This window comes from Pseudomonas sp. FG29 (assembly GCF_057809355.1).
Map to the genome: position 1 here is coordinate 115,344 of NZ_JBMDJU010000003.1, position 56,293 is coordinate 171,636.

The 56,293-nt window shown below is 63.7% G+C and carries 53 protein-coding genes and 4 pseudogenes (1 of these 57 running past the window's edge); 36 read left to right on the top strand and 21 right to left on the bottom strand.

Annotation, left to right across the window (positions count from 1 at the left end):
• The first annotated feature begins 24 nt into the window (after positions 1–24).
• On the top strand, positions 25–1,077 hold the full coding sequence (lipA, locus tag ACODS1_RS05755) for a lipoyl synthase (protein WP_489084896.1): 1,053 nt from the start codon (positions 25–27) through the stop codon (positions 1,075–1,077).
• 58 nt (positions 1,078–1,135) lie between these two features.
• Here the strand turns inward: lipA and lipB are convergent, their stop codons facing one another.
• The 11 genes and pseudogenes from lipB to ACODS1_RS05810 form a co-directional block, all read right to left on the bottom strand.
• Positions 1,136–1,753, bottom strand: coding sequence for a lipoyl(octanoyl) transferase LipB (gene lipB / locus ACODS1_RS05760; protein WP_489084897.1), 618 nt, complete (start codon positions 1,751–1,753; stop codon positions 1,136–1,138).
• Between the two features lie 5 nt (positions 1,754–1,758).
• The gene (locus ACODS1_RS05765; RefSeq protein ID WP_159973647.1) at positions 1,759–2,037 is read right to left on the bottom strand and encodes a DUF493 domain-containing protein; all 279 of its coding nucleotides are present in this window, start codon (positions 2,035–2,037) and stop codon (positions 1,759–1,761) included.
• Positions 2,038–2,100: 63 nt separating this feature from the next.
• Complete coding sequence (locus tag ACODS1_RS05770) at positions 2,101–3,276, bottom strand: D-alanyl-D-alanine carboxypeptidase family protein (protein ID WP_489084898.1); 1,176 nt, start codon at positions 3,274–3,276, stop codon at positions 2,101–2,103.
• A gap of 163 nt (positions 3,277–3,439) precedes the next feature.
• Positions 3,440–4,450, bottom strand: a complete 1,011-nt coding sequence (locus ACODS1_RS05775; RefSeq protein ID WP_489084899.1) for a septal ring lytic transglycosylase RlpA family protein — start codon at positions 4,448–4,450, stop codon at positions 3,440–3,442.
• Positions 4,447–5,457 (bottom strand): lytic murein transglycosylase B, encoded by a 1,011-nt coding sequence (gene mltB / locus ACODS1_RS05780; RefSeq protein WP_489084900.1) that lies wholly within the window; start codon positions 5,455–5,457, stop codon positions 4,447–4,449. Before mltB ends, ACODS1_RS05775 begins: the two co-directional genes overlap by 4 nt.
• Before the next feature lie 18 nt (positions 5,458–5,475).
• Complete coding sequence (gene rodA, locus ACODS1_RS05785) at positions 5,476–6,579, bottom strand: rod shape-determining protein RodA (RefSeq protein ID WP_322980364.1); 1,104 nt, start codon at positions 6,577–6,579, stop codon at positions 5,476–5,478.
• 38 nt (positions 6,580–6,617) lie between these two features.
• On the bottom strand, positions 6,618–8,507 hold the full coding sequence (gene mrdA / locus ACODS1_RS05790; protein WP_322980220.1) for a penicillin-binding protein 2: 1,890 nt from the start codon (positions 8,505–8,507) through the stop codon (positions 6,618–6,620).
• Positions 8,508–8,517: 10 nt separating this feature from the next.
• Positions 8,518–8,985, bottom strand: a complete 468-nt coding sequence (rlmH, locus tag ACODS1_RS05795; RefSeq protein WP_489084901.1) for a 23S rRNA (pseudouridine(1915)-N(3))-methyltransferase RlmH — start codon at positions 8,983–8,985, stop codon at positions 8,518–8,520.
• Positions 8,985–9,338 carry a ribosome silencing factor gene (rsfS, locus tag ACODS1_RS05800; protein WP_322980365.1) on the bottom strand — a complete coding sequence of 118 codons (354 nt, stop codon included), beginning with the start codon at positions 9,336–9,338 and terminating at the stop codon, positions 8,985–8,987. The genes rlmH and rsfS overlap by 1 nt, the downstream gene beginning before the upstream one ends.
• 62 nt (positions 9,339–9,400) lie before the next feature.
• Entirely contained in the window at positions 9,401–10,060 is a 660-nt protein-coding gene (nadD, locus tag ACODS1_RS05805; RefSeq protein WP_489084902.1) for a nicotinate-nucleotide adenylyltransferase, read from the bottom strand.
• Positions 10,061–11,335: pseudogene (locus ACODS1_RS05810) on the bottom strand (glutamate-5-semialdehyde dehydrogenase); the annotation flags it as partial.
• A gap of 335 nt (positions 11,336–11,670) precedes the next feature.
• On the opposite strand from ACODS1_RS05810, the gene ACODS1_RS05815 reads away from it, so the two are divergent.
• Positions 11,671–12,900 (top strand): alpha/beta fold hydrolase, encoded by a 1,230-nt coding sequence (locus ACODS1_RS05815; RefSeq protein WP_489084903.1) that lies wholly within the window; start codon positions 11,671–11,673, stop codon positions 12,898–12,900.
• A 2-nt stretch (positions 12,901–12,902) separates the two neighbouring features.
• Here the strand turns inward: ACODS1_RS05815 and ACODS1_RS05820 are convergent, their stop codons facing one another.
• The gene (locus ACODS1_RS05820; protein ID WP_489084904.1) at positions 12,903–13,757 is read right to left on the bottom strand and encodes a class I SAM-dependent methyltransferase; all 855 of its coding nucleotides are present in this window, start codon (positions 13,755–13,757) and stop codon (positions 12,903–12,905) included.
• A gap of 66 nt (positions 13,758–13,823) precedes the next feature.
• On the opposite strand from ACODS1_RS05820, the pseudogene ACODS1_RS05825 reads away from it, so the two are divergent.
• The 4 genes and pseudogenes from ACODS1_RS05825 to ACODS1_RS05840 form a co-directional block, all read left to right on the top strand.
• A pseudogene (locus ACODS1_RS05825) lies at positions 13,824–14,162 on the top strand (DNA-3-methyladenine glycosylase); the annotation flags it as partial.
• A gap of 37 nt (positions 14,163–14,199) precedes the next feature.
• Positions 14,200–14,670, top strand: a complete 471-nt coding sequence (locus tag ACODS1_RS05830) for a hypothetical protein (protein WP_489084905.1) — start codon at positions 14,200–14,202, stop codon at positions 14,668–14,670.
• Between the two features lie 88 nt (positions 14,671–14,758).
• Positions 14,759–15,160, top strand: a pseudogene (locus tag ACODS1_RS05835) (DNA-3-methyladenine glycosylase); the annotation flags it as partial.
• Positions 15,157–16,473 (top strand): bifunctional DedA family/phosphatase PAP2 family protein, encoded by a 1,317-nt coding sequence (locus ACODS1_RS05840; protein ID WP_489084906.1) that lies wholly within the window; start codon positions 15,157–15,159, stop codon positions 16,471–16,473. The pseudogene ACODS1_RS05835 and the gene ACODS1_RS05840, both read left to right, overlap by 4 nt.
• A gap of 2 nt (positions 16,474–16,475) precedes the next feature.
• Here the strand turns inward: ACODS1_RS05840 and ACODS1_RS05845 are convergent, their stop codons facing one another.
• The 3 genes from ACODS1_RS05845 to ACODS1_RS05855 all read right to left on the bottom strand — a co-directional run bounded on the left by ACODS1_RS05845 (position 16,476) and on the right by ACODS1_RS05855 (position 18,194).
• A complete protein-coding gene (locus ACODS1_RS05845) occupies positions 16,476–17,060 on the bottom strand; it encodes an LON peptidase substrate-binding domain-containing protein (RefSeq protein ID WP_489084907.1) in 585 nt (194 codons plus the stop codon).
• A gap of 61 nt (positions 17,061–17,121) precedes the next feature.
• Positions 17,122–17,838, bottom strand: coding sequence for an LrgB family protein (locus tag ACODS1_RS05850; protein WP_489084908.1), 717 nt, complete (start codon positions 17,836–17,838; stop codon positions 17,122–17,124).
• Positions 17,835–18,194: a CidA/LrgA family protein gene (locus tag ACODS1_RS05855; RefSeq protein WP_489084909.1), complete on the bottom strand. Its 360-nt coding sequence runs from the start codon at positions 18,192–18,194 to the stop codon at positions 17,835–17,837. The genes ACODS1_RS05850 and ACODS1_RS05855 overlap by 4 nt, the downstream gene beginning before the upstream one ends.
• Before the next feature lie 384 nt (positions 18,195–18,578).
• On the opposite strand from ACODS1_RS05855, the gene ACODS1_RS05860 reads away from it, so the two are divergent.
• The 5 genes from ACODS1_RS05860 to ACODS1_RS05880 all read left to right on the top strand — a co-directional run bounded on the left by ACODS1_RS05860 (position 18,579) and on the right by ACODS1_RS05880 (position 22,494).
• Positions 18,579–19,034: a MaoC family dehydratase gene (locus ACODS1_RS05860; protein WP_322980230.1), complete on the top strand. Its 456-nt coding sequence runs from the start codon at positions 18,579–18,581 to the stop codon at positions 19,032–19,034.
• A 133-nt stretch (positions 19,035–19,167) separates the two neighbouring features.
• Entirely contained in the window at positions 19,168–20,892 is a 1,725-nt protein-coding gene (locus tag ACODS1_RS05865; protein ID WP_489084910.1) for a C13 family peptidase, read from the top strand.
• 30 nt (positions 20,893–20,922) lie between these two features.
• Complete coding sequence (locus ACODS1_RS05870) at positions 20,923–21,564, top strand: oxidoreductase (RefSeq protein ID WP_489084911.1); 642 nt, start codon at positions 20,923–20,925, stop codon at positions 21,562–21,564.
• A gap of 1 nt (position 21,565) precedes the next feature.
• The gene (locus ACODS1_RS05875) at positions 21,566–21,886 is read left to right on the top strand and encodes a DUF5629 family protein (protein WP_489084912.1); all 321 of its coding nucleotides are present in this window, start codon (positions 21,566–21,568) and stop codon (positions 21,884–21,886) included.
• Positions 21,883–22,494, top strand: a complete 612-nt coding sequence (locus ACODS1_RS05880) for a class I SAM-dependent methyltransferase (RefSeq protein WP_489084913.1) — start codon at positions 21,883–21,885, stop codon at positions 22,492–22,494. Before ACODS1_RS05875 ends, ACODS1_RS05880 begins: the two co-directional genes overlap by 4 nt.
• A gap of 10 nt (positions 22,495–22,504) precedes the next feature.
• On the opposite strand, the gene ACODS1_RS05885 is transcribed toward ACODS1_RS05880, so the two are convergent.
• Both ACODS1_RS05885 and ACODS1_RS05890 read right to left on the bottom strand, forming a co-directional pair.
• Positions 22,505–23,137, bottom strand: a complete 633-nt coding sequence (locus ACODS1_RS05885; protein WP_489084914.1) for a response regulator transcription factor — start codon at positions 23,135–23,137, stop codon at positions 22,505–22,507.
• A gap of 158 nt (positions 23,138–23,295) precedes the next feature.
• Positions 23,296–25,218, bottom strand: a complete 1,923-nt coding sequence (locus ACODS1_RS05890; RefSeq protein ID WP_489084915.1) for a sensor histidine kinase — start codon at positions 25,216–25,218, stop codon at positions 23,296–23,298.
• 141 nt (positions 25,219–25,359) lie between these two features.
• Here ACODS1_RS05890 and ACODS1_RS05895 point away from each other — a divergent pair, with 141 nt between their 5' ends.
• The 5 genes from ACODS1_RS05895 (at position 25,360) to ACODS1_RS05915 (ending at position 32,001) form a co-directional block, all read left to right on the top strand.
• The gene (locus ACODS1_RS05895; RefSeq protein WP_489084916.1) at positions 25,360–26,979 is read left to right on the top strand and encodes an acyl-CoA synthetase; all 1,620 of its coding nucleotides are present in this window, start codon (positions 25,360–25,362) and stop codon (positions 26,977–26,979) included.
• A gap of 125 nt (positions 26,980–27,104) precedes the next feature.
• A complete protein-coding gene (locus tag ACODS1_RS05900; protein WP_489084917.1) occupies positions 27,105–28,478 on the top strand; it encodes a solute carrier family 23 protein in 1,374 nt (457 codons plus the stop codon).
• Between the two features lie 57 nt (positions 28,479–28,535).
• Positions 28,536–30,308, top strand: coding sequence for an acyl-CoA dehydrogenase C-terminal domain-containing protein (locus ACODS1_RS05905; RefSeq protein WP_489084918.1), 1,773 nt, complete (start codon positions 28,536–28,538; stop codon positions 30,306–30,308).
• Positions 30,309–30,502: 194 nt separating this feature from the next.
• Entirely contained in the window at positions 30,503–31,369 is an 867-nt protein-coding gene (locus tag ACODS1_RS05910) for an MBL fold metallo-hydrolase (protein ID WP_489084919.1), read from the top strand.
• A 152-nt stretch (positions 31,370–31,521) separates the two neighbouring features.
• The gene (locus ACODS1_RS05915; RefSeq protein ID WP_489084920.1) at positions 31,522–32,001 is read left to right on the top strand and encodes a YbaK/EbsC family protein; all 480 of its coding nucleotides are present in this window, start codon (positions 31,522–31,524) and stop codon (positions 31,999–32,001) included.
• 31 nt (positions 32,002–32,032) lie between these two features.
• Here ACODS1_RS05915 and ACODS1_RS05920 read toward each other — a convergent pair whose 3' ends face one another.
• The 4 genes from ACODS1_RS05920 to mpl form a co-directional block, all read right to left on the bottom strand.
• Complete coding sequence (locus ACODS1_RS05920; protein ID WP_489084921.1) at positions 32,033–32,323, bottom strand: YceK/YidQ family lipoprotein; 291 nt, start codon at positions 32,321–32,323, stop codon at positions 32,033–32,035.
• Complete coding sequence (locus tag ACODS1_RS05925; protein WP_489084922.1) at positions 32,320–32,610, bottom strand: DUF2845 domain-containing protein; 291 nt, start codon at positions 32,608–32,610, stop codon at positions 32,320–32,322. Before ACODS1_RS05925 ends, ACODS1_RS05920 begins: the two co-directional genes overlap by 4 nt.
• A gap of 11 nt (positions 32,611–32,621) precedes the next feature.
• Positions 32,622–33,251 (bottom strand): flavin prenyltransferase UbiX, encoded by a 630-nt coding sequence (gene ubiX / locus ACODS1_RS05930; protein ID WP_322980244.1) that lies wholly within the window; start codon positions 33,249–33,251, stop codon positions 32,622–32,624.
• A gap of 81 nt (positions 33,252–33,332) precedes the next feature.
• On the bottom strand, positions 33,333–34,685 hold the full coding sequence (mpl, locus tag ACODS1_RS05935) for a UDP-N-acetylmuramate:L-alanyl-gamma-D-glutamyl-meso-diaminopimelate ligase (RefSeq protein ID WP_489084923.1): 1,353 nt from the start codon (positions 34,683–34,685) through the stop codon (positions 33,333–33,335).
• A gap of 433 nt (positions 34,686–35,118) precedes the next feature.
• On the opposite strand from mpl, the gene ACODS1_RS05940 reads away from it, so the two are divergent.
• From ACODS1_RS05940 to ACODS1_RS06035, 20 genes and pseudogenes are all read left to right on the top strand, one after another.
• Complete coding sequence (locus tag ACODS1_RS05940; RefSeq protein WP_489084924.1) at positions 35,119–36,435, top strand: C4-dicarboxylate transporter DctA; 1,317 nt, start codon at positions 35,119–35,121, stop codon at positions 36,433–36,435.
• Positions 36,436–36,481: 46 nt separating this feature from the next.
• Positions 36,482–37,180: a FadR/GntR family transcriptional regulator gene (locus ACODS1_RS05945; protein ID WP_489084925.1), complete on the top strand. Its 699-nt coding sequence runs from the start codon at positions 36,482–36,484 to the stop codon at positions 37,178–37,180.
• A 174-nt stretch (positions 37,181–37,354) separates the two neighbouring features.
• Positions 37,355–37,810 carry a GNAT family N-acetyltransferase gene (locus ACODS1_RS05950; RefSeq protein WP_322980248.1) on the top strand — a complete coding sequence of 152 codons (456 nt, stop codon included), beginning with the start codon at positions 37,355–37,357 and terminating at the stop codon, positions 37,808–37,810.
• 79 nt (positions 37,811–37,889) lie between these two features.
• Entirely contained in the window at positions 37,890–38,717 is an 828-nt protein-coding gene (locus tag ACODS1_RS05955; protein WP_489084926.1) for a M90 family metallopeptidase, read from the top strand.
• A gap of 78 nt (positions 38,718–38,795) precedes the next feature.
• Positions 38,796–39,323, top strand: coding sequence for an inorganic diphosphatase (ppa, locus tag ACODS1_RS05960; RefSeq protein ID WP_322980250.1), 528 nt, complete (start codon positions 38,796–38,798; stop codon positions 39,321–39,323).
• A 171-nt stretch (positions 39,324–39,494) separates the two neighbouring features.
• Positions 39,495–41,864 (top strand): EcoAI/FtnUII family type I restriction enzme subunit R, encoded by a 2,370-nt coding sequence (gene hsdR, locus ACODS1_RS05965; RefSeq protein WP_489084927.1) that lies wholly within the window; start codon positions 39,495–39,497, stop codon positions 41,862–41,864.
• Positions 41,865–41,964: 100 nt separating this feature from the next.
• On the top strand, positions 41,965–43,431 hold the full coding sequence (locus ACODS1_RS05970) for a type I restriction-modification system subunit M (RefSeq protein ID WP_489084928.1): 1,467 nt from the start codon (positions 41,965–41,967) through the stop codon (positions 43,429–43,431).
• Between the two features lie 20 nt (positions 43,432–43,451).
• A pseudogene (locus tag ACODS1_RS05975) lies at positions 43,452–44,424 on the top strand (virulence RhuM family protein/type II toxin-antitoxin system death-on-curing family toxin).
• The gene (locus ACODS1_RS05980; RefSeq protein WP_489084929.1) at positions 44,421–46,139 is read left to right on the top strand and encodes a restriction endonuclease subunit S; all 1,719 of its coding nucleotides are present in this window, start codon (positions 44,421–44,423) and stop codon (positions 46,137–46,139) included. Before ACODS1_RS05975 ends, ACODS1_RS05980 begins: the two are co-directional and overlap by 4 nt.
• Positions 46,140–46,156: 17 nt before the next feature.
• A complete protein-coding gene (locus ACODS1_RS05985; protein WP_489084930.1) occupies positions 46,157–47,236 on the top strand; it encodes an endonuclease NucS domain-containing protein in 1,080 nt (359 codons plus the stop codon).
• Between the two features lie 46 nt (positions 47,237–47,282).
• Complete coding sequence (locus ACODS1_RS05990; RefSeq protein ID WP_489084931.1) at positions 47,283–47,861, top strand: hypothetical protein; 579 nt, start codon at positions 47,283–47,285, stop codon at positions 47,859–47,861.
• Positions 47,858–48,193 carry a hypothetical protein gene (locus ACODS1_RS05995; RefSeq protein ID WP_489084932.1) on the top strand — a complete coding sequence of 112 codons (336 nt, stop codon included), beginning with the start codon at positions 47,858–47,860 and terminating at the stop codon, positions 48,191–48,193. The genes ACODS1_RS05990 and ACODS1_RS05995 overlap by 4 nt, the downstream gene beginning before the upstream one ends.
• Positions 48,156–48,878 carry a hypothetical protein gene (locus tag ACODS1_RS06000; RefSeq protein ID WP_489084933.1) on the top strand — a complete coding sequence of 241 codons (723 nt, stop codon included), beginning with the start codon at positions 48,156–48,158 and terminating at the stop codon, positions 48,876–48,878. Before ACODS1_RS05995 ends, ACODS1_RS06000 begins: the two co-directional genes overlap by 38 nt.
• Before the next feature lie 61 nt (positions 48,879–48,939).
• On the top strand, positions 48,940–49,221 hold the full coding sequence (locus ACODS1_RS06005; protein WP_489084934.1) for a ParE family toxin-like protein: 282 nt from the start codon (positions 48,940–48,942) through the stop codon (positions 49,219–49,221).
• 27 nt (positions 49,222–49,248) lie between these two features.
• The gene (locus ACODS1_RS06010; protein WP_489084935.1) at positions 49,249–49,752 is read left to right on the top strand and encodes a glycine-rich domain-containing protein; all 504 of its coding nucleotides are present in this window, start codon (positions 49,249–49,251) and stop codon (positions 49,750–49,752) included.
• Between the two features lie 283 nt (positions 49,753–50,035).
• Positions 50,036–51,667, top strand: a complete 1,632-nt coding sequence (locus tag ACODS1_RS06015) for a methyl-accepting chemotaxis protein (protein ID WP_489084936.1) — start codon at positions 50,036–50,038, stop codon at positions 51,665–51,667.
• 2 nt (positions 51,668–51,669) lie between these two features.
• Positions 51,670–52,164, top strand: coding sequence for a chemotaxis protein CheW (locus ACODS1_RS06020; protein WP_489084937.1), 495 nt, complete (start codon positions 51,670–51,672; stop codon positions 52,162–52,164).
• A 4-nt stretch (positions 52,165–52,168) separates the two neighbouring features.
• Positions 52,169–53,410: a CheR family methyltransferase gene (locus ACODS1_RS06025; protein WP_489084938.1), complete on the top strand. Its 1,242-nt coding sequence runs from the start codon at positions 52,169–52,171 to the stop codon at positions 53,408–53,410.
• The gene (locus ACODS1_RS06030; protein ID WP_322980262.1) at positions 53,403–54,077 is read left to right on the top strand and encodes a chemotaxis protein CheW; all 675 of its coding nucleotides are present in this window, start codon (positions 53,403–53,405) and stop codon (positions 54,075–54,077) included. The genes ACODS1_RS06025 and ACODS1_RS06030 overlap by 8 nt, the downstream gene beginning before the upstream one ends.
• Positions 54,074–56,293, top strand: partial view of a hybrid sensor histidine kinase/response regulator gene (locus tag ACODS1_RS06035; protein WP_489084939.1) — the 5' portion only. The gene runs 18 nt beyond the window's last position; 2,220 of the gene's 2,238 nt are visible here — the first part of the coding sequence; its start codon is at positions 54,074–54,076; the stop codon falls past the right edge of the window. Before ACODS1_RS06030 ends, ACODS1_RS06035 begins: the two co-directional genes overlap by 4 nt.

Genomic DNA, 56,293 nt, shown 5'->3' on the forward strand with positions numbered 1-56,293 from the left:
CCTCTACCGGAGCCCTGATTTCCGATGTCCGACACCTCCTCGTCCAAACCCGTCGCCAGCGGCGAAAAATTCCGCACCGCCCAAGGTATCACTGCGATCAAGGATGGTCAGAAACGCCGTGGCTCGGCCGAGCCTCAGGTGTTCGAGCCCAAGCCCAAATGGCTGCGGGTCAAGGCGCCGGGGGGCAGCCGCTTCGAGGCGGTCAAGCGCAACGTCGGCGAGCATCGCCTGAGCACCGTGTGCCAGGAGTCGCACTGCCCGAACATGGGCGAGTGCTGGTCCAACGGCACGGCCACCATCATGCTGATGGGCTCGGTGTGCACCCGCGCCTGCCGCTTCTGCGCCGTCGACACCGGCAACCCCAATGGCTGGCTGGATCTGGAAGAACCGCAGAACACCGCCAAGTCGGTGGAACTGATGGCGCTGCGCTACATCGTGCTGACCTCGGTGGATCGTGACGACCTCGACGACGGCGGCGCCAGCCATTACGCAGCCTGCGTGCGCGCGATCAAGGAAAACACCCCGCACGTGGTGGTCGAGGCTCTGACGCCCGACTTCGACGGCGACCATCAGGCCATCGAACGCGTGGTGGATTCGGGCCTGGAAGTCTTCGCGCAGAACGTCGAGACGGTCAAACGCCTGACCCACGTGGTTCGTGACCCGCGCGCCGGCTACGAGAAGACCCTCAAGGTACTCGAACACGCCAAGAAGCATCGCCCGGATGTGCTGACCAAGACCAGCCTGATGCTGGGCCTGGGTGAAACCGACGAAGAAATCATCGAAACCATGGATGACCTGCGCGCCATCGGCGTGGACATCCTCACCCTCGGCCAGTACCTGCAGCCAACCCGCAACCACCTCAAGGTGCAGCGCTGGGTCAGCCCGGAAGAGTTCAATCGTTTCCGTGACATCGGCCTGGAGAAAGGCTTCATGGAAGTCGCCGCCGGCCCATTGGTGCGCTCCAGCTACCGCGCTGATCGGGTGTTCGAGAAGAACAACCTGGGCCTCGCCGCACCGGTACCGGTGCCCGGCCAGGACGTCGATACCAGCCTGATTCCGGCGCTGAATCTGAACTGACAGCTATCACGGGATAAACGAAAGGGGGCGCCATGGCGCCCCCTTTCTTTTCTGCTGCTTAGCGATACCCCAGCCTGCCCCGCAGCGCCTGTTCCAGCCGTTTCGCCACCTCGTCGAACGCTGGCGGTGCTTGGAGCAGATCGCGCATCTGCACCATCTTCAGCCCGGCGTAACCGCAGGGGTTGATGCGCTGGAACGGCGTCATGTCCATATCCACGTTGAGCGCCAGACCGTGGAACGAGCAGCCACGGCTGACGCGCAGACCGAGCGAGGCGATCTTGTCGCCCGCCACATAGACGCCCGGCGCATCCGCCTTGGGCGCCGCCTCGATGCCATAGCCGGCGAGCAGGTCGACCAGGCTCTGTTCCATGGCGGTGACCAGCTCACGCACACCCAGATCGAGGCGACGCAGATCCAGCATCAGGTAGGCCACCAGTTGCCCTGGGCCGTGATAGGTCACCTGGCCGCCACGCTCCACCTGCACCACCGGAATGTCCCCCGGTGCCAGCAGGTGCTCGGCCTTGCCAGCCTGGCCCTGAGTGAATACCTGGGGATGCTGCAGCAGCCAGATTTCATCGGGCGACTGCTCATCGCGCTCACGGGTCAGCTGACGCATCGCATCCAGCGTGGGCTGATACTCGACCAACCCCAGGTGGCGCACGATGAGTTCGGGCATGCTCGTCACAGCACCATGTGCACGCGGCCGGTGGCGCGCAGGTCGACGTGAATCGCCTGCAACTGCTCGACGCTGGTGGCAGTGATCAGTACCTGCACGGAGAGGAAGTTGCCGTTGCGGCTATCGCGCAGCACCAGCGTCGAGGCATCCAGATCCGGCGCATGGCGCTGGATCACCTCGATTACCAGATCGGAGAAACCTTCACCTGCAGTGCCGATCACCTTGATCGGGTAACGCTCGCAGGGAAATTCGATTTTTGGGGCTTGAACGTCGGTATCGGTCATGGCGTCAGCGGGCTCGAAGCCCGTCCAGAAAGGGGCCGCTCCAGGTAAGAGCGGCCCGCGGTATCAATTGAAGAAGCCGAAGAAGAACAGCTTGATGCTGTCCCACAGGCGACGCAGGAAACCACCCTCTTCAACCGGCTCCAGGGCGACCAGATCGGCGCTGTGCACCACTTCGTCACCCAGCTTGACCTCGACCTTGCCGATCACGTCACCCTGAGCGATCGGGGCGCTCAGTTGCGGGTTGAGGGTCATGCCGGCCTGCAGTTTTTCCAGTTGGCCCTTGGGCATGGTCAGCGCCAGATCCTGCGCCAGACCGGCCTTGACTACGCTCTTCTGGCCTTTCCAGACGGTCGCCTGGGCCAGTTCGGTGCCCTTCTGGTAGAAGGTGCGGCTCTCGAAGAAGCGGAAGCCATAGGTCAGCAGCTTCTGGGTTTCGGCGGCACGGGCCTGCTCGCTGTTGGTGCCGAACACGGCAGTGATCATGCGCGCGCCGTCACGTACGGCAGAGGCCACCAGGCAGTAACCGGCTTCCTGGGTGTGGCCGGTCTTCAGACCGTCGACGGTCTTGTCGCGCCACAGCAGCAGGTTGCGGTTGGGCTGCTTGATGTTGTTCCAGAGGAAGTCCTTCTGCGAGTAGATGGCGTAATGGTCGGCATCTTCGTTGATGATCGCGCGCGCCAGGATGGCCATGTCATGAGCACTGGAATAGTGCTGCGGATCCGGCAGGCCGGTGGCGTTCATGAAGTGGGTATTCTTCATGCCCAGGCGCTCGGCAGTCGTGTTCATCATGTCGGCGAAGGCGTCTTCGCTGCCGGCGATGTATTCGGCCAGGGCGATGCTCGCGTCGTTGCCGGACTGAATGATCACGCCATGCAGCAGGTCGCCGACGCTGGCCTGGCTATTGACCGGCAGGAACATGGTCGAGCCGCCCGAACCGGCACCGCCGGTGCGCCAGGCATGCTCGCTGATGGTGACCATGTCTTTCTCGCCGATCTTGCCGGTTTGAATTTCCAGCGTGGCGATATAGGCCGTCATCAGTTTGGTCAGGCTGGCGGGCGGCAGGCGCTCGTCGGCTTTCTCGCCCACCAGCACCTGGCCGGTGGCGGCGTCCATCAGCACGTAGGCGGTAGCCGCCAGTTGCGGCGGTGCCGGTACGACCTGCGGGGTGGCCCAGACCAGTGGCGAAGCCAACAGGGTCAGGAAGAGGAAGGCACGTTGCGCGAAGCTGGTGATGTTCATCCGTCTCTCGAAAGTCGTTGCGTGGATTGTGAAGCGGCTCCGAAGGAGCCTTACCCGGCCGCCAAGCATGGTGACCCGTGGGTTAGTCCGGCCAATGCCGGTTTAGTGCCATCAGCCCCGAGAAGAAGTTCAAACCACCTTCATCGGGACTGGCGGGATCGAGTCAGTCCGCACGCACCAGCGTCGGCTGCCCAAGGTTGGCGAGGCGTACATTGCTTTGCAGCTTTTCAGCCTCGCCCTGGCTGCTGATCGGCCCCAGGCGCACCCGATGCAGTATCTGCTGGTCGCGCACCACTGAGCTGATGAACACCGGCACACTGGTCGTCTGGCTCAACTTGTCCTTCAACAGCTCCGCAGCGTCCGGATTGGCGAAGGCTCCCACTTGGAGATACAGGCCAGAAGCTGCGAGTGAATCGTTTTTTTTTGCGTCGATCTGCACCGGCACCACGGCCGCAGCGTGCTGCTCAGGCGGCGGCGAATACTGCTCGACCACCTGCGGCATGGCCTGGGCCACCGGTTGCGAGGTGATGGCCTTGGCCGGCTGGTTGTTGGCCAGTACCAGCGGCACCGGACGGCCCTGCTGAGCCCACCATTCGTGAGGATCGATCCCTTCGACCTTGACCCGAGCGGTGCCCTTCTCGGCATAGCCGAGCTTCTTCGCCGCGGCGAAGGACAGGTCGATGATGCGATCGGAATAGAACGGCCCGCGGTCATTGACCCGCAGGATCACGCTCTTGCCGTTTTCCAGATTGGTCACCCGAACGTAGCTGGGCAGGGGCAGGGTCTTGTGCGCGGCGGTCATGCCGTACAGGTCGTAGGTCTCGCCATTGGCAGTGGCCTGACCGTGGAATTTGGTGCCGTACCACGAAGCCGGGCCGACTGCCGAGTAGCGGCGTGCATCCTGGATCGGGAAATACTGCTTGCCCAGCACGGTGTAGGGCGCGGCCTTGACCGGGCCGTAGTGCGGCATCGGGATCGCGTCCTGGATCTTCGAGACGTCGACGTCCCACCAGGGCGCGCCATCGCGGTGCGGGCGGTTGAAATCATCCGGCCCGGAGAGACCTGCGTCCGACTGCACCACCGGTTGCGTCGAGCGATGGGACGAGCAACTGGCCACCAGCAACGCGGCGGCGATGCATGCCCCCAATGGCAGCAGCTTCCTGGAACGGCTCATTGTTTACCCCGCGCTTGCACCAGCAGTTCGGCCAGTTGGTTGACGGCCATGGCGTACATGACGCTGCGATTGTAGCGGGTGATGACGTAAAAGTTGGGCAAACCGAGCCAATACTCGTCGCCTTCGGCACCTTCCAGACGAAACGCGGTGACCGGTACGTCGTCAGCCAGCACGTCGGCACTGTGCCAGCCGAGCGCACGCAGTTCACCCACGCTCTTCACCGGATCGAGGCCTTCGGTCAGGCCCTCGTCGACGCGCTCGCCACTGACCTGGGCGCGGCTGGCCACCTGGCCGCCGGCCTGCCAGCCATGACGCTGGAAGTAGGTGGCGACGCTGCCAATGGCATCGGTCGGGTTGTTCCAGATGTTGATATGGCCATCGCCATCGAAGTCCACGGCGTAGGCACGGAAGCTGCTCGGCATGAACTGCGGCAGGCCCATGGCGCCGGCGTAGGAGCCCTTGAGCGAAAGCGGATCGACCTGCTCCTCGCGCGTCAGCATGAGGAACTCGCGCAGCTCCTTGCGGAAGAACGGCGCACGCGGCGGGTAGTCGAAGGCCAGGGTCGACAGCGCATCCATTACCCGGTAGCTGCCGGTATTGCCACCGTAGAAGGTTTCCACGCCGATGATGGCGACGATGAACTGAGCGGGCACGCCATAGTCGGCCTCAGCCTTCTCCAGGGCTGCCTGGTTTTTCCGCCAGAAGTCCACGCCCTGGGCGATACGCTTGTCGGTAATGAAGATTGGCCGGTATTCCTTCCACGGCTTAACCCGCTCAGCCGGTCGCGAAATCGCGTCGAGGATGGCCTGCTTGCGCTGCACCTCGGCGAACAGGCTGACCAGTTGCTCGCTGGCAAAACCATAGTCACGGGTCATTTCCGTTATGAACTCGGTCACCTGCGGCGAACCGTCGTAGTCGGCTGCCAACACCTGGGCGCCGCTGCCGAGCAGACCGGTCAGGCCGATCCCCATGAACGTCCTGGCCGCCCAGTTGCGCAATGCATGCATTAACTCAAAACCCCCAAATCAAACCTGAGCGATCCACTTCCTGTGGGTATGGATCGCCATCAATATCCCGAAGCCTGACAACAGCGTCACCAGATGGGTTCCGCCGTAACTAATGAACGGCAAGGGCACTCCCACCACGGGAAGCAAGCCACTGACCATGCCGATGTTGACGAAGACATAGACGAAGAAGGTCATCGTCAGAGCGCCCGCCAGCAGCTTGCCGAACAGTGTCTGTGCCTGCGCGGTGATCACTAGGCCGCGCGCGATCAGCAGCAGGTACAACAGCAGCAACAGGCAGACGCCCACTAGGCCGAACTCTTCGGCGAGCACGGCAATGATAAAGTCCGTATGGCTTTCCGGCAAAAAATCCAAGTGCGACTGAGTGCCCAGCAGCCAGCCCTTGCCCAGCACACCGCCGGAGCCGATGGCGGCCTTGGACTGGATGATGTTCCAGCCAGAGCCCAGCGGATCGCTCTCCGGATTGAGGAAGGTCAGCACGCGACGCTTCTGGTAGTCGTGCATGAGGAAAAACCACATGCCCACGGCAATCGGCACCACAGCCGCCGCCGCGCCGAGAATCCAGCGCCACTGCAGCCCCGCCATGAACACGACGAAACCACCCGAGGCGAGAATCAGCAGCGAGGTGCCCAGATCCGGCTGCTTGGCGATCAGCACCACCGGCACGATGATCATGGCCAGACTGACGACGATGTGCTTGAAGCGCGGCGGCAGGTTGTGCCGCGCCAGGTACCAGGCGATGGTCATGGGCATGATGATCTTCATGAACTCCGCCGGCTGGAAGCGAATCACCCCGGGGATGTTGATCCAGCGCGTGGCGCCCATCGCGGTGTGCCCCATCACCTCGACCACCATCAACAGGGAGACGCCGACCAGATAACCCAGCGGCACCCAGCGCGCCATGAAACGCGGATCGAACTGGGCGATGGCGATCACCGCGACGATGCCGATACCGAAGGAGGATGCCTGCTTGATCAGCAGGTCGACGTTCTTGCCGCTGGCCGAATAGAGCACGAACAGGCTGCCGGCACCGAGCAGCAGCAGGAGCAACAGCAGCCAGCCGTCGATGTGCATGCGCTGCAGCAACGTGGCGCGACGGCGCAGCACGTCATCATCGGACAGGGATCTGTCGAAATTGCCCTTCATCGCTGGCTGACCTCGGTTTTCTGCGGGGTGGCGTATTCCGCCTTGAGCTGGCCGTTCTCGTCCAGCAGCCAGGCATCCATCACCTCCTTGACCACAGGCGCCGCGACGCCGGAACCGGATTCGCCGTTCTCCACCATCACCGATACGGCGATCTGCGGGTTGTCGACCGGGGCGAAGCCGATGAACAGGGCATGGTCACGATGCCGCTCCTGCAGTTTTTCGCGGTTGTATTTCTCGCCCTGGCGGATGGCAACCACCTGGGCCGTACCGCTCTTGCCGGCGATGCGGTAGACCGCGCTATCACCCACTTTGCGCGCGGTGCCACGCGGGCCGTTCACCACCTGTTCCATGCCGTGGATACCGTAGTCCCAGTATTTGGGATCACGCAGCACGATGTCCGGCATCGGGCTGGGGTCGATGGGCTGCTGACCGTCGATGGTCTTGGCCAGGTGCGGGCGAATCCACTTGCCATGAGTCGCCATCAGTGTGGTCGCTTGTGCGAGCTGCAGCGGCGTGGTCTGCATGTAGCCCTGGCCGATACCCAGAATCAGGGTTTCGCCGGGATACCAGGGTTGGCGATAGCGGGCTCGCTTCCAGTCACGCGACGGCATCAGGCCGGAGGTTTCCTCGAACATGTCCAGCGCCACACGCTGGCCGAAGCCGAAGCGGCTCATGTAGGCATGCAGGCGATCGATGCCCATCTTGTGCGCCAGATCGTAGAAATAGGTGTCGTTGGAACGGGCGATGGCCAGGTCGAGATCGATCCAGCCGTCACCGGTGCGGTTCCAGTTGCGGTATTTGTGGCTGTTGTTCGGCAACTGATAGAAGCCGGGGTCGAACACCCGCGTCTGTGGGGTGACCACGCCGGCATCGAGACCGGACACCGCCACCATCGGCTTGACCGTCGAGCCCGGCGGATACAGGCCGCGCAGCACGCGGTTGTACAGCGGCTGGTCGATGGAATCACGCAGCTCGCCATAGGCCTTGAAGCTGATGCCGGTGACGAAGGGGTTGGGGTCGAAGCTGGGCTGACTGACCATGGCCAGCACTTCGCCAGTCTTCGGCTGAATCGCCACCACGGCACCACGGCGCCCGCCGAGCGCTTTCTCGGCGGCTTCCTGCAGGCGCGCATCGAGGGTCAGGACGATGTCCTTGCCCGGTTTGGGATCGATACGGTTGAGCACGCGCAGCACGCGACCGCGCGCGTTGGTCTCGACCTCTTCGTAGCCCACCTCGCCGTGCAGCTCGTCCTCGTAGAAGCGCTCGATACCGGTCTTGCCGATGTGGTGGGTACCGGCGTATTCGGTCGGGTCGAGGCGCTTGAGCTCCTGCTCGTTGATGCGCCCGACATAACCGACAGAATGAGCGAAGTGCTCCTTCTGCGGGTAATGCCGCACCAGTTGCGCGGCCACCTCCACGCCGGGCAGGCGGAACTGGTTCACCGCCACACGAGCGATCTGTTCTTCGGACAGCTCGAACAGGATCGGCACCGGTTCGAACGGGCGGCGGCCCTGGCGCACACGGCGCTCGAACAGCGCACGGTCGTCCTCGGTCAGTTCCAGCACCTCGACCACGGTATCCAGTACCTGCTGCCAGTCACCCGCGCGTTCGCGGGTCACGGTCAGGCTGAAGCTGGGTCGGTTGTCGGCGATGATCACCCCATTGCGGTCGTAGATCAGCCCACGTGTAGGCGGTATCGGCTGCACGTGGATGCGGTTGTTCTCCGCCAGGGTGGAGTGATAGTCGAACTGCACCACCTGCAGGTAGTACATGCGGGCGATCAGCACACAGGTCAGCAGCAGCACCACCACGCCGCCGATGATCACCCGGCGCTTGACCAGGCGAGCGTCCTTTTCGTGATCCTTGAGGCGAATCGGCTGCGGCATGACTACTTGATCACTTGTGGTACGGGTGGCCGGACAGCACGGTCCAGGCACGATAGATCTGCTCACCGATGAGGATGCGCACCAGCGGATGCGGCAAGGTCAACGGCGACAACGACCAGCGCTGCTCGCTGCGCGCACACACCTCCGGCGCCAGCCCTTCCGGGCCGCCGACCATGAGGTTGACGGTACGCGCATCCAGACGCCAGCGCTCCAGCTCGGCCGCCAGTTGCTCGGTGCTCCATGGCTTGCCATGGACTTCCAGGGTAACGATACGTTCCCCCGGCTGCACCTTGGCCAGCATTGCCTCGCCCTCCTGACGAATCAGGCGGTTGACGTCGGCGTTCTTGCCCCGGGTGTTCAACGGAATCTCGACCAGATCCAGCGGCAACTCGGCCGGCAGGCGCTTGACGTACTCCTGCCAGCTCTCCTCGACCCAACGCGGCATGCGCGAACCGACGGCGATCAGCTTGATCCGCATTACTCGGCGCTGTGCTGGGCGCGGCTCTGCTCGGCACCCTGCCACAGGCGCTCGAGGTCGTAGAACTGGCGAGCGGTCGGCAGCATGACGTGGACGACGATATCGCCCAGGTCGAGCAGTGCCCATTCGCCGCTGTCCAGGCCTTCGCTGCCGATGGCGCGGACACCCTGCTCCTTGACCTTCTCCAGCACGTTGTCCACCAGCGCCTTGACCTGACGGCTGGAGCTACCGCTGGCGATCACCATGAAATCGGTGATGCTGGTCTTTTCCTTGACGTCGATGACGGTGATGTCGGTGGCCTTGATTTCTTCCAGCGCGGCGACGGTGATCTTGACCAGCTCTTCGCTGGGCATGTTCTGACTCTTCATAGGTAACTCGTTTGCCTCATGTAATGGATGCGCGCTCGCGCGACATCTCAAGCGTTCGGCGCACCATAAAGCTGGTGCGCCTGGATATAGGCCAGTACCGCGTCCGGCAGCAGATAACGCGCCGATTTACCGCTGGCCAGCAATTGCCGGATCTGGGTGGCAGACACCGCCAGCGGCGTCTGCCAGATGAAACTGATCTGCCCGCCAGCCCCGGTCAGGCTCAACGGGTCGCTGACGCTACGCGCCGCCAGCAGATCGCGCAGCGCCTCGGGCGCCTCGCTATCGGCATCCGGCCGCTGCAGCACCAGCAGGTGGCAGTGTTCGAGCAGTTCCTGCCAGCGATGCCAGCTGGGCAGGCTGCAGAAGGCATCCCAGCCAACCAGAAGAAACAGCTGATCATCCGCCGCCAGCTCGCTGCGCACCGACTCCAGGGTGTCGACCGTGTAGGACGGACGATCCCGACGCAACTCACGGTCGTCGACCGACAGCCTCGGTTCGCCGGCCACCGCCAGTTCGACCATGGCCAGACGCTGTTCGGCGCTGGCCTGCGGCGCCTGCCGGTGTGGCGGACGGGCGCTGGGGATCAGCCGTAGCTCGTCGAGCAGCATGAACTCGGCCACTTCCAGCGCCGCACGCAGATGCCCGATGTGCACCGGGTTGAAAGTACCGCCGAGCAGGCCGATACGTCGGGCGCCGAGTCCGTTCATTTATGTGCGAATGTGTCCGTCGCCGAAGACCACGTACTTCTGGCTGGTCAGCCCGTCCAGACCAACCGGGCCACGCGCATGCAGCTTGTCGGTGGAAATGCCGATCTCAGCGCCCAGGCCGTACTCGAAACCATCGGCAAAACGGGTCGAGGCATTGACCATCACCGACGCGGAATCCACCTCGGTGAGGAAGCGCCGCGCGTCGGTGAAGTTCTCGGTGATGATCGAGTCGGTGTGCTGCGAGCCGTAGTGGTTGATGTGCTCGATGGCCGCATCCAGCGAATCGACGATGCGAATCGCCAGGATCGGCGCGTTGTACTCGGCAAACCAGTCGTCCTCGCTCGCTTCCAGCACATCACTGCCGAGCAGCGCGCGGGTGGCGGCATCACCGCGCAGCTCCACCCCCTTGTCGCGGTAGATGGCGGCCAGCGGCGGCAGTACGCGCGCGGCGATGGCTTCATGCACTAACAGGGTTTCCATGGCATTGCACGGCGAATAGCGCTGGGTCTTGGCGTTGTCGCAGACGCGGATGGCCTTGTCGAGATCGGCGGCAACGTCGACATAGACATGGCAGACGCCGTCCAGGTGCTTGATCACCGGCACCTTGGCGTCGCGGCTGATGCGCTCGATCAGGCCCTTGCCGCCACGCGGCACGATCACGTCGACGAACTCCGGCATGGTGATCAGCGCGCCCACGGCAGCGCGATCGGTGGTTTCCACCACCTGCACGGCGGCGGCTGGCAAGTCAGCCTCGGCCAGGCCCTGCTGGATGCAGCGGGCAATCGCCTGGTTGGAATGAATGGCCTCGGAACCGCCACGCAGGATGGTGGCGTTGCCGGACTTCAGGCACAGGCTGGCGGCATCGATGGTCACGTTCGGCCGCGACTCGTAGATGATGCCGATCACGCCCAGCGGCACGCGCATCTTGCCCACCTGGATACCGGACGGCAGGTAGCGCATGCCTTCGATCTCGCCAATCGGATCGGGCAGCGTGGCGACCTGGCGCAGGCCCTCGATCATCGAGTCGATGACCTTTGGCGTCAGCGCCAGGCGGTCGACCATGGCTGGCTCCAGGCCGCTGGCGCGCGCGGCGACCAGATCCAGCTCATTGGCGGCGGCAAGCTCGGCGCGGGCGGCGTCGAGGGCGTTGGCGGCGGCCTGCAGGGCGCGATTCTTCTGCGCGGTGCTGGCCCGGGCGAGCACCCGCGAGGCCTGGCGGGCAGCCTGGCCCAGGCGGGTCATGTAGTCGTGCACGGACTCGGTCATGGCGGCGGAGGTCTGACGGTTGAAAAAAGGGGCTGATTATAGCCGGCCCGCGTCCCCGCGCACAGCCACGCCCGGCAAGCGGTCGGCAATCACTTGAAACCAGGGTTTGCGCCGCCTCTCGGGTAGACAGCCCGTTCGTGCCATGCCGTCGGTAACACGCCACGCCCAGCGCCAGAGCGACACCTGGCGCAACGGTGACACCCATGGCCAGGTGCCACCCGAAGGTTGGGTAAACAAAAACGGGGCGACTGTTTACCTTGGCAATCAAGCCCCGCCCGCTTCGCTGCCTCCAGCGCACCGGCGCCGCTGCTGCCATCAACACATGAAGTTGTCAGAGGCCCGCCATGCGCTACCGCACCCACTACAACGCCAGCCTGCTGAGTGGCGCACCGGATGTACTGACCATCGATGGCTGGCACCTGCAGTACCTGGCCTTTGCGAGCCGCGAGCGCGATGGGCGAGCGCCAGTGCTGCTGCTCGGCGGTGCCTTCCAGAGTTTTCGCTCATTCGCCCGCGAGGTCGACGAACTGCTGCGCGCCCATCCGGTGATCCTCCTCGACCTGCCGAGCCAGGGTGGCAACGCACAGCTCGCAGCCGAACTGAGCCTGGAGCAGTTGGCCGACCTGATCGCCGGATTCGTCGAACAATTGCAACTGCCAGCGCTGATGCCCATAGGTCTGTCCTACGGTTCGGCCCTGGCCGCCCTGTTCGCCGCGCGCCACCCGCAACATTGTGCGCGCCTGCTGCTTTCGGGCATCGCCGCCTTCGGCCGACCAGGCGCCCGGCGGCTATTGGAGGAAGGCTTGGAACTGCTCGACGAGGGGCGCATGAGCGAATTTGCCCAGGGCGCAGTGACCAACCTGCTCAACCCCCTGCACCTGCAGGACACCGGCATCGCACCGGTGTTTCGCAAGGCGCTGCTGCGGCAGATCCAGCGCCTGAGTCCAACAGAGATCGAGCGCTACCGGCAGAACAGCCTGCGCCTGCTGGCCTTCAAAGGCTTCGCCCGTCATCCACTCTGCCCGACGCTGGTGCTGGCCGGTGAACACGATCACTTCACCCAGCCCTGGGAGCACGCCCGCTTCGCCGCATCCTGCCCGCGCGCCGAGTTCGCCCTGATCCACCAGGCCGATCACCTGGCCCAGTTCGAGCGGCACGACGCCTGCGCAGCCCTGTATCAGCCGTTTCTCGCCGGCCACCGGCTGCCACTGCGTGCGGCTGGCAGCACCCGCGTGCCGCGCGAGCACTGGCTGACCCTGGAAAAGCGCAGCGAACCCAGGCGCGCGCCTCTGCAGCGCCAAGCCCTGCTGCGCCACGCCAGCGGTCAGCAGTGGCCCGTGGAACTCGACGAGCTCGGCTTCTTTGGCGGACATCTGCACGGCGACTTGCCGGCCGACCTGCCCCAGCGCGGCTGGCAACTGCATCAACCCGGACTTGCGCCATTGGCGCTACTGCCCCTGCGCCGCAACGACCAGGGCCTGGCTTTCGTCTTCGCCCATACCGAGGCCGAAGCCAGCCTGGCACTGGCCGAGCGCATCCACCCGGCACCGCTGCCGGCGGTGGCCTGCGCCTAGGCTCACACCCGCGCCTGAATCACCCGCACCAGGCCCGGCGCACGCGCAGGCTCCAGACCCAGGCTGGCCGAGTCGGCAGCCGGATCCAGCACCTGAGCCTGCCTGAAGCCACAGCGCTGAAAGCCCGCGACGATCTCGGCGTGGTCGCGATAGTGCAGCGGGTAACTGCCCCGGGTGAGCCGGCCGATCAGCTCGACGCCCCAGCGCAACTGGCGGTAGCGCGGATGCTCGCGCAGATCAGGATAAAGGTCGGTGACATAGCTGGCCTCGGCGAAGCCGCGCAGTTGCTCGGCCAGGCGCGTCCAGAACGCTTCGACGACCGCCAGAGGGAAGTAGTTGACCAGGCCTTCGGTGATCACCAGCAGCGGCCGCCGATGATCCAGCTCGGCGAACAGACTGGCCAGGCCATGCGTCCCCCGCTCGGCGAGGATGTCCACGCTGCGCACCTGATGCTCAAGGCTCAACCAACCCGCCTCGCGCAGCAGCAGGCGCTTGCGCGCAGCCATGGCCGGCAAGTCCGCCTCCATGTAGCGCACATGCGGATAATGCTGGCGGAAGCGCCGCCCGCGCGGCGACAGGCCACAGGCGATTTCCACCACCTGGCAGACACCGTCTTGTTCGATGGCCTTGCGCAGCAGCGCATCAATCTGCAGGTGGCGCTGCAGCAGCAGCCGTTCGATATCCAGGCCGAAGCCCGCTCGCGCGCCCCAACTGAGCGGCCAGAGCAGGCGATGCACGAAGCGGCCGAATGGGGTCACGAAGGTCGGATCGGAGAGTTGATGGCGATACCAGACGTAACCGGTGTAATGCGCCGACGGACTGATATGGGCACTGCTGACTCGGGCGCGTTCAGGCATTTTTAAGATACTTGTTGTTATGCTCGCCGCCCCAGATTAGATCGCCGCGAGCCCCTTCGACAGATCATGCCCGCCGAACCCACCCTTAGTTTGCCCTGGCCCGGCGCACGCCCGCTGGCCGACGCCTTCTTCGACCGCGACGCACAGCAAGTGGCGCAGGAGCTGCTCGGCAAGGTGATCCGCCACCGCGCCGGCGACCTCTGGCTCAGCGCGCGGATCATCGAGACCGAAGCCTACTACCTGGTCGACAAAGGCAGCCACGCCTCGCTCGGCTACACGGAAAAACGCAAGGCACTGTTCGCAGATGGCGGGCATATCTACATGTATTACGCACGCGGCGGCGACTCGCTGAACTTCAGCGCGCACGGCCCGGGCAATGCGGTGCTGATAAAGACGCTGATGCCCATTATGGTTTTGTCTTAACTAATTTCTTGGAGTTGTTATGGCCATCGAAGCAGCTTGTGACTATCTCGAAGTCACTGTAAAACCGACTATTCAAGAGTTCTTAAGTGATACTTCCGACGTACGTAAAGGAAGGCTTGCTGCCATTGTCCTGTATCACGTTCGGGACTATCTAGAATTGAGCGGCGATAAAACACCGGAGAAAACATTAACGGCAAAAAATGAAAAACTGATGGCGGAAACCATCAGGGCCGCCGCTAATGCAAGCAAACACTTTCAGTTAACAAAATTCAATCCGATTGCCAGCAGTGCAGCCCAAGTGATGGCCGAGAGAAATGAGGGGTTGTTCTGTGCACCTTTCAGTGAGGCTGTTTTTGCGGAGTCAAATGACGTTCATTTAATCCTAGATGAAGATAAAAAGACCGAGTATGGATGTGTAGCCGTTAGATTAGCTACCGCAGTGAAGTTCATGCAAGACTACTGGGAGCGACGTCTAGAAGACCCATCCTAATCACCATCTTCATAAATACGTGCAGTCACTACCTTTCGATTTTCTGGTATGTGGACGGGCGATGAAAAATTACAGGTTAAATCTACCCGTCTTGATCAAGTCCGCACACCCGTGGATCGACGCGGTCAGCGGCGCCGATTCCCTGGCCGCCATGCAGCGCAACAATCCCGACAGCCAGGGCCGAGCGCGCCCGCCCGAACGCCTGTGCGCCGGGCAGACGCTGCTGTGCAAGGCGCTCGGTCTGAAGGTGCCGGACTGGGATGCACAGCGTTTCGACCTGACCCGCCTGTTCGTCGAGGATGTCGGCGAGCGCCCACAGCAGATCATCCAGTGCGCGCGCCTGGGCATCCCCCACGGGCGCGACGAACACCTGCCCTACCGTTTCGTCGATGCGGCCTACGCCCGCCATTGCACGCGCAACCCGCTGCGTCGTGGCCAGGTCGAAGGTCGCGACTATCAGTTGATCACTTCTTGTGGAGGTGCCGCATGAGCGCCTGGCTCGACACACTGACCAGTTGGCTGGGCAGCAACCCCGAGTGGCTGGGCCTGGCGATCTTTCTCATCGCCCTGCTCGAATGCCTGGCATTGGTCGGCATCGTCCTGCCGGGCGTGCTGTTGCTGTTCAGCGTTGCCCTGCTCGCCGGCAGCGGCGTGCTCAGTCTGTGGCAGACGCTGCTGCTGGCCTATGCCGGCGGCTTGTGTGGCGATGCGCTGTCCTACGCCCTGGGCCGGCGCTTCCAGAACAGCATCACGCGCCTGCCGATCCTGCGCAGCCATCCGCAGTGGCTGGTGCATGCCGAGACGTACTTCCGCCGCTACGGCGTGGCCAGCCTGCTGGTCGGACGCTTCATCGGCCCACTGCGCCCGATGCTGCCGCTGGTCGCCGGCATGCTGAACATGCCGCTGGTTCGCTTCATCGCCGTCACCCTGGTGGCGGCGGCTGGTTGGGCCGTGGCCTATATACTGCCGGGCTGGGCCACCGGTGCGGCGCTGCGCCTGCCGATGGCGCAAGGTTTCTGGACGGAAGCGGCGGTGCTGCTGGTGGCCCTGGCCGTGATCCTGCTGCTGACCATCCAGGCCAGCCTCACGGAAAAACGCCGCGCCAGCCTGATCGCTGGCGGGCTCAGCCTGCTTCTGCTGTTGGGGATGATGCTCGGCTGGCCGCACCTGGAGGCGCTCGACCAGGGCCTGCTGACCCTGGTGCAGGAGCAACGCCACCCCGAGCTGGACAAGTGGATCGTCGCATTGACACGCCTGGGCGACTTCCGCACGCAACTGATCGCCGCCGTGGTGCTGGGCATCCTGCTGCTGGCAGCCCGGCAATGGCGCCACCTGCTGTTCGCCGGCTCGACCCTGCTGCTCACGGCCCTGGCCAATGCCACCTTGAAGAACAGCTTTGCCCGCGCCCGCCCGGACATTCTCAGCGATCCGCTGACCAGCTTCAGCTTTCCCAGCGGCCACAGTTCGGCGTCGTTCGCCTTCTTCCTGGTGCTGGGCGTGCTGGCCGGGCGTGGCCAGTCCGCGCGCCTGCGCCTGGCCTGGCTGGTGGTGGCGAGCCTGCCGGCGCTGGCCATCGCCCTGTCGCGGGTCTACCTCGGCGTGCATTGGCCCAGCGACATCATCGCCGGCGCCCTGCTGGCCTCGGCGGTGTGCGGCCTGAGCCTGGCCTTCTGGCAACATCAGAGCACATTGCCGCCGCTGCCGGCGCGCCTGTGGTGGCTGGTACTGCCGGCCTGCCTGGCGGTACTCGGCGGCATGGCCACCTGGCAGTTGTCGGCGGCTTTGCTGCGCTACAGCTATTGAAGTCAGGCGTCGCCCTGCAGCTGTTCGAGCAACACCTGCAGGCGCTCCAGACGCAGGGTCGGATCGTCCTGCTGCAGCAGTTCGAGTTTCTGCGCCGGCTCCAGCGGCAACAGGTAAGCCAGTTGGTTGGCCAGTTGCTGCTGACCGTCGACCAGGCTGGCCATGCCCAAACCGGCCACCAGCGGGTGCTCGGCCAATGCCGTGAGCAGCGCGGCCAGGTCGGCGTGCTCGGGCAGCAGCGGGCAATCGGCCTGCTCGTCCAGCCAGTGCACCTCGGCCAGGGTCAACTGATCGGGCAACACCTGGGCACGCTCCACACGAAAACGGCGGCCGCCTTCGACACGAATGCCCAGCAGACCATTGGGCCGCTGCTGAAAATCACGCACCAGCGCTTCGCAACCGACGGCAGCGAACTCACTGGCGGCCTCGCCCACTTCCCGCCCCTCGACGATGCACACCACGCCGAAGCCGCTGCCCTGCTTCATGCAGCGGCTGATCATGTCCAGATAGCGCGCCTCGAATATCTGCAAGTCGAGCATGCAGCCGGGAAACAGCACGGTATTGAGCGGAAACAGAGGCAGGTTCATCGGCAGGCGGCCTTGCGCAGCTTATCGGTGCTGCGCAGTGTGCCAGAGAGCAGCGGCTGACTCACACCAGCAGGGCGATGGCCAGCGGCAGCAGCACAGCGGTGATCACCCCCATCAGGCTCATCGCCAGGGCGGCGAAGGCGCCGCACTCGTCGCTCTCCTGCAGCGCGCGTGCCGTGCCCACGGCATGGGCGGTGATGCCGAGTGCCATGCCCTGCGCGGCCGGGTGATGCACACGGCACAGGCGCAGGACGGACGGCCCGACGATGGCGCCGATGACCCCGGTGATCATCACGAACACCGCAGCCAACGCGGCAATGCCACCGATCTGATCGGCCACCAGCATGGCAATCGGCGAGGTCACCGACTTCGGCGCCATGCTCATCAGCATGATGTGCTCGGCGCCGAACACCCAGGCCAGGCCGACACCCATTACGGTGGCGAAGGTGCCAGCCAGCGCCAGGGTGATGATGATTGGCCAGAACAGCTGGCGAATGCGCCGCAGGTTCAGGTACAGCGGCACGGCCAGGGCCACGGTGGCCGGGCCGAGCAACAGGGTCAGTGCGGCCACGCTGTTCTTGTATTCGGCGAAGCTCAGGCCGCTGAGCAGAAGGATGCCGATCACCGTCAGCATGGACACCAGCACCGGCTGCAGGAACACCCAGCGCGTGCGTTCGTAGGCGGCCATGGCCACCTGGTACGCGCCGAGGGTGATGCCGATGCCGAACAGCGGGTGATGAGTCAGCGCCTGCCAGGCGCCCAGCCAATCCGCAGTCATGCGTCCTCCCGACGTTGCTGGCGTTCGATCAGTTTCTGCATCAGCCAGCCGGCGAAGGCCACCGAGACCAGCAGCGACAGCAGCAAGGCACCGGCCACCGACCAGAAGTCAGCGGCGATATCGCTGGCGTAGGCCATCACGCCCACCGCCGGCGGCACCAGGATCAACGGCAGGTATTTGAGCAGGCTGCTGGAGGCGACACTGAGCGACTCGCCCACCTCGCCGCGCAGCATGAGAAAGACGAACAGCAGCAGCATGCCGATGATCGGCCCCGGCAGCATGGGCAGTAACAATACGTTGAGGACGGTGCCGAGCAATTGGCACAACACCAGCCAGGACAGGCCGCGCAGCAGCATGGTTGAGGTCTCCAGAAAACGAGCGATGGCCGCAGAGGGGGATCCGGGCATCCTTGAGGGCATGTCGGCCATTATAGGGCACCTCTAAAAACGTAGGCGAGGCAGCCAGCGCAAGGCAAAAACAGGCGAAAAAGCGCAGTTTACGAATGCTAAATGAGCATTTTGAGCCTGTTTTTAACGCCGCGATGGCAACGCAGGTAGTTTTTAGAGGTGCCCTGTAAGCGCGATGCCTCGCTCTGGCCTTCCTCTTGCTTCTTCAGCCTGGCCTATGCCGCGTCATTCAGTACGCCTAGGCAGGCTTGACCAGCTGCCGCCCCCATGCTGATCTAGCTCGCAGCGGTTCCACGTAGACAAGAAAAAAACCTGCGTCCTCAAGGAGGAAACATGCCGTTAGTACCCGTAGCAGAACTGAAGGATCACGTCGGCAAGGAGCTCGGCAAGTCCGACTGGCTGACCATCGACCAGCAACGCATCAACCAGTTCGCCGAATGCACCGGCGACCACCAGTTCATCCACGTCGATCCGGAAAAGGCCAAGCACACCCCGTTCGGCAGCACCATCGCCCACGGATTCCTCTCGCTGTCGCTGATTCCCATGCTGATGGAAAACATCATGGTGCTGCCGCAGGGCCTGAAGATGGCGGTCAACTACGGCATGGACAGCGTGCGTTTCATCCAGCCGGTGAAGGTGGATTCGCGCGTGCGCCTGGTGGTCACCCTGACCGACGCCAACGAGAAGAACCCCGGACAATGGCTGCTCAAGGCACGTGCCGTGCTGGAGATCGAAGGCCAGGAAAAACCGGCCTATATCGCCGAACCGCTGACCCTCTGTTTCGTCTGACCCCTCCGGCGGGCCTGCATGGCCCGCCTCGCCTCGCACGCCGATCACCGCCCCTGGATTGTCTACTGCAGCAGCACGCGCCCGCATGCATGGGGCATACTGCGTGCCGTTGTTCTCGACCAGGATGTCCGTCATGACCTCGATGCCCCTGCGCCTCGCGCCCTTTTGCCTGAGCCTGCTGCTCGTCGCCTGCGATGACGTGCGCCAGGTACTGCCGCCCAATGCCGTGCTGCCAGATGGCGGGCAATACCGCGGCGAACTGGTGAATGGTCTGCTGCAAGGCGCCGGCAGGCTCGATTACCGCAATGGCAGCTGGTTCATCGGCCAGTTCAAGGACGGCTTGCTGGAAGGCCCGGGCGAATGGCAGGGGCCAGGCGGCGAGCACTACCAGGGCGAGTTTCATGAGGGCATGTTCCATGGCCAGGGCGTGCTCACCTACAGCGACGGCAGCCGCTACGAAGGCGGTTTCGCGCGCAACCGATTCAACGGCGAAGGCGTGCTGGAACAACCCGGGCAACGTTATCAGGGCGAGTTTCGCGATGATCACTTCAACGGCCTGGGCACGCTGACGCTCACTGACGGCAGCAACTTCCAGGGCCAGTTCGTCAACGGCCAGCCCGACGGCCAGGGCGTGCGCAAGGATGGCTACGGCAACCAGTACAGCGGCCAGTTCAGCCAGGGCCTGCTCAATGGCCAGGGCAGCTATACCGGCAGCGATGGCGATGCCTACAGCGGCGGTTTCCAGAACGGCGAATTCAACGGCAAGGGCCGCTACCAGAGTGCGGGTGGCGACGTCTGGGCCGGGGAGTTCGTCGACGGCGTGATGCAGGGGGCCGGCGAATACATCGGCGCCGATGGCAGCCGCTATCTGGGCCAGTTCGAAGACTGGCAGTACGAAGGCGAAGGCCTGCTGACGCTGGCCGATGGCAGCGTCTACCAGGGCCATTTCTCCGCTGGCGAATACAGCGGCGAAGGCCGCCTGGATCAGGCCGATGGCACGCGCCAGGCCGGTACCTGGCAACGCGGCCGGCTGATTCGCGACGCCGAAGGTCGCCTGCTGCCGGACAGCCTCGAACAAGGCCTACTCAACCAGGGGCGCCTGCTCGAAGAGGCCATTGCCGCCACCCCCGCCTCGACCCCGACGCGCGAACTCTATGCCCTGACCCTGGCCGGCGATGGCAAGCAGAGCGTGTTCATGCGCGAGGCCGACTACGTTGCCCGCCTGCTGCGCGAACGCTTTGGCGCCTATGGCAGCATCACCCTGGTCAACCACCGCGACCACCTCGCCGACCGCCCGCTGGCCACGCGCGAGAACCTGGCGCGCGCGGTCCAGGCCATCGCCGAACGCAGCGGTGCGGAAGATCTGGTGTTCATCTACCTGACCAGCCACGGCTCGCGCCATCACGAACTGAACCTCGACCAGCCACGCCTGCAACTCGACGATCTGCCGGCCAGCGAACTGGCCGCCGTGCTTGCCCCGCTGAAGGAGCGCAACAAGGTGGTGGTCATCTCCGCCTGCTACTCCGGCGGTTTCATCCCGCCGCTGAAGGATGACAAGACCCTGGTCATGACCGCTGCCCGCGCCGACCGGGTGTCCTTCGGCTGCAGCGAGGAGAACGACTTCACCTACTTCGGCCGCGCCCTGTTCGCCGAGGCACTGGGCGAAACCGACAACCTCGAACGCGCATTCGAACTGGCCAAGGAACGCGTTGCCGAACGTGAACAGAGCGACGGCTTCGAACCCTCCGAACCACAGATCTGGGCACCCCGCGAGGTGCTCCAGCAATGGCGCAACCTGCGCCAGAGCCAGGCCGAGCGCGCCTTGAGCGCCGTGGCCAGCAAGCCTGCAACCGACTAAGCTCAGCTGTAACGGACAAGAGACACGCGCATGCACCTGACCCCGCAGCACATCGTTATCGCAGGGGCCACCGGCCTCACTGGCGAGCACCTGCTCGACCGCCTCCTCAGCGAACCCACGGTGGCCCGCGTTCTCGCGCCCAGCCGCCGTCCGCTGGCCAGCCATCCGCACCTGGAAAACCCGGTCGGTGAACTCGACCAGCTCCTGCCCACGCTCAACGGGCCGGTGGACACCGCCTTCTGCTGCCTCGGCAGCACCATCAAGCAGGCCGGCTCGCAGGAGGCCTTCCGCGCGGTCGATCACGACCTGGTGCTGGCCTTCGCCCGCCGCGCCCGTGAACTCGGCGCCCGCCACCTGGTGGTGATCAGTGCCCTGGGCGCCAACCCGCAATCCTCGGTGTTCTACAACCGCGTCAAGGGTGAAACCGAAGAAGCGCTGAAAGCCATGGGCTGGCCGCAACTGACCATCGCCCGCCCTTCGCTGCTGCTCGGCGCGCGCCGCGAGTTTCGTCTGGGTGAACGCCTGGCCGCGCCGCTGCTGCGCTGGCTGCCGGGCAAGTACCGTGGCATCGACGCCTGCGCCCTGGCCCGTGCACTCTGGCGCCTGGCGCTGGAAGAACAGGACGGCGTGCGCGTGATCGAGTCGGCTGATCTGCGCCGTCTGGGGCGCTGACATGAGCACTCTGATCGATGCGCTGCAAGGCGCCGACATGCTGGAAATCGACGGCCTGCACGCCTGGCAGTTCGAACTGGATGACGCCCTGCTGCAACAGGCGGACGCCGACGCCACGCAGCCACTGCTGTGGATCGAATGCATGGACGGGCGCACCGCACGACGCTGGCAGTTCAGCCTGGCCGCGGTGCGTGCCGCCACGCACGATGCGCCCAGCGACAGCTGGGCACTCGCCGATGCCAACGGCCCGCATGTACTGAAATGCTTCGCCGCCTTCCGTGGCGACAACCTCGACGACGAGGACGACGACGAAGCGCCATGAACCTTTACGAGCGCCACGTGCTGCCGCATCTGATCGACTTCGCCTGTGGCATGGGCGAGGTGATGAAGGCACGTTCGCAGCTCGTGCCACAGGCCCAGGGCCGTGTGCTGGAGATCGGCATCGGCAGCGGCCTCAACCTGGGATTCTACGACCCGCAGCGGGTCGAGGTGGTGGTCGGGGTCGATCCGTCAGCCGCCATGCAGCGCCTGGCCCGTGAACGCGCTGCGCGCTGTCAGGTGCCGGTGGAGATGATCGCCCTGGAGCTGGGGCAGATTCAGGCGGCGGACGCCAGCTTCGATGACATCGTCTGCACCTTTACCCTGTGCACCATCCCCGATGCGGTATCAGCCCTGCGTGAAATGCGCCGCGTGCTCAAGCCCGGCGGGCGCCTGCTGTTCTGCGAACACGGCCTGGCACCGGATCTGCCGGTGGTGCGTTGGCAGAAGCGCCTGACACCTCTGTGGAAACCGCTGGCTGGCGGCTGCCATCTGGATCGTGACATCCCAGTACTGATCGGAGCCGGCGGCTTTCATATCCGCCAACTGGAAACCGGCTACCTCAAGGGGCCACGGCCGATGACCCACGTCTATCGCGGCTGGGCCGACTGAGCCACAGCGCTCAGGTGGCAACACGCAGCGCCAACGGGTCGACCAGCCCGGCGGCGATGGCCATGCCCACCAGCTCCGGCAGCGTCTCGGCCTGCATGCGCTTCATCACCCGCGAGCGATACAGGTCGACGGTCTTCACGCTGATATCGAGCTGCTCGGCCACTTCACGATTGGTGTAGCCGCGCACCAGCGGCAGCAACACATCACGCTCGCGCGGAGTGAGTTGCTCGAGCCGTGCCTGCACCTCGGCCAGCCGCGCATCGCGCCGTGGCCGGGCCGGACGGCGATCCAGCGCCTGCTGCACGCTATCGAGCAGCAACTGCTCGTTGTAGGGTTTCTCGATGAAATCCACCGCGCCAGCCTTGAACGCGCGCACGACGATGGGCACGTCGGCATGACCGCTGACGAAGATCACCGGCAGGTCGATGCCACGCGCGCGCATCTCCTCCTGCACGTTCAGCCCGCCCATGCCGGGCATGCGCACATCGAGCAGCACGCAGGCATTGGCGGTCGGGTCGCAAGCTTCGAGAAAGGCCCGGCCGCTGGTGAAGGGCACGCCTGTCAGCCCCACCGACTCCAGCAGCCAGAGCGTCGAGTCGAGCATGCCCTGGTCGTCATCGACCACATAAACCCGTTGTTGCATCTGTGTGCAGCTCCTCTTGTTGTTATCAGATCGTAGGGCGGACCGGAACGCCGGCCGCTCGTAGCGAAGCGAACAGTCCGCCAATTCGCGCCACGCCACCGTTCAAACGGCGTACTGCTACGCGAGTACGCCCTACATCCAGTACGCCCTGCCTCGGATTACCTCTCGCTTTCCTCAACCTTGCCCAGTGGCAAACGACACTCCAGACACAGCCCGCCGCCCTCAGCCGGCAATGCCTCCAGCGCGCCGCCAAAACCCTCGATGATGCTGCGGCTCATGGACAGCCCAAGCCCCAGGCCATCGGCCTTGCTGGTGTAGAACGGCGTGAACAGCTTGCCCATCTGCTCGTCGTTGACACCCGGCCCCTGATCGATCACCCGGATCGCCAGGCTGCCGTCCACTTCAACGGCCTCCAGACGCACCTGCGAGGGTGCGCCGGGGTGGCGTTCGCGGTTGGCATCGATGGCATTGCGCAGCAGGTTGAGCAGTACCTGTTCGAGCAACACACGGTCGGCGAATACCGGCGGCAGATTGTCCGGCAAGGCGTCGCTCACCGCCACCTGCGCCGTACCGGCCTCCCAGTTGCACAGGCGCACAGCCTCGCGTGCCACCTCGGCCAGATCCAGTGCCTGCATGCGCCGCTGGCCCTTGCGCAGGAAGGCGCGCAGGCGCTTGATCACGGCCGAGGCGTGGTTGGCGTGCTCGGTGATGCGCGCCAGGCCCTGGCCCACCTTGTCTACCCCGGCCGGATCGCCCCCGACACCCTGCAAATAGCGCTGGCTGGCACTGGCATAGTTGACCACCGCCGCCAGTGGCTGGTTGATCTCATGGGCGATGCCCGAGGCCAGTTCGCCCAGGGTGATCAGCCGCGTGGTGTGCGCCAGCTCGTCCTCCAGGCGGCGCTTGTTCTCCTCGGCCTGGATGCGCGCAGTGATGTCGCGCGACACACTGACCACCTCCACCACCGCACCGGTGTAGGTCTCGCGAATCGCGCGACTGGCAGTCTCGAACCACAGGTAATGGCCATCGCGATGACGAATGCGATAGGTCATGGTGTGGTAACCATCCTGCTCCAGCGCCTCGCGCGCCTGCTTGGCTTGCTGAGCCTGATCCTGCGGATGCAGCAGGCTGTCGACCGCCATGCCGCGCAGCTCTTCCGGCCAGTAGCCGAGCAACGTCCAACTGGCGGGCGTGGCGTCGAGAAACACACCGTCCGGGGTGTGCCGGGAAATCAGGTCGGTGGTGTTCTCGGTGATCAGCCGATACAAACGTCGCGCACGAGCGGCCTCACGCTGCTCGCGAATCTCCTGGGTCGCTTCGCGGCAGCGCGCCAGCACACGGCGCTCGGCAACATCGGGGATAAAGCTCCAGATCAGGATGCGCTCGCCGTCCTGTGCCTCCACTGCCTCGATCGCGCGCCCCTGCTCCAGGCAAGCACGCACCAACGGCGCATGGTTGACTGGCAGCAGCGCGCCCGCCTGTGCCAGCGCACGGTCGCCGAGCAAGTTCTGCAGGGCCTGATTGAATTCCAACGCCCGTGCCTGCTCGTCGAGCAGCAGCGCCGGCTGCGGATCGGCCGACAGCAGCGGCGCGCTGCGCGCCATGCCACCGGCCAGCGCGATCAGTTGCGCCAGCAGCTCGCGCAGCCAGGGCAACCACTCCAGGCCGGCATCTTCGTCCACCTGCAGCAACAACAGGCCGGCACCACCCTCCTCCAGGCTCAGCGCCAGGGCCTGACCGTGATGAATAGCAGCGCGGCGCAGTCGACCCGCCAGCCAGCAGGGCAACTGACGCACTGCTTCCAGGCTCAGGCAGGGCTGCGTCGTCAGCGCCTCGAACAAGGCCTGATCGCTGGCGGCCAGCGGATCACCCTGGCCCGGCGGCAAACGTGGCCCGCCATCTTCCTGGGCATAGGTGCGGCTGGCCGGCTGCCAGGTCAGGTACCAGGCCTGGCGTACCTGGGGGCAGCCCAGCACGGCGCGACGCAAAGCTGCCGCCCGCTCGTTGAGGGATGGCGCTTCGCGCTGGATACGCAGCCAGGCCTGCAGCGGCACGGCCGCCTGATCACTCGAAAGATTCATATAGTAATTATTCTATAAAACCTTGGTACAACTTCCATATAAATTTGAAATAACCTATAAATCATCACCAGCAAGCTTCGGTAATGCCTGCATCATTACCGGAATAATCAGAGCTAACAATCAGCCAAAGGTGTATCCGCCATGTCGATCTACGAGCAGGGCCTCGGCCGCGCCGCCGTCAACCATGTCGCTCTCAGCCCCCTGAGCTTCATCGAGCGTACGGCGGCGGTCTACCCGCACTACCCGGCGGTGGTGCATGGCTCGATTCGCCGCAACTGGGCCGAGACCTACGCGCGCTGCCGGCGCCTGGCCTCGGCCCTGGCCGGCCGTGGCATCGGCAAGGGCGACACGGTGGCAGTGATGCTGCCGAACATTCCGGCGATGCTCGAAGCGCACTTCGGCGTACCGATGATCGGCGCAGTGCTCAACACCCTCAACGTGCGCCTGGATGCCGAAGCCATCGCCTTCATGCTGCAGCATGGCGAAGCCAAGGTGGTGATCGCCGACCGCGAGTTCTTCGACGTGATTCACGCCGCCATCGGCATGCTCGATCATCCGCCGCTGGTGATCGACGTCGACGACCCCGAGTACGGCGAGGGCCAGGCGGTCAGCGACCTGGACTACGAGGCCTTCCTCGCCGAGGGCGACCCCGACTTTGCCTGGCAGTGGCCGGAAGACGAGTGGCAAGCGATCAGCCTCAACTACACCTCCGGCACCACCGGCAACCCCAAGGGCGTGGTCTATCACCACCGTGGCGCCTTCCTCAACGCCATGGGCAACCAGATGACCTGGGCCATGGGCAACCACCCGGTCTACCTGTGGACGCTGCCGATGTTCCACTGCAACGGCTGGTGCTACCCCTGGACCATCACCGCCCTGGCGGGCGTGCATGTGTTCCTGCGCCGCGTCGACCCGGCGAAGATCCTCACCCTGATCCGCGACGAGCAGGTCACTCACCTGTGCGGCGCGCCCATCGTGCTCAATGCGCTGGTGAACATGCCGGCCGAGGCCAAGGCGGCCATCGATCACCCGGTCAAGGCCATGGTCGCCGGCGCCGCGCCACCGGCCAAGGTGATCGGCGCAGTGGAGGAAATGGGCATCGCCGTGACCCACGTCTACGGCCTGACCGAGGTCTACGGCCCGGTGACGCTGTGTGCCTGGCACGCCGAATGGGACGAACTGCCGCTGGAAGAACGCGCCACCATCAAGGCGCGCCAGGGCGTGCGCTACCCGACCCTGGAAGGGGTGATGGTCGCCGACCCGAAAACCCTGGAGCCGGTGCCGCGTGACGGCCAGACCATCGGCGAGATCTTCATGCGCGGCAACACCGTGATGAAGGGCTACCTGAAGAACCCAAGCGCCACCGCCGAAGCCTTCGAGGGTGGCTGGTTCCACACCGGTGATCTGGGTGTGTGCCACGCCGACGGCTATGTGGAGATCCGCGACCGGCTCAAGGACATCATCATCTCCGGCGGCGAGAACATCTCCACCATCGAGGTCGAGGGCGTGCTCTATCGCCACCCGGCCGTGCTGGAGGCAGCCGTGGTTGCCCGCCCGGACGAGAAATGGGGCGAGACGCCCTGCGCCTTCATCACCCTGAAGACCGGCCAGCAGGCCAGTGAAACCGAGATCATGACCTTCTGCCGCGAGCACCTGGCCGGCTTCAAGGTGCCCAAGACCGTGGTCTTCACCCAGTTGCCCAAGACCAGCACCGGCAAGATCCAGAAGTTCGTCCTGCGCGATATGGCCAAGGCCCTCTGACCACGTAGCCCGGATGCAATCCGGGGACAGCGATTCGGATTCCCCGGATTGCATCCGGGCTACGGCAAAACCGCACCGTTTTCACAACAACAAGAACCGGCCCAGGCGGCCGACGGAGAACCCTCATGCAAATTTTCAAGCGCCGTGACGGCGGCGAACAACCGCACTGGCCCCTCGGCCCGTTCAAGGTGCGCCTGCCCTTCGTGCATTACCGTTGGGAAACCGCCGAGATGCTGCAGGCACTGATCATGTTCGTGGTCAGCCTGGCGATGATCCCGCTGCTGGAGAAATACCTCGGCCTGCCCTACGACGTGGCCCTGGCCTATGTGGTGGTATGCGGCATCGGCTTCATGCTGCCGGCGCTGCTCGGCGTGCCGCTGGTGCCGGGCTGGATCACTCCTGGCATTCCCGTGGTGCTGTTGTTTCTCGGCAACTACGAGCCGGGCCCAGCGGCCATTCAGGCGCTGTTCGCCCTGCAGTTTCTGGTGTTCGTGATCTTCCTCTTCCTCGGCGTCACCCGCCTGGGCAGCGCCCTGGTACGACTGATCCCCAACTCGATGAAGGGCGGCATCATCATCGGCGCCGGTATCGCCGCACTGATGGGCGAGATCAGCGCTGGCGGCCGCCTGGCCAACACGCCGATTTCCCTGGTGCTGGGCAGCCTGATCTGCCTGTACCTGATGTTTTCGGTGTCGTTCAAGGGCCTGACCGAGCGCGTGCCCTTCGCCCGCAAGATCGTCAACTACGGCATGGTGCCGGGCATGCTGATCGCCATTTTCATCGGTATCGGCGTGGGCGAGTACAAGATGCCGGACGTGAAATGGGGCATCACCGCGCCGGCCTTCGGCGAGATGTGGAACTACCTGCCGTTCAACGCCGGCTTCCCCGGCCTGGACGTGTTCATGCTGGCCGTGCCCACGGCGGTGATCGCCTACGTGATCGCCTTCGGCGACATCATCGTCGGCCAGTCGCTGATGCAGCGCGCCGATGAACTGCGCACCGACGAGGTGATCGAAAACAACGTCGACCGCATCCACCTGGTCACCGCCATCCGCAACGCCCTGCACGCCTTCTTCGCGCCCTACCCGGGCCTGGCCGGCCCGCTGTGGACGGCCGTGGCGGCGACCATGGCCGAACGCTACAAGTACGGGCGCAAGGCGATGGACTCGATCTACAGCGGCGCCGGCACCTTCTGGATCACTGGCTTCGCCGCGCTGTTCATGCTGCCGCTGGTCAGTTTCTTCCAGCCGGTGCTGCCGATTGCCCTGTCGCTGACGCTGATCCTCACCGGCTACATCTGCCTGATGGTCGGCTTCGAACAACTGAACAACAACACCGAACGCGGCATCGCCGGCACCATGGGTGTGGTGCTCGCCGTCTACGGCGCAGGCTGGGGCCTGGCCGCAGGCGCGGCGCTGTACATCCTGGTCGAGCGTACCCACCTGCTTAAATTCACCAGCATCAAGGATAAGTCGCGTAGTCCGGCGGAAGCCGACTGACGCATTTCGTTCCACGCGCCGCGCTCGTCGCGGCGCCACTGCTTGCGAGGTTGCACCATGCCCGAGTTCAACGCCCCGCTGCGCGATATGCGCTTCGTTCTACATGACGTGTTCCAGGCGCCCAGCCTGTGGGCGCGCCTGCCGGCTCTGGCGGAAACCGTCGATGCCGACACCGCCGACGCCATCCTCGAAGAAGCGGCCAAGGTCACCGGCAGCCTGATCGCTCCGCTCAATCGCAGCGGCGACGAAGAAGGCGCGCAGTGGGTCAACGGCGACGTGCACACCCCGACCGGTTTCCGCGAGGCCTACGCCACCTACACCGAGGGCGGCTGGGTGGGCCTTTCCGGCAACCCGAATTACGGCGGCATGGGCATGCCCAAGATGCTCGCTGTGGCCTTTGAGGAGATGCTCTACGCCGCTGGTTCCAGTTTCGCGCTGTATTCCGCGCTGAGTTCCGGCGCTTGCCTGGCCATCGACGCCCACGCCAGCGAAGACCTGAAAACCACCTACCTGCCGCCGATGTACGAAGGCCGCTGGGCCGGCTCCATGTGCCTGACCGAGGCCCATGCCGGCACCGACCTGGGCATCATCCGCACCCGCGCCGAACCGCAGGCCGACGGCAGCTACAGGATCACTGGCAGCAAGATCTTTATCACTGGTGGTGAGCAGGATCTGACCGAGAACATCATCCACCTGGTGCTGGCCAAGCTGCCGGACGCACCGGCCGGGCCGAAGGGCATCTCGCTGTTCCTGGTGCCCAAGGTGATGGTCAATGCCGACAGCAGCCTGGGTGCGCGCAACGCCGTGAGCTGCGGCTCCATCGAACACAAGATGGGCATCAAGGCCTCGGCCACCTGCGTGATGAACTTCGACGGCGCCACCGGCTACCTGATCGGCGAAGTCAACAAGGGCCTGGCGGCGATGTTCACCATGATGAACTACGAGCGCCTGTCCATCGGCATCCAGGGTATCGGCTGCGCCGAGGCCTCCTATCAATCGGCCGTCAGCTACGCCCGCGAACGTATCCAGAGCCGCGCCGCCACCGGCCCGGTGGCGAAGGACAAGATCGCTGACCCGATCATCGTCCACGCCGACGTACGCCGCATGCTGCTGACCATGAAGGCGCTGAACGAGGGTGGTCGTGCCTTTGCCTGCTACGTTGGCCAGCAGCTCGACCTGGCCAAGTACGCCGAGGACGCCGGCGAGCGGCAGAACGCCGAAGCGCTGGTCGCCCTGCTCACCCCGGTGGCCAAGGCCTTCTTCACCGATACCGGGCTGGAAAGCTGCGTACACGGCCAGCAGGTATTCGGCGGCCACGGCTATATCAGCGAATGGGGCCAGGAGCAACTGGTGCGCGACGTGCGCATCGCGCAGATCTACGAGGGCACCAACGGCATCCAGGCACTCGACCTGCTCGGGCGCAAGGTGGTTGCCAATGGCGGCGCCGCGCTGCGCCTGTTCGCCGGTGAAGTCCGCGACTTCGCCCATGCCCATGAATCGCCCTTCGGTGATCGCCTGGTGGAAGCGCTGGAACGCCTGGAAGCCGTCAGTGGCTGGCTGCTGGAGCAGGCCAAGAGCGAACCCAACGCCGTCGGTGCTGCCTCGGTGGAATACCTGCATTTGTTCGGCTACGTCGCCTACGCCTATATGTGGGCGCGCATGGCCGCGGTGGCGCAGAACAAGCTGGCAGAGGACGAAGCCTTCTACGGCGGCAAGCTGGCCACCGCCGAATTCTTCTTCACCCGCCTGCTGCCGCGCACCCTGAGTCTGGAAGCGAGCATCCGCGCCGGTAGCCAGCCGCTTTACGGTCTGGCCGCCGAGCAGTTCTAAACGTAGGGCGGGTGCAACCCGCCACCGCCGAGCCGGCGGCCCTGCAAGGTTGAGCGTGTTGCGCGGTCGCTTCGGCGCCGCGCCTTTTTATTCCTCGTAGCCGGATGCAATTCGGCAAGAGTCGGCGGGCCGTGCCCGGAATTGCTCTGGGCTACAATCCCCCTTCGCACCAAAACCAATAACAAGAGTCCCTCATGCGAACCCTGACCACCCTCACCGGTAACAGCCAGAAACTCGACGGCGGCGCCATGTTCGGCAATGCCCCCAAGGCCCTTTGGCAACGTTGGATGCCGGCCGACGAGCAGAACCGCATCGACCTCGGTTGCCGCGCCCTGCTGGTGCAGGAAGATGAGCGCAACATCCTGGTGGAAACCGGCATCGGCGCCTTTTTCAGCCCCGAGCTGAAAGAACGCTTCGGCGTACAGGAAGACCGCCACGTCCTGCTCGACGAACTGGCGAAGCTCGGCCTGAGCGACGCCGACATCGATATCGTGGTGCTCACCCACCTGCACTTCGACCACGCCGGAGGCCTGCTCGCCGCCTGGCAGGCGGACACGCCGGCGCACCTGCTGTTTCCCAATGCGCACTTCATCACCGGGCGCCGCCAGTGGCAGCGTGCGCGCCAGCCTCACGCCCGTGATCGCGCGTCCTATATCCCGGAGCTGCTGGATCTATTGGAAAACAGCGGCCGCCTGCACCTGATCGACGACCAACCGCATTGCGAGCTGCTCGGCCCGGACTGGCGCCTGCACTGGAGTGAAGGCCACACTCCCGGCCAGTTGCTCCCGGAAGTGGCGATGCCCGGCGGGCCGGTGGTATTTCCGGGCGACCTGATCCCTGGCGCGCCGTGGGTGCACCTGCCCATTACCATGGGCTACGACCGTTTCCCCGAAGGGCTGATCGAAGAGAAACAGGTACTGCTGGCCGACCTGCTCGCCCGTGGCGGGCGCCTGGTGTTCACCCATGACCCGCAGATCGCCATGGGCCGGGTGTCATGCGACGAAAAAGGCCGTTATGGTCTGGATGAAGCGGCAAAGCAGGCCCATCTGCTGGCAACGTGATAGCGCAAGGTATTGACGCAGAGTGCGCCGGACGCGCAGCATGGCCGCTTCATACAGCCGTGGTCGTGACCACAACGGCGCCCCAGGACGGGCCGCGCCAGGCCAGAGGGAGGCTGGCCGCGGCCACTCGACAGTAACTGGGGAACCGCTTCATGAGCCTGGCCTCCGTTCGCGCCTTCTTCGCCGCCAAGGCGCCCGATATCACCATCATCGAACTGCCGTCGAGCACTGCCACCGTGGCGCTGGCTGCCGAGGCCCATGGCGTAACGCCAGGGCAAATCGCCAAGACCCTGGCCTTTCGCATCGCCGAACGCGACGTGCTGATCGTCGCTCGCGGTGACGCGCGCATCGACAATCGCAAGATGAAGGAGTGCTTCGGTGCCAAGGCGCGCATGCTCGATGCGCAAACGGTGATCGAGCTGACCAGCCACCCGGTCGGCGGCGTCTGCCCGTTTGGCCTGGCCACACCACTGAGCGTTTACTGCGACCGCTCGCTACTGGCCTTCGACGAAGTGCTGCCAGCCGCCGGCGCCACGCATAGTGCCGTGCGCATCGCCCCGCAGCGCATGGCCGAGCTGGTGGAGGCCGAGTGGATCGACGTCTGTCAGGAAGTGGAAACCGAGGCCTGCTGACATGCGCCAGCCTTTCCGGGTTGCATGCGGGTTACAGCCCGCCACTGATCCCCAGATTCACACCCAGCGCGGTGGCCAGCGAGAGTGGCAACAACAGGGTATCGAGCAGCGCACTGGCCGGTAGATCGAGCCCGGCATAACGCGGCGCCTCGGCACCGAATCGATCCAGCGGGCAGCAGCCGCCATTGATCGTGTACCAGTCCAGCCGGGTGCCGGCGTACACCACCGGTGCATCGGGCTTGGCTGCATCCAGGGTGCGCACGGTGGCGCACCCCGTCAGGCTCAGCAGCACCAGGCCAGACAGTAACAAGGGCTTTTTCATCCGCGCGTCGTCCTGATTTCGACCAGCTTGCCGTCGAGAAAGCGCAGGTAGCGGTACACACCGTTACGCGGGCCATAGATCCATTGCTCGACCGTCACGCCACCGCCCTGCTGGGTGCTGGCCGGGATGACTTCGCGCTGATCCGGCTCACCACAGATGCGCAGCACATCGGTGGTGAGCTGGCCTTCATCGATCAATGCATTGCCGCAACGCATGGACGCCTGCGCCAAGGGCAGCAACCCAACCAGCAGTGTGGCGCCAAGTACGGTACGAACGGCAATGGACATGCAGGTGCTCCCTAGTCTTCCGATACCAGATGATGCTCGCCCCAACGCGGCAGCATGTCCTGGGGAATGCCCAGGCAGTTGAGGATGCGTGCAACGACGAAATCCACCAGATCATCCAGCGTCTGCGGCTGATGATAGAAACCGGGCGACGCCGGCAGGATGGTCACGCCCAGATTCGACAGCTTGAGCATGTTCTCCAGGTGGATACTCGAATACGGCGCCTCGCGCGGCACCAGGATCAACTGCCGCCGCTCCTTCAGCGCCACGTCGGCGGCGCGCTCGATCAGGTTGTTGCAGGCGCCCGTGGCAATAGCCGACAAGGTGCCGGTACTGCACGGCACCACCACCATGGCGGTCGGCGCACCGGAGCCGGAGGCCGCTGGTGCCATCCAGTCTTCCTTGCCATAGACGCGCACCTGTCCGGGCGCCGCGCCGGTGTACTCGGTGAGGAACTGCGCCATGGCCTGCGGCTTGGCCGGCAAGGCCACGTCGGTTTCGGTGGCCATGACCAGTTGCGCGGCCTTGGAAATCAGGAAGTGCACTTCGCGATCTTCCTGCACCAGGCAATCGAGCAGGCGCAGGCCATATTGCGCGCCAGAGGCGCCGGTCATGGCCAGGGTAATGCGTTCGGGGCCGCTCATGGATGCTCCGTAGGGCGGGTGCAACCCGCCGGTTCTTGATCTGTGGCGGGTTTCACCCGCCCTACTGCTGGGCTATGCGTTTCAAGCCAGAGCCTTGGCCAGCTTGCCATGCAAGCCGCCGAAGCCGCCGTTACTCATGATCACCACCTGGGTGCCAGGACGCGCCAACGCCTTGACCCCATCGATGATCGACTCCAGCGAATCGCACACCCGCGTCGGGTTGCTTGCCTGCGCCACGGTGGCGGCCAGATCCCAGCCCAAGTTCGGCGGCGCGTACCAGAACACCGCATCGGCCTGTTCGGCGGACTCGGCCAGGCCGTCACGGTGGGCGCCCAGCTTCATCGAATTGGAGCGCGGCTCGATCACCGCGATCACCTGGGTGTCATCACCGACGCGCTTGCGCAGGCCATCCAGGGTGGTGGCGATGGCCGTCGGGTGATGGGCGAAATCGTCGAAGACGGTCACGCCATTCACCTCGGCGACCTTTTCCATACGCCGCTTGGCGTTGATGAACAGGCCCAGCGCCTCGATGCCCAGCGCCGGCACCACGCCGACATGGCGCGCCGCAGCGAGCACAGCCAGGGCGTTGGCGACGTTGTGCTGGCCTGTCAGGTTCCACTCAACGGTGCCTTCGACCTTGCCATCGAAGCTCACCTCGAAGCGCGAGCCGTCGGCGCTGAGCAGGCGCGCCTGCCACTGACCGTCTGCACCGGTGGTCTGCACCGGCGTCCAGCAGCCCATCTCGATTACACGCGTCAGCGCGGTTTCGCTGGCCGGATGGATGACCAGGCCTTCGCTGGGGATGATCCGTACCAGATGGTGGAACTGCCGCTCGATGGCCGCCAGATCCGGGAAGATGTCTGCGTGGTCGAATTCCAGGTTGTTGAGGATCGCCGTGCGCGGGCGGTAGTGGACGAACTTGCTGCGCTTGTCGAAGAAGGCGCTGTCGTACTCGTCGGCCTCGACCACGAAGAACGGCGTATCGCCCAGCCGTGCGGAAATCCCGAAGTTCTGCGGCACACCGCCGATCAGAAAGCCCGGCGCCATGCCGGCGTGCTCCAGCACCCAGGCCAGCATGCTCGAACTGCTGGTCTTGCCGTGAGTGCCGGCCACCGCCATTACCCAGCGGCCCTGCAACACGTGGTCGGCCAGCCACTGCGGGCCGGACACATAGGGCAGGCCCTTGTTCAGCACGTACTCGACCGCAGGGTTGCCACGGCTCATGGCGTTGCCGACCACCACCAGATCGGGCGCCGGCTGCAGGTGCGCGGGGTCATAGCCCTGCATCAGCTCGATGCCCTGAGCCTCGAGCTGGGTACTCATGGGCGGGTAGACATTGGCATCGGAGCCGGTGACGCGGTGGCCAAGTTCCTTGGCCAGAACGGCCAGCGACCCCATGAAGGTGCCGCAGATGCCGAGAATGTGGATATGCATGGATGACCTCTGAAACGGGCCGTTTCAGCCCGGAAAGGGCGCCTCAAAAAACGTAAGCGAGGCAGTCAGCGCAAGACAAAAACAGGCGAAAAAGCGGAGTTTACTCCGCGTAAATGAGCATTTTGAGCCTGTTTTTAACGCCGCGATGACTACGCAGGTAGTTTTTAGAGGTGCCCGGAAGCTTGGCGCAGATTAGCACAGCGGCCCAACCGCCCCCATGCCCATCACTGCCGACTTTTGACCGGAGCCTGCGCAAAAGGTCGCACCCCGCCAACGATTTTCTCCGAAGCCAGGATGGACGAATGGGGCTTGCCAAGCATTCGGCATTGGCCATAGGCTCGACTGGTCTGACCGGTAATACCACAACAATGAACAGCGCTCGCGACGATACCCTCACAGGCACGGCGAACGCGACCGAACGGAGACCCCCGCCATGCTGCTCAAGCTCTGCTCACGCTCGATATTCCTGCAGGTCATCATCGGCCTGATCCTCGGCATCCTCGTCGGCGTCACGCTGCCTGAGCTGTCCTCGCACCTCAAACCTCTTGGCGACGGCTTCATCAAGCTGATCAAGATGCTCATTGCGTTGATCGTCTTCTGCGTCGTGGTCAACGGTATTTCCGGGGCGGGTGATCTGAAGAAGGTCGGCCGCATCGGCCTGAAGTCGGTGATCTACTTCGAGGTGCTGACCACGGTTGCTCTGGTCATCGGCCTCGCCGTGGCCTATGGCCTGGGGCTGGGCTCGGGGGCCAACATCGACCTGGCCAGCCTCTCCGGCAATGATGCGGCGGCGCTGAATTCCGGCGCACACCTGCATGGCCCGGTCGAATTCATCCTCGGCCTGATTCCCACCTCGGTGTTCAGCGCCTTCGCCGAGAACAACATCCTCCAGGTGCTGCTGTTCGCCGTGCTGTTCGGCAGCGCCCTGAATCTGGTGGGCGAACAGGCCGCCGGGGTGTCGCGGCTGATCGGCGAGGTCAGCCACGTGATCTTCCGCATCATGGGCATGATCGTGCGCCTGGCGCCCATCGGCGTGTTCGGTGCGGTGGCCTTCACCACCAGCCGCTACGGCCTCGAATCTCTGAGCCACCTGGGCGCGCTAGTTGGCGTGTTCTATCTCACCTGTGCGCTGTTCGTGGTACTGATCCTGGGCAGCGTGCTGCGCATCTGCGGTTTGCCGCTGTTGCCGTTCCTGCGCTACTTCCGCGAGGAACTGGTGATCGTCTTCGGCACCGCCTCGTCCGATGCGGTATTGCCGCAGGTGATGCGTAAACTCGAACGCCTCGGCATTCGCAGCTCCACCGTCGGCCTGGTGATCCCCACCGGCTACTCCTTCAACCTGGACGGTTTCTCCATCTACCTCACCCTGGCCGTGGTGTTCATCGCCCATGCCACCGGCACACCGCTTTCGGTTGGCGATCTGCTGACCATCCTGCTGGTGTCGCTGGTCACCTCCAAGGGCGCCCACGGCATTCCTGGCTCGGCACTGGTGATTCTCGCCGCCACCCTCACGGCGGTGCCGGCCATCCCTGCTGCCGGGCTGGTGCTGGTACTCTCCGTGGACTGGTTCATGGGCATCGGCCGGGCGCTGACCAACCTCACCGGCAACTGCGTCGCCACCGTGGCCATCGCCCGCTGGGAAAACGACATGGATCTAGCCCAGGCGCAGCGGTGCATCGCCGATCACGTTCAGGCCCGCGCGAATGGGGCTTCAGACACCTTGGCGCGGCCCGGCCGCACGGACGCCTGAGGCCCAGCAGCCAGGCATGAAGGCTCCACAACAGAGGGAAGGCTCAATGTTCGCGTCATCCAAACGCGTAGACTCGATCGTGCAGAAGCTGCTCGAACCCATCGAGCGCGGGCAGTGGGCGGCCGGGCAGATGCTGCCTGGCCAGCGTGAACTGGCCGAGCAACTGCAGATCAGCCGGCCGAGCCTGCGCGAAGCCATCACAGTCCTGGAAACCCTGGGCGTGCTGCGTTCCCTGCCCGGCAAGGGCGTGCTGGTACTCGACAGCGCACCGCCGCGACTGGGCGACGCCACACCCCAAAGCCGGCCTCACGCCGCCACCCTGGAGAACGTACTGCAACTGCGTTACGCGCTGGAACCCTTCGTCGCCGGCCTGGTGGCGCAGTCGGTCGACGACAACGCGCTGAGCCAGCTGCGCCTGCTGGTGATGGACATGCGCGAGGCCGTCGAGGATCGCAACACGCAGGCGCTGGCAAGCGCCTACACGGCCTTCCACCGCAAGCTGGTCGCCATCACTTCCAACCCGATCTTCCTCAGCGTCTCCCAGCAAACCGCAGGCGCCCTGGCGCGCAGCGAAGGCCCGACGCTGCGCGAGTCGGAACACGCCGAACAGATCCTCGACGAACACGAGACCATCCTGCGCGCCATCCGCCGTCGTGACAGCGAGCTGGCCAGCCGTGCCATGCGCCAGCACATTCTCAACGAAGGCGACCGCCTCGGCCTGCAATTGCAGTTGCCGCCGACCTGAAGCGCTGCGACAGGCATGCTGGGGAACGCGACAACGCCATACCGAGCAGGCCCGAGCAATTCAAACGCTTGCTTGGATTGCGCTTTCAACTGGCTTTGAGGCAGCATCGACTGGCCCGCTGGCACAACAGCTGCATCGCCACTCCAGCCCTTCTACAGAAGCCGAGGCCTTACCATGCGCATCGTCCAAGCCACCCTGGAGCACCTGGACCTGTTGACCCCGCTGTTCGTCAAATACCGCGAGTTCTACAACGAACTGCCCTACCCCGAGTCCTCGCGCAAATTCCTCGAGAAGCGTCTGCGCCGCAAGGAGTCGGTGATCTACCTGGCCATGCCCGACGACGAAGACAAGCTGCTCGGCTTCTGCCAGCTCTACCCCAGCTACTCCTCGCTGTCGCTCAAGCGTGTGTGGATCCTCAACGACATCTACGTGGCCGAAGATGCTCGCCGGCAACTGGTCGCCGACCGCCTGCTGCATACCGCCAAGCAGATGGCCAAGGAAACCAACGCCGTGCGCATGCGCGTGGCCACCAGCCGCGACAACGAAGTGGCGCAGAAGGTTTACGAGTCCATCGGTTTCCGCGAGGACGAGCAGTTCAAGAACTACGTCCTGCCGATCAACGAAGACTGAGATACCGGCCGCGCGCTGGCTTGCCGCAAGCATCCAGCGCCCTTAAGGTGGCCGGGTTTTCAGCCGCGAATCTTTCCCCATGTGGTCACTCAAGGCCTGGCGTCGTCGCCGCATCCTCGAACGCAACCCGGTCGCCCCGCAACTGTGGGCCGAGGTGCGCAAGCGCCTGCCAATTCTCGACGGCCTGGATGATCTGGAACTGCAGCACCTGCGTGAACGCGCCGTGCTGTTCCTCCACGACAAGCACCTGACCGCCCTGCCCGGTGTCGAACTCGGCCCGTTCGAGCGCCTGTTGCTGGCGGCTCAGGCCCAGCTGCCACTGCTGCACCTGGGTGATCTGGACTGGTATCAGGGTTTTCACGAGATCGTCCTCTACCCTGGCGACTTCCTCAGCCCGCAGCGCCACCGCGACGCCACCGGCATCGAGCATGAATGGGACGACGAGCGCAGTGGCGAGGCCTGGCAGCAAGGCCCGGTGATCCTCGCCTGGCCCGGCGTCGAAAGCAGTGGCGGCTGGGAGGGCTACAACCTGGTGATCCACGAGCTGGCGCACAAGCTGGATATGCTCGAAGGCGGTGCCAACGGCCTGCCGCCGCTGCACAGCGACATGCGCGTGCAGGACTGGGCAACGGCCATGCAGAGCGCCTATGACGCACTCAACGCCGAACTGGATGCCAACCCCGACGCCGAAACGGCCATCGATCCCTACGCTGCCGAAGACCCGGCAGAATTCTTCGCCGTGACCAGCGAGTACTTCTTCACCGCCCCGGATCTGCTGGCAGACGCCTTCCCCGAGGTCTACCGGCAACTGGCCTTGTTCTACCGCCAGGACAGCCTCGCCCGATTACAGCGTTTGCAGGCGGAACACCCTGACTACAAAGCGGTCGAAAACGCGACCAATGGCTGAGTAGGCCGCCGTAGTAACGCACCGCGAATACGCCTATAATGCGCCCCACTTTTTTGGCCCTCCCTGGGAGTTTCCCCCATGAGCTACAGCAAGATCCCGGCTGGTAAAGACCTGCCGAACGACATCTACGTTGCCATCGAAATCCCGGCCAACCACGCGCCGATCAAATACGAAATCGACCATGACACCGACTGCCTGATGGTCGATCGTTTCATGGCCACGCCGATGTTCTACCCGGCCAACTACGGTTTCATCCCGCACACCCTGGCTGACGACGGCGACCCCCTCGACGTGCTGGTCGTGACCCCTTACCCGGTTGCTCCGGGTTCGGTGATCCGCGCACGTCCGGTTGGCGTACTGCACATGAGCGACGAAGCCGGCGGCGACGCCAAGCTGGTTGCCGTTCCGCACGACAAACTGAGCGTTCTGTACAAAGACGTCCAGGAATACACCGACCTGCCCGCGCTGTTGATCGAGCAGATCAAGCACTTCTTCGAGAACTACAAGGATCTCGAGAAGGGCAAGTGGGTCAAGGTAGAAGGCTGGGGCGGCGCTGAAGAAGCCCGCGGCCTGATCATCAAGGCAGTCGCGGCTTACCAAAAATAAGCCCTGACCACCTCCTAAAAGCCGGCCACAAGCCGGCTTTTTTATTGCCTGCCTCCGGGCAAAAACCTACCTCAGTTTCAACCATGAGACCGCCTCGCAGAGTGATACTGGCGCCATGCCTGCATTCGGCTCTGGTAAAGTCCACAGCACGCCATAAGGACGTAGCTGGTCATGGATAAAAAATCGCTTTCCGAGCGCGACATCTGCAGCAAATACATCACCCCCGCCATCACCGCTGCGGGCTGGGATCTGCACAAGCAGGTGCGCGAGGAAGTCAGCTTCACCAAGGGCCGCATCATCGTGCGCGGCAAGCTGCACAGCCGTGGTGAGGCACGCCGCGCCGATTACATCCTCTATCACCAGCCCAACCTGCCCATCGCCGTGATCGAGGCAAAGGACAACAAGCACTCCCTCGGCTCGGGCATGCAGCAGGCGCTCGGTTATGCCGAATCGCTCGACGTGCCCTTCGTGTTCTCCAGCAATGGTGATGGCTTTCTCTTCCATGACCGCAGCGGCACCGGCAGCCAGGTGGAAACCGCGCTGAGCCTCGACCAATTCCCCAGCCCGGACGAACTCTGGCAACGCTATTGCCAGTGGAAGGGCCTGGATGCCCCGGCCCAGCAGAAGGCGCAGGCACCGTACTATGACGACGGCTCTGGGCGCGCGCCGTACTACTATCAGATGAACGCCATCAACCGCACGGTCGAGGCCGTCGCACGCGGGCAGGATCGCATATTGCTGGTGATGGCCACCGGCACCGGCAAGACCTACACCGCCTTCCAGATCATCTGGCGCCTGTGGAAGTCCGGGCAGAAGAAACGCATCCTCTTTCTCGCCGACCGCAACATTCTGGTCGACCAGACCAAGAGCAAGGACTTCAAGCCCTTTGGCCCGGCGATGACCAAGATCGCCAAGCGGCAGATCGACAAGTCCTACGAGATCTACCTGTCGCTGTACCAGGCCGTCACCGGCGCCGAAGAAGGCAAGAACATCTACAAGCAGTTCTCACCCGAGTTCTTCGACCTCATCATCATCGACGAATGCCATCGCGGCAGCGCCGCTGCCGACTCCGCCTGGCGCGAGATTCTCGACTACTTCTCCAGCGCCACCCACATCGGCCTTACCGCCACGCCTAAGGAAACCAAGGAGGTTTCCAGCAGCACCTACTTCGGCGAGCCGGTGTACAGCTACAGCCTCAAGCAAGGCATCGAAGACGGCTTCCTCGCGCCCTACAAGGTGGTGCGCATCGACTTCGACAAGGATCTGCAAGGCTGGCGCCCGCCCAAGGGCATGCGCGACAAGAACGGTGAACTGATCGAAGACCGCATCTATGACCTCAAGGACATGGATCGCCACCTGGTCATAGAAGCACGCACCTGGACAGTGGCGGCCAAGGTCACCGAGTTCCTCCAGGCCACCGACCCGTACCAGAAGACCATCATCTTCTGCGACGACATCGATCACGCCGAGCGCATGCGCTCAGCGCTGTTCAACCTCAACCCCGAGCGCATCGCCGAAAACCGCAAATACGTCATGCGCATCACCGGCGATGACCAGGAAGGCAAGGCCGAGCTGGACAACTTCATCAACCCCGAGCAGCGCTACCCGGTGATCGCCACCACCAGCAAGCTGCTGACCACCGGCGTGGATGCCCAGACCTGCAAGCTGATCGTGCTCGACCAGCACATCAAGTCCATGACCGAGTTCAAGCAGATCATCGGTCGCGGCACGCGCATCAACGAGGATTACGGCAAGTACTGGTTCACCATCATGGACTTCAAGAAAGCCACCGAACTGTTCGCCGACCCTGCCTTCGACGGCGAGCCGGTGGTGATCTACAGCCCCGAAGGTGACGCAACGCCCGTGCCGCCGGACAGCCCACTGGACGATGAAGACGGCATCGTCGACGGTGGCGATTGGCTGCCCGAAGGAGACGAAACCGACGACGGCGACGAGAGCGGCAAGAAGCGCATCAAGTACGTGATCGACAGCGTACCGATCTACGTCATCGCCGAGCGCGTGCAGTATTACGGGCCGGACGGCAAGCTGATCACCGAATCGCTGCGCGACTACACCCGCACCTGCGTGCAGAAGCAGTTCGCCTCGCTCGATGACTTCCTGCGCCTGTGGAGCAGTGCCGAGCAGAAGAAAGCCATCATCGACGAACTCGCCGCCCAGGGCGTGATGTGGGAGGCGTTGGCCGAAGAAGTCGAGGCCAAGCGCGGTCAGGCGCTCGACCCCTTCGACCTGATCTGCCACATCGCCTTCGACCAACCGCCGCTGACCCGCAAGGAACGCGCCGAGCAAGTGAAGAAGCGCAACTACTTCGGCAAATACTCCGGCGCCGCCCGCCAGGTGCTGGAAGCCTTACTCGACAAATACGCCGACACCGGCATCGAGCATATCGAAGACATCCGCATTCTCCAGCTCGACCCGTTCCGGCAAATAGGCGCGCCGATGGAGCTGGTCAGGGCGTTTGGCGACCGGGCCGGCTACGACAAGGCGCTGCATGAGCTGGAAACCGAGCTTTACGCCAGCTAGCCAGCGCCGCCAGTAAGGTGGCCAACGGTGCAGCCTTGCCCACCTTACCCACCAACCCCATTACAATTCCCCGCTTTGCCGTACCTGCCCGGAAGTCACCATGTCCATCAGCTCAACCATCAAATCCATCCAGGACATCATGCGCAAGGACGTCGGCGTCGACGGCGATGCGCAGCGTATCGGCCAGCTCGTGTGGATGCTGTTTCTCAAGATCTTCGATGACCGCGAACTGGAATGGGAAGAGCTGGATAGCGATTACCGCTCGCCACTGCCCGACAGTTGCCGTTGGCGTACCTGGGCGGCCAACCCGGAAGGCATCACCGGCGAGGAGCTCAAGCACTTCATCGACAACAACCTGTTCCCGCAACTGCAGAACCTCCACGAATACAGCACCACTCCAGCCGCCTACGTGGTGCGCGGCGTGTTCGAGGACGCCTACAACTATATGAAGTCCGGCCAGCTTATCCGCCAGGTGATCAACAAGATCCAGGAAGGCGTGGACTACAACAAGGCGCGGGAGCGCCACGCCTTCGGCGAGATGTACGAGCAACTGCTGCGAGATCTGCAAGGGGCCGGCAATGCCGGCGAGTTCTACACCCCACGCCCGGTCACCGAATTCATGGTGCGCATGGTCGACCCCAAGCTGCACGAGAAGGTGATGGATCCCGCCTGCGGCACGGGCGGCTTCCTCACTTGCACCATTGACCACAAGCGCAGCCGCTACGTGAAAACCGCCGACGACGAACGCGTGCTGCAAGCCAGTATCTTCGGCGTGGAGAAAAAGCCGCTGCCGCACCTGCTGGCCACCACCAACATGATCCTGCACGGCATCGAAGTGCCCAGCCAGATCAAGCACGACAACACCCTGAACCGCTCCTTGATCAGTTGGAGGCCGAGCGAACGGGTCGACTGCATCGTCGCCAACCCGCCGTTCGGCGGCATGGAAGAGGACGGCATCGAAAGCAACTTTCCCGCTGCCTTCCGCACCCGGGAAACCGCCGACCTGTTTCTGGTGCTGATCATGCACCTGCTCAAAGACGGTGGCCGCGCCGCTGTGGTGTTGCCCGATGGCTTCCTCTTTGGCGAAGGCATCAAGAGCCGCATCAAGGAAAAGCTGCTCACCGAATGCAACCTGCACACCATCGTTCGCCTGCCCAATGGCGTGTTCAACCCCTACACCGGCATCAAGACCAACCTGCTGTTCTTCACCAAGGGCACGCCGACCAAGCAGGTGTGGTTCTACGAGCACCAGTACCCGGCTGGTTACAAGAGCTACTCGAAGACCAAGCCCATGCGCATCGAGGAGTTCGCCGTCGAGGAAGCCTGGTGGGGCAACGAGGCCGATGGCTTTGCCGCACGGGTAGAAAACGAATTCGCCTGGAAGGTCAGCCTGGACGAGATCAAGGCGCGCAACTGGAACCTGGACTGCAAGAACCCGCACGTCGGCGAGCAGGTCAGCCACGACCCGGACGAGCTGCTGCATAACTACGCCGCCCTGCAAGGCGAGATCGGTGAGCTGCGCGACCAGCTCAAGGCCGTGCTGGCCGAAGCGCTGGAGCGCCACTGAACACCTGGGGGAGCACGAGCATGAACAGCGAAATAGCGATCTATGAAAGCGCCAACGGCCAGATTGCCGTCACCGTCGAGCACGACAGTGTCTGGCTGAGACAGGAACAACTGGCCGAGTTGTTTGGTCGTGACCGTACGGTGATCGGCCGGCATATTCGCAATGTATTCGCCGAGGGCGAGCTGGAGCGTGAAAGCAATGTGCAAAACCTGCACATTGCCGGTTCCGACAAGCCTGTGGCCTTTTACAACCTCGACGTGATCATCTCGCTGGGCTACCGGGTCAAATCGCGCGAGGGCACGCGCTTCCGCCAATGGGCCAGCCAGGTACTCAAGCAACACCTGACCCAAGGCTACACCCTCAACCGTGAACGCTTCGAGGCCAACGCCCGCGAGCTGGAAGCGGCGCTGGAACTGGTGCGCAAGACGGCACGCGCGCCCGAGCTGGATAGCGAGGGTGGCCGTGGGCTGGTGGAAATCGTCAGCCGCTACACCCAGACCTTTCTCTGGCTGCAGCGCTATGACGAAGGCCTGCTCAGCGAACCCGCCGGCAGCCCCGGTGGCGAGTTGCCCGACCTGGCCAGCGCGCGCCAGCACCTGCAGGGGCTGAAAACCCAGCTGATGGCCCGTGGCGAAGCCAGTGACCTGTTCGCCCGCGAACGCGGCGACGGCCTCGCCGCGCTGCTCGGTAACCTGCAGCAGAGCGTATTCGGCGAGCCGGCCTACCCCAGCCTGGAAAGCAAGGCCGCGCACCTGCTGTATTTCGTGGTCAAGAACCACCCCTTCGCCGATGGCAACAAACGCAGCGGCGCCTACCTGTTCGTCGACTTCCTGCACCGTAACGGCCGCCTGCTCGACGCCCAGGGCAACCCGCTGATCAACGACACCGGCCTGGCCGCTCTGACCCTGCTGGCCGCCTAGCCCGTCCTCCGCACAGAAAGACACATTGATAGCCTTGATCATGAATATGCTCGCCCCGGTACCCCGCCCATGACCGCTTTGCTCACCGATAACCTGCCACTGCTGGCCGGCGCGCCCAATGGCATCAAGAAACTGCGTGAGCTGATTCTGGAACTGGCGGTGCGCGGCAAGCTGGTGCCGCAAGATCCGAACGATGAGCCAGCCAGTGAGCTGCTTAAGCGGATTGCCGAGGAAAAGGCGCGGCTGGTGGCTGAGGGGAAGATCAAGAAGCAGAAGGGGCTGGCTGAAATTGGTGAAACAGAAAGACCGTTTGATGCGCCTCCAGGATGGGAGTGGGTAAGCTTAAATTCGATTTCTGAGCTAGAAAACGGCGATAGAAGTAGCAACTATCCGAACAAAAGCCAACTAGTTGAGAAGGGAATAGCTTTCATCAACGCCGGACACCTAGTTAACGGCCGCGTAGACATGGCCGATATGAATTACATCTCCCGTGAGCGGTTTGATCTGCTCAGATCAGGCAAGGTGGCCGATGGCGATATCTTGTTCTGCTTACGTGGCTCTTTGGGGAAAAATGCTCTTGTAAAATCGATAAAAGAAGGGGCGATTGCGTCTTCTCTTGTGATTATTCGAGTGTTCCCCAAGACACAAAATAACTACTTAATGCGATATCTCTCAAGCTCGCTCGCGTCTCGAATGATCAAGAAGTATGACAACGGCACAGCGCAACCTAACCTGTCCGCAGGCGATCTTGGGAAATTCCTTCTGCCAATTCCCCCACTTACCGAACAACACCGCATCGTCGCCAAAGTCGATGAACTGATGACCCTGTGCGACCGGCTGGAAGCCCGGCAGACCGATGCCGACAGCGCCCACGCCCAACTGGTGCAGGCGCTGCTGGATAGCCTGGTCCAGGCCCGCGATGCCGAGGACTTTGCGCAAAGCTGGCAACGCCTGGCCGAGCACTTCCACACCCTGTTCACCACCGAATCCAGTATCGACGCCCTCAAGCAAACCCTGCTGCAACTGGCGGTGATGGGCAAACTGGTGCCGCAAGATCCTAACGATGAGCCAGCTAGTGAGTTGCTGAAGCAGCTTTCAAATGAGAGCGCTAATGAAGTAATAGCTAAAAAGAAAAAGCCACTGCCAGCAAGTATGAAAGAGCAAAACCTATTTGTACCTCCAAAGTCTTGGGCGTGGTGTCGCGTAGGTGATCTTATTTCCATAAAGCATGGCTATGCTTTTTCTAGTGATTTTTTTTGCAACTCAAGATCGCCATATATCTTGACTACGCCGGGAAATTTTTTTGAGTGCGGCGGCTTCAAAGACCGAGGTGATCGCACAAAGTATTATGATGGGCCAGTTGATCAAGAGTTTATTCTTGAGCCGGGCGATCTTATTGTCGCTATGACAGAGCAGGCATCGGGGCTTCTGGGAAGCGTCGCCATTATCCCAAGCGATGAAAACATTTATTTACACAATCAGCGACTAGGCAAGCTCATTTTTAATCGTGAAATTCTTTGCTCTGGTTTTGTTTCTCTCTACTTCAATAGTGCCTTCCTCAGGTCGAGCGTTGCTGAAAGCTCGACTGGCATGAAGGTGAAACATACTTCGCCGATAAAGATTGAAGCGATCAAATTTCCTTTACCTCCACTCGCCGAACAACACCGCATCGTCGCTAAAGTCGATCAACTGATGACGCTCTGCGACCAACTCAAAGCCCGCCTTAACCAGGCCCGCCAGGTGCACGAGCAACTGGCCAGCGCGCTGGTCGAGCAGGCCGTGGCCTAACCAACAGGAGTGCAGGGATGCCCATTCGCACGCAAATATGGACGGTCGGCGCACAGCCCGCGCCGCTGAAAAACGCCGTGCTGGCCAGTGAGCAGTTTCTCGAAGACATGATCGTCAGCGCCCCGGCGCTGCTGTCCGAGGACTGGCTGCTGATCGGTCGGCAGGAAAGCACCGGCCAGGGCGGGCGTATCGACCTGCTGGCGCTGGCGCCGGATGCCTCGCTGGTGCTGATCGAACTCAAACGCGAGCGCACCCCGCGCGAGGTGGTGGCGCAGGCGCTGGACTATGCGGTGTGGGTGGAGCGCCTGCAGGCAAACGAGATCGAGGCCATCTACCAGCGCTTCAAGCCGGGTGCCGACCTGGCGACGGACTTTCAGGCGCGCTTCGGCGCGCCGCTGGAGGCCGAGGCGCTGAACCAGAGCCATCAGATCGTCATCGTCGCCGCCGAACTGGATGCCAGCAGCGAGCGCATCGTCGGTTACCTGAGCGAGCGCGATATCGCCATCAACGTGCTGTGCTTTCAGGTGTTCCAGCTGGGGGAACAACAACTGATCAGCCGCGCCTGGCTGCTTGACCCGACCGAGGCGCCGCAAGCCAGCAGCGCCAGCAAGCCCGGCATGCCGGCCGAGCCGTGGAATGGTGAGTTCTATGGTTCCTACGGCCACAGCAGCACGCGCGACTGGGCCGAGGCGCGGCACTTCGGCTTCATCTGCGGCGGTGGCGGCAGTTGGTACAGCAACAGCCTGAAGATGCTCGCTCCCGGCGACCGTGTGTGGGTCAACGTGCCCGGCGCCGGTTACGTGGGCGTGGCCAAGGTCACCGGCCACGCCACCCCGGCCAAGGACTTCTGCCTGCTGCACAACGGCGAGGAACGCCCGGCGCTGGAAATGCTGCAGGCGGACTACCACCGCGAGTTCGTCGACGATCCCGAACGCTGCGAATACTTCGTGCCGGTGCAGTGGCTACACAGCCTGCCGCTGAACGAAGCGGTGAAGGAGGTCGGCCTGTTCGGCAACCAGAACACCATCTGCCGCCCGACCACGCCGAAATGGCGCTGGACGGTGGAGCGACTCAAGGAACGCTTCGGTATTCACTGAAGCGCGCCAAACCCAGCCAACACCCCCAAACGGACAAGGACGCCCCATGCAGCTCCCCATACCAAGCTTTCTGCTGGAGCAACTCGATATCAGCCTAAACCACGCCGTCGGTTATGTGCTGCGCGGTCTCAAACATTTGGCTCTCTGGCTGACGGGCCTGACCGCCCTGATCGCGGCAACCTGCATCGTGTTCGAATATGGCGAAGGGCTGGCCGATATCTCCCAGTTCGAATGGGCCTTCATGGTGCTGGCAGCGCTGCTGGCCTGGCGGCATTGCCATTACGCCCGGCAATTCGGCTATGGCTTCTGGCGCGGCCTGGCGCGAGGGCTGAGCGCACAGGGCACGGCGTTGATCATCCAGTTCACCCTGCTGGGGGTAATGATGCTGTTAATGCTGTGGGCCATGAGCCAGCCCTTGGAATGGCAGATCACTGCGGATGCCATGAACGATGGCGATATAACTCTCAAGACCTACGAAATCACTGGCCTGGCTATGGTGCTGCTGGCCCTGTATCTCGGCGCGCCTACTCGCCCACTCGATGCCGTAGCCACCCAGCCGAAACAACAGGCGCTGCGCCAGGAACCCACCCTCGCCTCTACTCCCGACAAGGACGTCTCGCTGTGAACTACCTGTACCCGCTGTGTGCATTGACTCTTTTCGGCCTGCCGTTACAGGCAAGCCAGGCCAATACCGATGCCGCCCGATTGATCGACGGCTGCCGCGAGTTGGTCAGCATCTACGGCAAACGCGACGAACTGCGCTTTGCCGCTGCACAGTTCACGTCGCTCTCCGAGGCGATGCGCGCCGGTTATTGCCGAGGCGTGCTCGACGAGTACCAACGCAAGAATACCTGCAACACCAACGACTGGCGTGAGCAGGCCAATACCATTGCCAGCCATGCCTTCGAGCAACCGCAGGATGTCGACACCTTGCTGGCAACTGCCTGTGGCCGTTGAACAGGGGCTGACCCTACCCCAGGCGGTGGAGCGCCTGTTCGGTATTCCCGTGGCTCGCCATCCGGTGCTGCGCAATGCGGTAAACACCTTGGTCAAGGCGCTGAGCCAAGCCAAGGTGTTGCAGTTACAGGAAGAAGAAATCAGCTACGTCACGAACGGCCGCAAACGTTGGACGCTGCCGCGCAGTGATCTGGTCGGGCTGAGCAATGCCATAGTGCTGCACGGTATCTTCGGTGAACCGAAAACGGTTCTGCGCCTGTTCGAGCAACCCAAGGTTCGCCGCGAGCATGCCGACTGGGCCCGGAGCCTACTGCTGGAGCGGCAATCGGTCGCCAGTCTGGGGCTGATCAATCAGGAGCTGCTGCGCTTGCTCGACCTGCTCGAATCGGACGTTGACCTCAAGCAGGTGCGCCTGCCCAACCCCTTCGATAACAACACCCTGCCGCAGATGGGCCTGGACGACTATGGCGGCAACCTGCTGCGGGCACTCGCCTGCCAGACTGCGGCCCTGTCACTAGGCGACAGCATGATGGCTCACTACCTCAATGGCGAACTGGAGCAGGCGCACTCGGCAGCACTCGCCCTGGACACCCAGAACTCCCTGCTACTGCAGTATCGCCAGATGATCCTGCGCCGCTACGAAGAAGCACGCGCCTTCGATGAGCTGCTGGATACGTGGCGATGAACGGTCTTGGTAGTGGATTCCACACCTGAACACTGGCTCCGTCATCACAACGGAGCCAGTCATGCATACCATTCAAGCAATCCTCACCCGCTGCCCTCACCAGGTCAGCCCCTGCCATCAGCACAAAGCCCTGGAAATCGATCAGGCGCTGCGCCAGGGCACGCCCTTCACTGCCCTGGGTGGCAAGCGCGTGCGCTGTCGCCACGGCCTGGTGCGGTTCAAGCTGGGTTGCGCCTGGCGTCTGCTTTATCGCATCAGCACCAACGGCTACGTGCCGCACAGTCTGGTCAGCCGCCAGTGTTTCGAACGTGAACTGAAACGAAGGCGGGCTCTCAAGCCCTGATTCCTTTCATTCACTGGAGAAACACCCATGACTGCAATCATTGCACTGAAACAACCGCTGCTGGCCGCCGATGGCCTGGAGTTGCAGGTCAGCCTGCTGGACTTTGCACGCCTGAAGCACAAGTACACGGTCTCATCCGAGGCGGAAATGAGCGCCGAGCAATGGGAGGGGGCGGAGCTGGAGTACCGCCGCTTCCTGACGCTCAAGTGCCTGTATCCGGCAGTGGCACTGGTGCCGAGCAAGCAGGTCGATGACATCTGGCATGCACACATTCTCGATACCCGCGCCTACCGCGAGGACTGCCATCAGGTATTTGGCCGCTTCATCGACCACTACCCCTACTTCGGCATCTACGGTCAGGAGGACTATCAGGAACTGACGAATGCATTCGCTCATACCGTCGCGCTCTACGAAAAACACTTCGGTGCCTACCCAGGCGGCGGCAATGAGGCCCAAGCCATGCGCTGCAAAGGCCACGCCTGCCATGTGCCGACAACCTGCGCCTGCCGCGTGCCTGGCACCTGCCAGTAACGACGCGATAAACGGCTAACACCCGTAGCGCCTTCTGCAGGTTGCAGGGGGCGCACTTAGGGGAAACGCCAAAATGGTCGTCATTGCCGCACAGGAACTATCCCAAAGCCTACGTAATGCCTGAGCGCCTGCCACCACCGGAGTTTGCCAAGTAAAAATCCGACTTTCCTTATTGCCTTTACACAGCACAGCACTGCACAGTCCGGGGCCGTCATGCCAGCGGCCCTTTGCCGCTATGCTGTAATCGACTTTCCCGCAGGGCTCAGCCTGGGCAACGAGAACTATGAAAACCCTGACCTTACGCAACCGCATCATTGCCAGCTTCACCGTGATCATCGTCATCTTTCTCATCATGGCGATGATGGCTTACCTGCAGACTTCGCGGATCAAGAGCGAAACGGAGCAGATGGTCACCAAGTCCGTTCCCGGCACCTACTACGTCAGCAGCCTGCAGGATCTGTGGGCTCGCCATATGCTCGATACCCGCCGCCTGCAACTACGCCTGCTCGATGAAAAAGACGAGACGCTGATTCAACATTATCGCGACCAATGCGCGACCTATCAGGAAGGCATCGACGAGTTGCTCGGCCAATACCAGCGCGCAGTGGCCAGCGAGCAGGAGCAGGATCTGCTGGACACCTTCAAACGCAACTACCAGCAATACCTGAAGCTGCATGCGCAACTGCTGACCCTCCTCGAGGCGGACGACTACCAAGCGGCCCGCCAGCTCGGCGGCGGCAAAGTGTTTCCCAAGTGGGATGAAGGTCAGCTGAATCTGGCGCATCTGAGCCAGATCAACCGCGAGCAATCCACCAGCGCCGCCAAGCAAATCAATAGCACCTTATATTGGCTGGAGCTGAGCATCCCGATTGCCATCGTGCTGATCATCATGGTCGCGCTGGTCAGTGGGCTGCTGCTGTTACGCTCGATTCTTCACCCGGTCAATCTCATCGTCAGCAGCCTGAAGAATCTGGAAAGCGGCGATCTGTCGGCGAAGCTCGATCTGCACCGCCGTGACGAGTTCAACGTCATCGAGCAGGGTTTCAACAGCATGGTGGCCGAACTCAAGACGCTGGTCGGCAGCGCCCAGCGCTCGGCCGTGCAGATGACCACCTCGGTCACCGAAATTGCCGCCACCTCGCGCCAGCAGCAGGCCACCGCGACGGAAACCGCCGCCACCACCACCGAGATCGGCGCCACCTCGCGGGAGATCGCCGCCACCTCGCGCGATCTGGTGCGCACCATGAGCGAGGTGTCCGACACCGCCGAACAGACCTCCATCCTCGCCGGCACCGGCCAGCTCGGTCTGGCGCGCATGGAAGAGATCATGCACCAGGTGATGGGCGCCGCCGATGTGGTCAACGGCAAGCTGTCGATCCTCAACGAGAAGGCCGGCAACATCACGCAGGTGGTCACCACCATCGTCAAGGTGGCCGACCAGACCAATCTGCTCTCGCTCAACGCTGCCATCGAGGCGGAGAAGGCCGGTGAGTATGGCAAGGGCTTCGCCGTGGTCGCCGTGGAGGTGCGTCGCCTGGCTGACCAGACCGCCGTGGCCACTTACGACATCGAACAGATGGTGCGCGAGATCCAGTCGGCCGTGTCGGCTGGCGTGATGGGCATGGACAAGTTTTCCGAAGAGGTGCGCCGTGGCATCGGCGAGATGACCCAGATGGGCGATCAGCTCAACCAGATCATCCAGCAGGTGCAAGCCCTGGCACCACGCATCCTGATGGTCAACGAGGGCATGCAGGCGCAGTCCACCGGTGCCGAGCAGATCAACCAGGCGCTGGTGCAGTTGAGCGAGGCGAGCAGCCAGACGGTCGACTCGCTGCGCCAGGCGGGTAGCGCCATCGACGAGCTGAATCAGGTGGCCAACAACCTGCGCGTTGGCGTCAGCCGCTTCAAGGTCTGAACATGTCAGCCTCCAGCAAGGCGTCGGCCGGCGAACTGCATCTGCAGTTCCAGCTCGGCGAGGATCGCTACGCACTGGCCGCCCGTGAGGTGGTCGAGGTGCTGCCGCTACGCCGCCTAAAGCAGATTCCCGAGGCGCCGGAATGGGTGGCCGGCTTGCTCGCGCATCGCGGCAAGATGATCCCGGTGCTCGACCTCAGCCGCCGCGTGCTCGGTCGCCCGGCCCTGGCACGCAACAGCACGCGCCTGGTGCTGGTGCATTTCGCTACAGCGCAGGCCGCAACTGGCGCCGTGCTGGGGCTGATTCTCGAACAGGCGAGCAACACCCTGCGTCTGCCGCAAGAGGCCTTCCAGAGCAGCGGCCTGGAAGCAGGCCAGCCCGATTATCTCGGCCCCGTGCAGGGCAAGGGCGCGGGCCTGATCCAGCGTATCGAAGTGGCCGGCCTGCTCGACGCCAGCATGCGCGCCCTGCTGTTCCAGGCGGCGGACAGGGGCTGACGGCATGATCGAACACATCGAGCGCCTGCTCAAAAGCCGCATCGGGCTGGATGCCGAATCGATCGGCCGCAACGTGATCGAACGCGCCGTGCGCCAGCGCATGGCCGCGCTCGGCCAGAACACGCTGGAACAGTATTGGACGACCCTCGGCGGCTCTTCGCGCGAGCAGCAGGCTCTGGTCGAAGCAGTGGTGGTGCCGGAAACCTGGTTCTTCCGTTACCCGGAATCCTTCAACGCGCTGGCCAGCCTGGCCCTGGAGCACCTGGTGCAGTTGGCCGGCAGTCGCCCACTACGGCTGATCAGCCTGCCCTGCTCCAGCGGCGAAGAGCCCTATTCGATCGCCATGACCCTGCTCGATGCCGGCCTGCTGCCCAACCAGTTCCACATCGATGCACTGGATGTCAGCGACAAGGTACTGGAGCGCGCGCGCCATGGTCTGTATGGGCGCAACTCGTTCCGCGGCGAGCAGTTGGCGTTTCGCCAAAGCCATTTCCACGAGCAGGCCGATGGCTTTCTGCTCGATGCGCGCGTGCGCGATTGCGTCAACCTGCGCACCGGCAACCTGCTCGACCCCGCGTTGTTCGCAGGGCAAGCACCGTACGACTTCATCTTCTGCCGCAACCTGCTGATCTACTTCGACCGCCCGACCCAGGTGCGCGTACTGGAACTGCTCAAACGCCAGTTGCAGGAGGACGGCACCCTGTTCATCGGCCCGGCCGAAGCCAGCCTGGCCAGCCAGAGCGGCCTGCAGGCCATCGGCCGGCAGCAGACCTTCGCCTTTCGCCTGGCACCACCAAGGCCTGCGCCCCTAGTGACTCAACCCAGCACGCCCCGGCTGCGCCAAACACTGCCACCGGTGGCACGGCCCGTCGTGGTGGCGCGCCCACGACCACGCCCAGCAGCGCCTACACCCACCGCGCCGGCAGCGGCGCCGAACGACATCTGGCAAGAGGTCGCCAGCCTGGCCAACGCTGGGCGCAGCGAGCAAGCCCGGCAGCACTGCGAGAAACACTTGCAGACACACGGGCCGAGCGCCGAGGGCTACTACTGGCTGGGCCTGCTCAGCGATGTGCAGGGCCAGGGTGAGCAAGCCTGCGCCTACTACCGCAAGGCCATCTATCTCGACCCGCAGCATCGTGAGGCGCTTACCCATCTGGCCACGCACCTGGAGGCCCAGGGCGATGCCAGTGGTGCACAGCGCCTGTATCGCCGCGCCCAGAACACGGAGGTAGGCAAGCGTGACTGAGATCCCGGTCGAGCAAACACAGGTGGACGATTGCTGGAACCGCATCGGCGTGTTCGGTGACAAGAGCTGCCCCCATCTGCAGCGCCATATCCACTGCCGCAACTGCGAAGTCTATGGCGCTGCCGCCATCGCCCTGCTCGACCGTTACAGCAGCCTGCAGAACGAGTTGCCTGCTGAGGAAGAGGCCGAGGCACTCTCTGCGCCGGTCGGTGAGCAGCGTTCCTTGCTGATCTTCCGCCTCGGCGAGCAATGGCTGGCCATTGCCACCCGGCGCCTGGCCGAGGTGATGCCGGTGTCGCCGATTCACGTCCTGCCGCATCGCAGCAATCAGGGCCTGCTCGGCGTCACCAATGTCCGTGGCACCCTGGTCGCCTGCCTGTCGTTGCCAGACCTGCTCGGCCTGCCGAGCCAGAGCACGCCACGCGAACAGCGGCGCGTGGTGCCGCGCATGCTGATTCTGGAAAGCGAAAGCGGCCCGCTGGTGACCCCGGTCGATGAAGTCAGCGGCACCCAACGCGTGCCCGTGGCCCGTATTGCCAGCGCGCGCCACGACGACAGCCTGACCATCAGCCGCTTCACGGCCGGCGTGCTGCAGTGGCAGGATCGCAGCATCACCGTGCTGGATGACGAAGCGCTGTTGCAACACATGATCAGGAGCCTCGCGTGACACCCGATCAGATGAGGGATGCATCGCTGCTGGAACTCTTCCGCCTGGAGGCGGAAGCGCAGAAGCAGGTGCTCGACACAGGCCTGATGATTCTCGAGCGTGACCCGCTCAACGCCAGTCAGCTGGAAGCCTGCATGCGCGCCGCGCACTCGCTCAAGGGCGCGGCACGCATCGTCGGTCTGGATCATGGCGTACAGGTCGCCCATGCCATGGAAGACCTGCTGGTGGCGGCGCAGGAGCAGCAATTACGCCTGTCCCCGGAATATATCGATGCCTTGCTGCAAGGCTCCGACATGCTCCTGCGGATCGGCCAGACGCAGACCGACCCAGCGCTCGATGGTCAGGTTGCGAGCCTGACCGCCCACCTGCGGATACTGTTCGGTCAACCTACGGCACGGCCGCAAACACATGCCGAACCGCACGAAGTCAGCACGCTCAGTTCTGTTGCTGCCAGCTCGACAGCCAGCGATCCCCAGACGGACGAGCGCAATGCCCGGGTGCTGCGCGTATCCGCCGAGCGCTTCGATCACCTGATTGATCTTTCCGGCAAATCGCTGGTGGAGTTCCAGCGCACCAAGCCGCTGAGCGATGCCCTGCATCGCCTCAAGCGCCAGCAGGAGTCGGCACGGCGCACCCTGGAATCGCTGCGCGAACATCTGCTCGGCACCGAGCTGGATGCCACCACCCAGGCGCTGTTCAATGAGAGCCGCAACCTGCTGATCGAATGCCAACAGCAGTTGCAGGCGCACCAGGAACTGTTCGACGACTTCGTCTGGCATGGCGGTCAGCGTACCCAGCAGCTCTATGACCTGGCCCTGGCCTCGCGCATGCGCCCCTTCGCCGATGTGCTGGGCGGGCATACGCGCATGCTGCGCGACCTTGGCCGCTCGCTGGGCAAACAGGTGCGCCTGGAAATCGAGGGCGAGAACACCCAGGTCGACCGCGACGTGCTGCAACGCCTGGAAGCACCGCTGACCCACCTGCTGCGCAATGCCGTCGACCACGGCATCGAGCCACCCGCCGAGCGCCGGCGCAAGAGCAAGGCCGAGGAAGGCCTGGTGCAACTGCGCGCCCGCCATCACGCCGGCATGCTGGTAATGGAAGTCAGCGACGATGGCGCCGGCATCGACCTTGAGCGGGTCGCCCAGGTGGTGGTCAACCGCCAGTTCGCCACAGCCGAACAGGTGATGCAGATGACCGAGGAAGAGCTGCTGGCCTTCCTCTTCCTGCCCGGTTTCAGCCTAAGCCAGCAGGTCACCGAAGTGTCCGGACGCGGCGTCGGCCTGGACGTGGTGCAGCACGAGATTCGCCGCATGCGCGGCAATGTCCGCCTGTTGCGCAGCCCGCAGGCGGGTTGCCTGTTCCACCTCGAGCTGCCGCTGACCCTGTCGGTGGTGCGCGCCCTGGTGGTGACCATTGGCGGCGAGGCTTATGCCTTCCCACTGGCGCAGATCGAACGCATGCTGCGCCTGCCGCGCAGTGCCATCGTCCAGCTCGAAGGGCGCCAGCAGTTCTGGCTGGAGGACGAGCACGTCGGCCTGCTTTCGGCCGCGCAACTGCTGCAATGTGCAGAAGCCCAGGGCGAGCAGGAGGACATCCCGATCGTGCTGATCCGTGACCGCGAACGCTGTCATGGTCTGGCCGTCGAAGCCTTCGTCGGCGAATACACTCTGGTGCTGATGCCGCTCGACGCCCGCCTGGGCAAGGTACGCGATGTCACGGCCGGCGCCCTGCTGCATGACGGCACGCCGGTGCTGATCCTTGATGTCGACGACCTGCTCAACTCGGTCGGCAAATTGCTCGGCAGCGGCAATCTGGAGCGGGTCGACCACAGCAGCCTGGCCCGTCAGGCGCACAGCAAACGCGTCCTGGTGGTCGATGACTCGCTGACGGTGCGCGAACTGGAACGCAAGCTGCTGCTCAGCCGTGGCTATCAAGTGGAGGTGGCCGTGGATGGCATGGACGGCTGGAACGCCCTGCGCGCCGGGAGCTTCGATCTGCTGATCACCGACATCGACATGCCGCGCATGGATGGCATCGAACTGGTCAGCCAGGTGCGCCAGGATCCGCGTCTGCGCTCGTTGCCGGTGATGGTGGTGTCGTACAAGGATCGTGAAGAGGATCGCCGCCGCGGCTTGGAGGCCGGCGCCGACTACTACCTGGCCAAGGCCAGCTTCCACGACGAAGCGCTGCTGGACGCCGTGCAGACCCTGATC

What these genes read in the sequence shown, in the direction of transcription:
- lipA (WP_489084896.1), top strand. Translation starts at nt 25, where the DNA reads ATGTCCGACACCTCCTCGTCCAAACCCGTCGCCAGCGGCGAAAAATTC.
- lipB (WP_489084897.1), bottom strand. Translation starts at nt 1,753, where the DNA reads ATGCCCGAACTCATCGTGCGCCACCTGGGGTTGGTCGAGTATCAGCCC.
- ACODS1_RS05765 (WP_159973647.1), bottom strand. Translation starts at nt 2,037, where the DNA reads ATGACCGATACCGACGTTCAAGCCCCAAAAATCGAATTTCCCTGCGAG.
- ACODS1_RS05770 (WP_489084898.1), bottom strand. Translation starts at nt 3,276, where the DNA reads ATGAACATCACCAGCTTCGCGCAACGTGCCTTCCTCTTCCTGACCCTG.
- ACODS1_RS05775 (WP_489084899.1), bottom strand. Translation starts at nt 4,450, where the DNA reads ATGAGCCGTTCCAGGAAGCTGCTGCCATTGGGGGCATGCATCGCCGCC.
- mltB (WP_489084900.1), bottom strand. Translation starts at nt 5,457, where the DNA reads ATGCATGCATTGCGCAACTGGGCGGCCAGGACGTTCATGGGGATCGGC.
- mrdA (WP_322980220.1), bottom strand. Translation starts at nt 8,507, where the DNA reads ATGCCGCAGCCGATTCGCCTCAAGGATCACGAAAAGGACGCTCGCCTG.
- rlmH (WP_489084901.1), bottom strand. Translation starts at nt 8,985, where the DNA reads ATGCGGATCAAGCTGATCGCCGTCGGTTCGCGCATGCCGCGTTGGGTC.
- rsfS (WP_322980365.1), bottom strand. Translation starts at nt 9,338, where the DNA reads ATGCCCAGCGAAGAGCTGGTCAAGATCACCGTCGCCGCGCTGGAAGAA.
- nadD (WP_489084902.1), bottom strand. Translation starts at nt 10,060, where the DNA reads ATGAACGGACTCGGCGCCCGACGTATCGGCCTGCTCGGCGGTACTTTC.
- ACODS1_RS05815 (WP_489084903.1), top strand. Translation starts at nt 11,671, where the DNA reads ATGCGCTACCGCACCCACTACAACGCCAGCCTGCTGAGTGGCGCACCG.
- ACODS1_RS05820 (WP_489084904.1), bottom strand. Translation starts at nt 13,757, where the DNA reads ATGCCTGAACGCGCCCGAGTCAGCAGTGCCCATATCAGTCCGTCGGCG.
- ACODS1_RS05830 (WP_489084905.1), top strand. Translation starts at nt 14,200, where the DNA reads ATGGCCATCGAAGCAGCTTGTGACTATCTCGAAGTCACTGTAAAACCG.
- ACODS1_RS05840 (WP_489084906.1), top strand. Translation starts at nt 15,157, where the DNA reads ATGAGCGCCTGGCTCGACACACTGACCAGTTGGCTGGGCAGCAACCCC.
- ACODS1_RS05845 (WP_489084907.1), bottom strand. Translation starts at nt 17,060, where the DNA reads ATGAACCTGCCTCTGTTTCCGCTCAATACCGTGCTGTTTCCCGGCTGC.
- ACODS1_RS05850 (WP_489084908.1), bottom strand. Translation starts at nt 17,838, where the DNA reads ATGACTGCGGATTGGCTGGGCGCCTGGCAGGCGCTGACTCATCACCCG.
- ACODS1_RS05855 (WP_489084909.1), bottom strand. Translation starts at nt 18,194, where the DNA reads ATGCTGCTGCGCGGCCTGTCCTGGCTGGTGTTGTGCCAATTGCTCGGC.
- ACODS1_RS05860 (WP_322980230.1), top strand. Translation starts at nt 18,579, where the DNA reads ATGCCGTTAGTACCCGTAGCAGAACTGAAGGATCACGTCGGCAAGGAG.
- ACODS1_RS05865 (WP_489084910.1), top strand. Translation starts at nt 19,168, where the DNA reads ATGACCTCGATGCCCCTGCGCCTCGCGCCCTTTTGCCTGAGCCTGCTG.
- ACODS1_RS05870 (WP_489084911.1), top strand. Translation starts at nt 20,923, where the DNA reads ATGCACCTGACCCCGCAGCACATCGTTATCGCAGGGGCCACCGGCCTC.
- ACODS1_RS05875 (WP_489084912.1), top strand. Translation starts at nt 21,566, where the DNA reads ATGAGCACTCTGATCGATGCGCTGCAAGGCGCCGACATGCTGGAAATC.
- ACODS1_RS05880 (WP_489084913.1), top strand. Translation starts at nt 21,883, where the DNA reads ATGAACCTTTACGAGCGCCACGTGCTGCCGCATCTGATCGACTTCGCC.
- ACODS1_RS05885 (WP_489084914.1), bottom strand. Translation starts at nt 23,137, where the DNA reads ATGCAACAACGGGTTTATGTGGTCGATGACGACCAGGGCATGCTCGAC.
- ACODS1_RS05890 (WP_489084915.1), bottom strand. Translation starts at nt 25,218, where the DNA reads ATGAATCTTTCGAGTGATCAGGCGGCCGTGCCGCTGCAGGCCTGGCTG.
- ACODS1_RS05895 (WP_489084916.1), top strand. Translation starts at nt 25,360, where the DNA reads ATGTCGATCTACGAGCAGGGCCTCGGCCGCGCCGCCGTCAACCATGTC.
- ACODS1_RS05900 (WP_489084917.1), top strand. Translation starts at nt 27,105, where the DNA reads ATGCAAATTTTCAAGCGCCGTGACGGCGGCGAACAACCGCACTGGCCC.
- ACODS1_RS05905 (WP_489084918.1), top strand. Translation starts at nt 28,536, where the DNA reads ATGCCCGAGTTCAACGCCCCGCTGCGCGATATGCGCTTCGTTCTACAT.
- ACODS1_RS05910 (WP_489084919.1), top strand. Translation starts at nt 30,503, where the DNA reads ATGCGAACCCTGACCACCCTCACCGGTAACAGCCAGAAACTCGACGGC.
- ACODS1_RS05915 (WP_489084920.1), top strand. Translation starts at nt 31,522, where the DNA reads ATGAGCCTGGCCTCCGTTCGCGCCTTCTTCGCCGCCAAGGCGCCCGAT.
- ACODS1_RS05920 (WP_489084921.1), bottom strand. Translation starts at nt 32,323, where the DNA reads ATGAAAAAGCCCTTGTTACTGTCTGGCCTGGTGCTGCTGAGCCTGACG.
- ACODS1_RS05925 (WP_489084922.1), bottom strand. Translation starts at nt 32,610, where the DNA reads ATGTCCATTGCCGTTCGTACCGTACTTGGCGCCACACTGCTGGTTGGG.
- ubiX (WP_322980244.1), bottom strand. Translation starts at nt 33,251, where the DNA reads ATGAGCGGCCCCGAACGCATTACCCTGGCCATGACCGGCGCCTCTGGC.
- mpl (WP_489084923.1), bottom strand. Translation starts at nt 34,685, where the DNA reads ATGCATATCCACATTCTCGGCATCTGCGGCACCTTCATGGGGTCGCTG.
- ACODS1_RS05940 (WP_489084924.1), top strand. Translation starts at nt 35,119, where the DNA reads ATGCTGCTCAAGCTCTGCTCACGCTCGATATTCCTGCAGGTCATCATC.
- ACODS1_RS05945 (WP_489084925.1), top strand. Translation starts at nt 36,482, where the DNA reads ATGTTCGCGTCATCCAAACGCGTAGACTCGATCGTGCAGAAGCTGCTC.
- ACODS1_RS05950 (WP_322980248.1), top strand. Translation starts at nt 37,355, where the DNA reads ATGCGCATCGTCCAAGCCACCCTGGAGCACCTGGACCTGTTGACCCCG.
- ACODS1_RS05955 (WP_489084926.1), top strand. Translation starts at nt 37,890, where the DNA reads ATGTGGTCACTCAAGGCCTGGCGTCGTCGCCGCATCCTCGAACGCAAC.
- ppa (WP_322980250.1), top strand. Translation starts at nt 38,796, where the DNA reads ATGAGCTACAGCAAGATCCCGGCTGGTAAAGACCTGCCGAACGACATC.
- hsdR (WP_489084927.1), top strand. Translation starts at nt 39,495, where the DNA reads ATGGATAAAAAATCGCTTTCCGAGCGCGACATCTGCAGCAAATACATC.
- ACODS1_RS05970 (WP_489084928.1), top strand. Translation starts at nt 41,965, where the DNA reads ATGTCCATCAGCTCAACCATCAAATCCATCCAGGACATCATGCGCAAG.
- ACODS1_RS05980 (WP_489084929.1), top strand. Translation starts at nt 44,421, where the DNA reads ATGACCGCTTTGCTCACCGATAACCTGCCACTGCTGGCCGGCGCGCCC.
- ACODS1_RS05985 (WP_489084930.1), top strand. Translation starts at nt 46,157, where the DNA reads ATGCCCATTCGCACGCAAATATGGACGGTCGGCGCACAGCCCGCGCCG.
- ACODS1_RS05990 (WP_489084931.1), top strand. Translation starts at nt 47,283, where the DNA reads ATGCAGCTCCCCATACCAAGCTTTCTGCTGGAGCAACTCGATATCAGC.
- ACODS1_RS06000 (WP_489084933.1), top strand. Translation starts at nt 48,156, where the DNA reads ATGTCGACACCTTGCTGGCAACTGCCTGTGGCCGTTGAACAGGGGCTG.
- ACODS1_RS06005 (WP_489084934.1), top strand. Translation starts at nt 48,940, where the DNA reads ATGCATACCATTCAAGCAATCCTCACCCGCTGCCCTCACCAGGTCAGC.
- ACODS1_RS06010 (WP_489084935.1), top strand. Translation starts at nt 49,249, where the DNA reads ATGACTGCAATCATTGCACTGAAACAACCGCTGCTGGCCGCCGATGGC.
- ACODS1_RS06015 (WP_489084936.1), top strand. Translation starts at nt 50,036, where the DNA reads ATGAAAACCCTGACCTTACGCAACCGCATCATTGCCAGCTTCACCGTG.
- ACODS1_RS06020 (WP_489084937.1), top strand. Translation starts at nt 51,670, where the DNA reads ATGTCAGCCTCCAGCAAGGCGTCGGCCGGCGAACTGCATCTGCAGTTC.
- ACODS1_RS06025 (WP_489084938.1), top strand. Translation starts at nt 52,169, where the DNA reads ATGATCGAACACATCGAGCGCCTGCTCAAAAGCCGCATCGGGCTGGAT.